This is a genomic window from Bradyrhizobium sp. B097, assembly GCF_038957035.1.
GTDB lineage: Bacteria > Pseudomonadota > Alphaproteobacteria > Rhizobiales > Xanthobacteraceae > Bradyrhizobium.
Map to the genome: position 1 here is coordinate 2921871 of NZ_CP152412.1, position 57671 is coordinate 2979541.

At 63.9% G+C, this 57671-nt stretch carries 50 protein-coding genes (1 of these 50 only partly in view); 37 read left to right on the top strand and 13 right to left on the bottom strand.

Annotation, left to right across the window (positions count from 1 at the left end):
• Positions 1 to 175: 175 nt before the first annotated feature.
• The 5 genes from AAFG07_RS13545 to AAFG07_RS13565 all read left to right on the top strand — a co-directional run bounded on the left by AAFG07_RS13545 (position 176) and on the right by AAFG07_RS13565 (position 6921).
• Positions 176 to 1012 (top strand): metal-dependent phosphohydrolase, encoded by an 837-nt coding sequence (locus tag AAFG07_RS13545; RefSeq protein WP_092115836.1) that lies wholly within the window; start codon positions 176 to 178, stop codon positions 1010 to 1012.
• Positions 1013 to 1135: 123 nt separating this feature from the next.
• The gene (locus tag AAFG07_RS13550) at positions 1136 to 1846 is read left to right on the top strand and encodes a hypothetical protein (RefSeq protein WP_342727703.1); all 711 of its coding nucleotides are present in this window, start codon (positions 1136 to 1138) and stop codon (positions 1844 to 1846) included.
• Between the two features lie 40 nt (positions 1847 to 1886).
• Positions 1887 to 2159, top strand: coding sequence for a DUF3551 domain-containing protein (locus tag AAFG07_RS13555; RefSeq protein ID WP_342727704.1), 273 nt, complete (start codon positions 1887 to 1889; stop codon positions 2157 to 2159).
• Positions 2160 to 2262: 103 nt separating this feature from the next.
• Positions 2263 to 2532, top strand: coding sequence for a DUF3551 domain-containing protein (locus tag AAFG07_RS13560; RefSeq protein ID WP_342727705.1), 270 nt, complete (start codon positions 2263 to 2265; stop codon positions 2530 to 2532).
• Between the two features lie 294 nt (positions 2533 to 2826).
• The gene (locus AAFG07_RS13565) at positions 2827 to 6921 is read left to right on the top strand and encodes a C2 family cysteine protease (RefSeq protein WP_342727706.1); all 4095 of its coding nucleotides are present in this window, start codon (positions 2827 to 2829) and stop codon (positions 6919 to 6921) included.
• 33 nt (positions 6922 to 6954) lie between these two features.
• Here the strand turns inward: AAFG07_RS13565 and AAFG07_RS13570 are convergent, their stop codons facing one another.
• Positions 6955 to 7878, bottom strand: a complete 924-nt coding sequence (locus tag AAFG07_RS13570; protein ID WP_342727707.1) for a 2-dehydropantoate 2-reductase — start codon at positions 7876 to 7878, stop codon at positions 6955 to 6957.
• A gap of 184 nt (positions 7879 to 8062) precedes the next feature.
• Between AAFG07_RS13570 and AAFG07_RS13575 the strand changes: the two genes are divergently transcribed.
• Together AAFG07_RS13575 and AAFG07_RS13580 are read left to right on the top strand one after the other, a co-directional pair.
• Positions 8063 to 8878 (top strand): ABC transporter ATP-binding protein, encoded by an 816-nt coding sequence (locus tag AAFG07_RS13575; RefSeq protein ID WP_342729145.1) that lies wholly within the window; start codon positions 8063 to 8065, stop codon positions 8876 to 8878.
• Positions 8878 to 9663 carry an ABC transporter permease gene (locus tag AAFG07_RS13580; protein WP_342727708.1) on the top strand — a complete coding sequence of 262 codons (786 nt, stop codon included), beginning with the start codon at positions 8878 to 8880 and terminating at the stop codon, positions 9661 to 9663. The genes AAFG07_RS13575 and AAFG07_RS13580 overlap by 1 nt, the downstream gene beginning before the upstream one ends.
• A 76-nt stretch (positions 9664 to 9739) precedes the next feature.
• On the opposite strand, the gene AAFG07_RS13585 is transcribed toward AAFG07_RS13580, so the two are convergent.
• The gene (locus AAFG07_RS13585) at positions 9740 to 10018 is read right to left on the bottom strand and encodes a hypothetical protein (RefSeq protein ID WP_342727709.1); all 279 of its coding nucleotides are present in this window, start codon (positions 10016 to 10018) and stop codon (positions 9740 to 9742) included.
• 112 nt (positions 10019 to 10130) lie between these two features.
• Positions 10131 to 10979 (bottom strand): helix-turn-helix transcriptional regulator, encoded by an 849-nt coding sequence (locus tag AAFG07_RS13590; RefSeq protein ID WP_342727710.1) that lies wholly within the window; start codon positions 10977 to 10979, stop codon positions 10131 to 10133.
• A 91-nt stretch (positions 10980 to 11070) separates the two neighbouring features.
• Between AAFG07_RS13590 and AAFG07_RS13595 the strand changes: the two genes are divergently transcribed.
• Complete coding sequence (locus AAFG07_RS13595; protein WP_342727711.1) at positions 11071 to 11961, top strand: SDR family oxidoreductase; 891 nt, start codon at positions 11071 to 11073, stop codon at positions 11959 to 11961.
• Positions 11962 to 11980: 19 nt separating this feature from the next.
• Positions 11981 to 12706 (top strand): SDR family oxidoreductase, encoded by a 726-nt coding sequence (locus AAFG07_RS13600; RefSeq protein WP_342727712.1) that lies wholly within the window; start codon positions 11981 to 11983, stop codon positions 12704 to 12706.
• A gap of 195 nt (positions 12707 to 12901) precedes the next feature.
• Here AAFG07_RS13600 and AAFG07_RS13605 read toward each other — a convergent pair whose 3' ends face one another.
• Complete coding sequence (locus AAFG07_RS13605; RefSeq protein WP_342727713.1) at positions 12902 to 14227, bottom strand: 4Fe-4S binding protein; 1326 nt, start codon at positions 14225 to 14227, stop codon at positions 12902 to 12904.
• A gap of 311 nt (positions 14228 to 14538) precedes the next feature.
• Positions 14539 to 14988 carry a cupin domain-containing protein gene (locus AAFG07_RS13610; RefSeq protein WP_342727715.1) on the bottom strand — a complete coding sequence of 150 codons (450 nt, stop codon included), beginning with the start codon at positions 14986 to 14988 and terminating at the stop codon, positions 14539 to 14541.
• Between the two features lie 167 nt (positions 14989 to 15155).
• Here AAFG07_RS13610 and AAFG07_RS13615 point away from each other — a divergent pair, with 167 nt between their 5' ends.
• Together AAFG07_RS13615 and AAFG07_RS13620 are read left to right on the top strand one after the other, a co-directional pair.
• Positions 15156 to 16181, top strand: coding sequence for an ABC transporter substrate-binding protein (locus AAFG07_RS13615; RefSeq protein WP_342727717.1), 1026 nt, complete (start codon positions 15156 to 15158; stop codon positions 16179 to 16181).
• A gap of 42 nt (positions 16182 to 16223) precedes the next feature.
• Complete coding sequence (locus AAFG07_RS13620; protein ID WP_342729146.1) at positions 16224 to 16925, top strand: NUDIX hydrolase; 702 nt, start codon at positions 16224 to 16226, stop codon at positions 16923 to 16925.
• Between the two features lie 97 nt (positions 16926 to 17022).
• Here AAFG07_RS13620 and AAFG07_RS13625 read toward each other — a convergent pair whose 3' ends face one another.
• Both AAFG07_RS13625 and AAFG07_RS13630 read right to left on the bottom strand, forming a co-directional pair.
• A complete protein-coding gene (locus AAFG07_RS13625; protein WP_342727718.1) occupies positions 17023 to 17589 on the bottom strand; it encodes a RidA family protein in 567 nt (188 codons plus the stop codon).
• 328 nt (positions 17590 to 17917) lie between these two features.
• Positions 17918 to 18469, bottom strand: coding sequence for a helix-turn-helix domain-containing protein (locus tag AAFG07_RS13630; RefSeq protein ID WP_342727719.1), 552 nt, complete (start codon positions 18467 to 18469; stop codon positions 17918 to 17920).
• 72 nt (positions 18470 to 18541) lie between these two features.
• Here AAFG07_RS13630 and AAFG07_RS13635 point away from each other — a divergent pair, with 72 nt between their 5' ends.
• The 6 genes from AAFG07_RS13635 to AAFG07_RS13660 all read left to right on the top strand — a co-directional run bounded on the left by AAFG07_RS13635 (position 18542) and on the right by AAFG07_RS13660 (position 26491).
• On the top strand, positions 18542 to 18778 hold the full coding sequence (locus tag AAFG07_RS13635; protein WP_342727720.1) for a DUF2798 domain-containing protein: 237 nt from the start codon (positions 18542 to 18544) through the stop codon (positions 18776 to 18778).
• A 139-nt stretch (positions 18779 to 18917) separates the two neighbouring features.
• Positions 18918 to 19799, top strand: coding sequence for an SDR family NAD(P)-dependent oxidoreductase (locus AAFG07_RS13640; protein ID WP_342727721.1), 882 nt, complete (start codon positions 18918 to 18920; stop codon positions 19797 to 19799).
• A gap of 209 nt (positions 19800 to 20008) precedes the next feature.
• Positions 20009 to 20461, top strand: coding sequence for a hypothetical protein (locus AAFG07_RS13645; RefSeq protein ID WP_342727722.1), 453 nt, complete (start codon positions 20009 to 20011; stop codon positions 20459 to 20461).
• A gap of 256 nt (positions 20462 to 20717) precedes the next feature.
• Positions 20718 to 21890 carry an efflux RND transporter periplasmic adaptor subunit gene (locus AAFG07_RS13650; protein WP_342727723.1) on the top strand — a complete coding sequence of 391 codons (1173 nt, stop codon included), beginning with the start codon at positions 20718 to 20720 and terminating at the stop codon, positions 21888 to 21890.
• 11 nt (positions 21891 to 21901) lie between these two features.
• Complete coding sequence (locus AAFG07_RS13655) at positions 21902 to 25012, top strand: multidrug efflux RND transporter permease subunit (RefSeq protein WP_342727724.1); 3111 nt, start codon at positions 21902 to 21904, stop codon at positions 25010 to 25012.
• A 168-nt stretch (positions 25013 to 25180) separates the two neighbouring features.
• The gene (locus tag AAFG07_RS13660) at positions 25181 to 26491 is read left to right on the top strand and encodes an ABC transporter substrate-binding protein (protein WP_342727725.1); all 1311 of its coding nucleotides are present in this window, start codon (positions 25181 to 25183) and stop codon (positions 26489 to 26491) included.
• A 73-nt stretch (positions 26492 to 26564) separates the two neighbouring features.
• On the opposite strand, the gene AAFG07_RS13665 is transcribed toward AAFG07_RS13660, so the two are convergent.
• On the bottom strand, positions 26565 to 27647 hold the full coding sequence (locus tag AAFG07_RS13665; RefSeq protein ID WP_342724545.1) for an ISAs1 family transposase: 1083 nt from the start codon (positions 27645 to 27647) through the stop codon (positions 26565 to 26567).
• A gap of 274 nt (positions 27648 to 27921) precedes the next feature.
• On the opposite strand from AAFG07_RS13665, the gene AAFG07_RS13670 reads away from it, so the two are divergent.
• The 5 genes from AAFG07_RS13670 (at position 27922) to AAFG07_RS13690 (ending at position 32374) form a co-directional block, all read left to right on the top strand.
• Positions 27922 to 28695, top strand: coding sequence for an ABC transporter ATP-binding protein (locus tag AAFG07_RS13670; protein ID WP_173637918.1), 774 nt, complete (start codon positions 27922 to 27924; stop codon positions 28693 to 28695).
• Between the two features lie 5 nt (positions 28696 to 28700).
• Positions 28701 to 29405 carry an ABC transporter ATP-binding protein gene (locus tag AAFG07_RS13675; protein ID WP_342729148.1) on the top strand — a complete coding sequence of 235 codons (705 nt, stop codon included), beginning with the start codon at positions 28701 to 28703 and terminating at the stop codon, positions 29403 to 29405.
• Positions 29406 to 29575: 170 nt separating this feature from the next.
• A complete protein-coding gene (locus AAFG07_RS13680; RefSeq protein WP_342727726.1) occupies positions 29576 to 30457 on the top strand; it encodes a branched-chain amino acid ABC transporter permease in 882 nt (293 codons plus the stop codon).
• A complete protein-coding gene (locus tag AAFG07_RS13685; RefSeq protein WP_342727727.1) occupies positions 30454 to 31464 on the top strand; it encodes a branched-chain amino acid ABC transporter permease in 1011 nt (336 codons plus the stop codon). The genes AAFG07_RS13680 and AAFG07_RS13685 overlap by 4 nt, the downstream gene beginning before the upstream one ends.
• Positions 31430 to 32374, top strand: coding sequence for a polyphosphate kinase 2 family protein (locus AAFG07_RS13690; RefSeq protein ID WP_342727728.1), 945 nt, complete (start codon positions 31430 to 31432; stop codon positions 32372 to 32374). Before AAFG07_RS13685 ends, AAFG07_RS13690 begins: the two co-directional genes overlap by 35 nt.
• Positions 32375 to 32644: 270 nt before the next feature.
• On the opposite strand, the gene AAFG07_RS13695 is transcribed toward AAFG07_RS13690, so the two are convergent.
• Both AAFG07_RS13695 and AAFG07_RS13700 read right to left on the bottom strand, forming a co-directional pair.
• The gene (locus AAFG07_RS13695) at positions 32645 to 34864 is read right to left on the bottom strand and encodes a hypothetical protein (protein ID WP_342727729.1); all 2220 of its coding nucleotides are present in this window, start codon (positions 34862 to 34864) and stop codon (positions 32645 to 32647) included.
• 478 nt (positions 34865 to 35342) lie between these two features.
• The gene (locus AAFG07_RS13700) at positions 35343 to 35768 is read right to left on the bottom strand and encodes a nuclear transport factor 2 family protein (protein WP_342727730.1); all 426 of its coding nucleotides are present in this window, start codon (positions 35766 to 35768) and stop codon (positions 35343 to 35345) included.
• Positions 35769 to 35894: 126 nt separating this feature from the next.
• On the opposite strand from AAFG07_RS13700, the gene AAFG07_RS13705 reads away from it, so the two are divergent.
• From AAFG07_RS13705 to AAFG07_RS13720, 4 genes are all read left to right on the top strand, one after another.
• Positions 35895 to 36464 carry an Ada metal-binding domain-containing protein gene (locus AAFG07_RS13705; RefSeq protein ID WP_212310436.1) on the top strand — a complete coding sequence of 190 codons (570 nt, stop codon included), beginning with the start codon at positions 35895 to 35897 and terminating at the stop codon, positions 36462 to 36464.
• 633 nt (positions 36465 to 37097) lie between these two features.
• A complete protein-coding gene (locus AAFG07_RS13710; protein ID WP_342727731.1) occupies positions 37098 to 38660 on the top strand; it encodes a 2-isopropylmalate synthase in 1563 nt (520 codons plus the stop codon).
• Positions 38661 to 39015: 355 nt separating this feature from the next.
• Positions 39016 to 39213 carry a hypothetical protein gene (locus tag AAFG07_RS13715; protein WP_342727732.1) on the top strand — a complete coding sequence of 66 codons (198 nt, stop codon included), beginning with the start codon at positions 39016 to 39018 and terminating at the stop codon, positions 39211 to 39213.
• Positions 39214 to 39403: 190 nt separating this feature from the next.
• Positions 39404 to 40393 (top strand): LysR substrate-binding domain-containing protein, encoded by a 990-nt coding sequence (locus AAFG07_RS13720; RefSeq protein WP_342727733.1) that lies wholly within the window; start codon positions 39404 to 39406, stop codon positions 40391 to 40393.
• Between the two features lie 52 nt (positions 40394 to 40445).
• Here the strand turns inward: AAFG07_RS13720 and mobA are convergent, their stop codons facing one another.
• Together mobA and AAFG07_RS13730 are read right to left on the bottom strand one after the other, a co-directional pair.
• Positions 40446 to 41078, bottom strand: coding sequence for a molybdenum cofactor guanylyltransferase MobA (gene mobA / locus AAFG07_RS13725; protein WP_342727734.1), 633 nt, complete (start codon positions 41076 to 41078; stop codon positions 40446 to 40448).
• A complete protein-coding gene (locus AAFG07_RS13730) occupies positions 41071 to 41955 on the bottom strand; it encodes a formate dehydrogenase accessory sulfurtransferase FdhD (protein ID WP_342727735.1) in 885 nt (294 codons plus the stop codon). Before AAFG07_RS13730 ends, mobA begins: the two co-directional genes overlap by 8 nt.
• Before the next feature lie 195 nt (positions 41956 to 42150).
• On the opposite strand from AAFG07_RS13730, the gene glp reads away from it, so the two are divergent.
• The 5 genes from glp to AAFG07_RS13755 all read left to right on the top strand — a co-directional run bounded on the left by glp (position 42151) and on the right by AAFG07_RS13755 (position 49765).
• Positions 42151 to 43404: a gephyrin-like molybdotransferase Glp gene (gene glp / locus AAFG07_RS13735; protein WP_342727736.1), complete on the top strand. Its 1254-nt coding sequence runs from the start codon at positions 42151 to 42153 to the stop codon at positions 43402 to 43404.
• A 208-nt stretch (positions 43405 to 43612) separates the two neighbouring features.
• A complete protein-coding gene (locus AAFG07_RS13740) occupies positions 43613 to 45325 on the top strand; it encodes an NAD(P)H-dependent oxidoreductase subunit E (RefSeq protein ID WP_342727737.1) in 1713 nt (570 codons plus the stop codon).
• A gap of 36 nt (positions 45326 to 45361) precedes the next feature.
• Positions 45362 to 48148: a formate dehydrogenase subunit alpha gene (gene fdhF / locus AAFG07_RS13745; protein WP_342727738.1), complete on the top strand. Its 2787-nt coding sequence runs from the start codon at positions 45362 to 45364 to the stop codon at positions 48146 to 48148.
• Between the two features lie 56 nt (positions 48149 to 48204).
• Entirely contained in the window at positions 48205 to 48999 is a 795-nt protein-coding gene (locus AAFG07_RS13750; RefSeq protein WP_342727739.1) for a dienelactone hydrolase family protein, read from the top strand.
• 109 nt (positions 49000 to 49108) lie between these two features.
• A complete protein-coding gene (locus tag AAFG07_RS13755; RefSeq protein WP_342727740.1) occupies positions 49109 to 49765 on the top strand; it encodes a substrate-binding domain-containing protein in 657 nt (218 codons plus the stop codon).
• Positions 49766 to 49805: 40 nt separating this feature from the next.
• On the opposite strand, the gene AAFG07_RS13760 is transcribed toward AAFG07_RS13755, so the two are convergent.
• Complete coding sequence (locus AAFG07_RS13760) at positions 49806 to 50342, bottom strand: hypothetical protein (RefSeq protein WP_342727741.1); 537 nt, start codon at positions 50340 to 50342, stop codon at positions 49806 to 49808.
• An 89-nt stretch (positions 50343 to 50431) separates the two neighbouring features.
• Here AAFG07_RS13760 and AAFG07_RS13765 point away from each other — a divergent pair, with 89 nt between their 5' ends.
• The 6 genes from AAFG07_RS13765 to AAFG07_RS13790 all read left to right on the top strand — a co-directional run.
• On the top strand, positions 50432 to 51019 hold the full coding sequence (locus AAFG07_RS13765) for an exopolysaccharide biosynthesis protein (protein ID WP_342727742.1): 588 nt from the start codon (positions 50432 to 50434) through the stop codon (positions 51017 to 51019).
• 115 nt (positions 51020 to 51134) lie between these two features.
• Positions 51135 to 52346 (top strand): ABC transporter substrate-binding protein, encoded by a 1212-nt coding sequence (locus tag AAFG07_RS13770; protein ID WP_342727743.1) that lies wholly within the window; start codon positions 51135 to 51137, stop codon positions 52344 to 52346.
• A gap of 1056 nt (positions 52347 to 53402) precedes the next feature.
• On the top strand, positions 53403 to 53525 hold the full coding sequence (locus AAFG07_RS13775) for a hypothetical protein (protein ID WP_342727744.1): 123 nt from the start codon (positions 53403 to 53405) through the stop codon (positions 53523 to 53525).
• A gap of 1057 nt (positions 53526 to 54582) precedes the next feature.
• Positions 54583 to 55587, top strand: a complete 1005-nt coding sequence (locus AAFG07_RS13780) for a TRAP transporter substrate-binding protein (protein ID WP_342727745.1) — start codon at positions 54583 to 54585, stop codon at positions 55585 to 55587.
• Positions 55588 to 55926: 339 nt separating this feature from the next.
• Positions 55927 to 56499, top strand: a complete 573-nt coding sequence (locus AAFG07_RS13785) for a TRAP transporter small permease (protein ID WP_342727746.1) — start codon at positions 55927 to 55929, stop codon at positions 56497 to 56499.
• On the top strand, positions 56499 to 57671 hold the 5' portion of the coding sequence (locus AAFG07_RS13790; protein WP_342727747.1) for a TRAP transporter large permease subunit. Its footprint extends 111 nt past the window's final position; 1173 of the gene's 1284 nt are visible here — the first part of the coding sequence; its start codon is at positions 56499 to 56501; the stop codon falls past the right edge of the window. Before AAFG07_RS13785 ends, AAFG07_RS13790 begins: the two co-directional genes overlap by 1 nt.

The following is a 57671-nucleotide window of genomic DNA, read 5'->3' on the forward strand; positions in this document are numbered from 1 at the left end:
ATGCCATTATCAGCGGCTTTGGTGTCACAGCCGGCAAGACCGGGAAAGTACGGCGGAACGAATCACGCGCTCGCCGGCGCGTAGCCGCACGCCCGCAGATGCGCTATAGTTGCTCCCCAACTACGACGTAAGATCGGGGCGAGCGAGGAACGTTGCGCGGTCGGGGGCTGCATCGATGATGACGTTACCTGAGTTGGCGGCAGGTGCTTTGGAGAAGTTTCTCGCCACATGGGTCAGCCGCACCTTTGGGGCTTCGCAGGCGCGATTTGGCGAACTGCTGCCCGCCGCCGCGCGCATCGCGCTGGAATGCATCGGCAACAGCGATGCGCTCTACCACAATGTCGAGCACACCATGCTGGTCACGCTGGCCGGACATGACATCATCCGCGGTCGCGCGCTGCACACCCATGTCACCGCGGAGGATTACACCCACACGATGATCGCCTGCCTGACGCACGACATCGGCTATGTGCGCGGCCTGCTGAAGGGCGACGGACCGGATGGTTATGTCATCGATGCCTCCGGCAAGAAGGTCGTGCTGCCGCGCGGTTCGTCGGATGCAGGCCTGATGCCGTATCACGTCGACCGCTCGAAGCTCTATGTGCTCGACAGGCTCGAGGCCGTCCTTCCGCTTGATCGCGAGCGCGTCGCGCGCAACATCGAGGGCACGCGGTTTCCGGCACCCGAAGGCCAGCAATATGACGACGAGGCGGCGATCGTCCGGGCCGCCGATTTCATCGGACAGCTCGGCGATCCCAACTACATCAGGAAAGCCAACGCGCTGTATCACGAGTTCGAGGAAGTCGGCATCAACCGCCAGCTCGGCTATGAATCGCCGGCCGATATCGTCGACCGCTATCCGCAATTCTACTGGAATATGGTGGCGCCGCACATTCAAGGCGCCATCAACTGCCTGAACATGACGGCAAGTGGCCGTCAGTGGATCGCGAACCTCTACAGCAACGTCTTCCGCGCCGAGCGCGAGGTCACCCTGTCCGGCCCGCAAATCTGACGCACGGCACCAGCGGCGCGGCCTTCAGCACGGCTCGCTTGCATTCCCCGGTCGTTTGCGGGACGTCCACATTTCGGCCTGCTTCATCGTTGCACAGTCCGTGGAAATCGGCGACCTTGCGCCATGGACCTCTCCATCGACCGTGTTCTCGATCGTTTCAGCATGATCTCCCGTTTCGCTCAGTTGATTGCGATTGCTATCGTGTGCTGGCCCGCGCTCGCCGTTGCCGCCGGGCCGGTCTACGACGTCGACCTGTATGCGTTGATGTCCGGCACCTGCCGCAATGTCAGCGTCGCCGGCCGCAGCTATACCTGCAAGGCGGTGGCCTACTTCCACACCCTGCGCGGCCGTTCCGAGTTCACCGTGGTGCTCGACGATCCCGCCGACAAGAGCCACATCGTCTCGTTCTCCGGCGAGAGCACCGAGCGCACCCAGGACAATCTGTTCGAGCTCGCGGTCGACCGCATGTTGCTGAAGTCGAGCGATCGTCCGCGTGTCGATGGTCTGCCGGTGCCGCTGGTCGAGATGTCGACGGGCTCCTGCCGCCAGGTCGGAAGCTTCATCACGCGGCAGGTGTCGACCATCACCTGCGCCGCCACCGACCAGAACGGCAAGCGGTACGAGCTGAGCTTCGAGTCGGATGGCTCGCCGATGACCTTGCGCCGGCTGCGGCAATCGACGCTGCCGTCGGAACGGCAACGGGCGCGTCAGATCGCACAGCTCGAATGCCGCCTCAAGGCGCGGGCCGCGCAGGTTCTGCCGCGGGACACCACGGCCTTCATGATCCGTTGTCTCGGTGAGGACGACGGTAAGTCGGCCGGCGAGCAGCGATAGCCGCGCGCCCGGCGTTGCGGAGCAGCTTGAGGAGAATTCGATGCGCTTGAAATTCACCATCATTGCCGCCATCGGCGTCGGCATCGCCGGGCCCGCCGCCGCGCAAATGTACGATCCGAATTATCCGGTCTGCATGGAAGTCTATGGCGGCAGGCTGACGCCCGAGTACATCGATTGCAGCTTCACGTCGCTTCCGCAATGCCAGGCAACGGCCTCGGGACGATCGGCGACATGCTCGGTCAATCCCTTCTATAAAGGTCCCAAGAAGCCGACCAGCGAGCGGGGTCAACGACAGCGTCAGCCTGTCAACTAGCGCGTCTTCGAGCCGCGATGGCCTGCATGGCCGTCGCGTCGCTGGGACAGTTTAATAACTCCGGCAGTTGTGGGGAAACCTTCGCAACGACAAGGAGACACCGATGCGCCTGAAACTGTTCGCGATCGCCGCAGCTGCGGTCGCCCTGGCCGGACCTGCCGCCGGGCAGGCCTACGATCCGAATTATCCGGTTTGCATGCACGTCTTTCAGGGCAAGTACGGCGGAAGCTACATCGATTGCAGCTTCACCTCGATCCCGCAGTGCCAGGCGTCGGCATCGGGCCGGGGTGCGATGTGCTCGGAGAATCCCTTCTTTGCGCCGCCGCCACCTCCGAAGCGCCGGGCGCACCGCGGACGGCATCGTGCCCACTGATGTGGGAACGCCAGGCAGCTCGACCGCCTGGCGTGGCGGGTCGGGGGAGCCGACCCTGCCGCTATCTCCGATGGTAGGCGCCGTATCAGGCAGACATTAACGAATCTTCACGATAATGCGGGTTCCCTGACGGCAGCGGTCGGCGAGATCGACACGCGTCCCGAATTCGTTCACAACTATGGCGATAGTTACGCATTCTATTGCTGGATTCGTCGCGACGGGACGCGCGCAACCTCGCCAGGGCAGGCCTGGCCGACAGCAATCGTATCGCGTCAAGACTTGCGAAGGAATTCCATGACGGCAAGCTGGGTCAATTCCCTGGTCGACAGTGGCATCAAGTCCGACATGCTCAACTTTGCTGCGGACGGCGTCTTCACCGACGCTGAAGCCATCCAGTTGCTGGCGGATGTCGCCAATCGCGGGAGTGTCACCGCGAATGAGCTGAACTCGCTGCAGCTGATCGCGGCAAATCTGAACAGCGGCCTCTCCACATCGGACTATGTCTCCCATCTTGTCGTCCAGCTCGTTGATGGGAATCCGGCCAACGCCACCTGGACAGGGGGCGGCACTGCTCACGTCACGCTCGGCAATCTGCAGGTCGGCGCGACGTCGACGCAGATGTCTGAACTGATCGGAAAGTGGTTCCAGGGGACCGATCTTCCGGATCCGACTTTGCCGCCCGATGCAGGCGGGAGCGGCTGGACATTGCAGGGCTACAGCGCGGTTGTCGGGCCGTTGTATTCTTCGGCGGGCGCGGCCACCGTCAACGACATCTGTCAGGGAGCAGACGGCGATTGCGAGTTGATGTCGGGATTGATCGACGTCGTCGTCTTTCATCCCCAGGTCATGAGTTCCATGATCGTGGACAATGGAAACGGCACCTATGGCGTGCGTTTCTATGTCAATGGTCAGGAGACATGGGAAACCGTCAATGACGAGTTTCCGGTCGTCAGTGGCACCGAACTTGACTATGGCCACAACTACAATGAACAGCCCACAGCAATGTGGGTTGCCCTGGTGGAAAAGGCCTACGCGCAGCTCAGCTCGACGGGTCAGATCGGGCACCCGGCCGTCAACAGCTACGACAATATCTCCGCTGATCCCCCGACGAATGTCTTCGAGAACCTGACCGACGCGACGAGCGTCAATTATTACCTGAGCAGCGCGTCCAATTGGTACAGCAACAAGTCCGTCTATATCGCAGCACTCTCCAGTCACGACGACGTCATCCTCGAGATTCCTTCAACGTCTCCGTACACGTATGACAGTGCCGGGAACATCCAGCTGGTCCCGGATCACGCGTTCGGGGTCGTCGGCTATGACAGCGCGACGGGCAATTTCATCGTTCGTAATCCATGGGGAAACAGCTATCCCGGCCAGAACTGGGATGTGCAATTTGAGGTTTCGCTGACACAGATCGCCAGTGAGGGCGGTGACTTCGTCATCGACAATTCCGGCGCCGTCGACGTCGCGCCCACGGTGGTCGCGTCGAACATCACCGGCCGCGTGCAAACCTCAATTGCAGCGTCGTCCATGTTCTATACGACGGGCGGTACTCTGCCCATCATCGAATATGCGCTTTGGGACTCCACCGGTAACGGCCACTTCACCGTGGGCGGGGTGGCGCAGGCGAACGGGGTCGAGATCGACGTCGCTGCCTCACAGTGGTCCAGCATTGCCTATCAGTTCGGTCCCGCGAGCGACCAGTTGTGGGTGGAGGCGTTCAACGGCGTATTCTGGAGCGCCTGGACCGAATTTACGGCAACCCCGGAAGGGCCCGTGGTGACGGCCGCAAACGTGACGGCAACGCACGGCCAGAGCTTTGCCGTGTCGTCGCTGTTCACCTATTATGACCCGTTCGGCCTCGCAGCCACCGAATACGATGTCTGGGACAGCGGCACCGGTGGCGGCCACTTCGTTCTGAACGGGGTGGCGCTTGCCGCCAATCAGGGCAACTACATCACGGCCGCGCAGCTGTCGTCATTGACCTATCAATCCGGCTCCGGCGCGGACACGCTCTGGATCCGGGCCAACGACAGCACGGTGTGGGGCCAATGGTCGGCTGCTTTCACCGTCACCGCGCCGGTCGACAGCGGTCCCGTCGAGGCGGTGTCGAACATTGTCGCGGCGCATGGCCAGAGTTATGCGGCCTCGTCCTTGTTCACCTACAGCGATCCGTTCAATAGTCCGGCAACGCTATATGACGTCTGGGACAAGGGAACAGGCGGCGGCCACTTCGTTCTCAACGGGGTGGCGCTTGCCGCCAACCAGGACAACTACATCACGCCCGCCCAGCTGGCCTCGTTGAGCTATCAATCGGGTTCCGGCATCGACACGCTCTGGATCCGCGCCAATGACGGCACGGTGTGGGGAGCGTGGTCGAGCCCCTTCACCGTCAATGCGCCAGTTGACAGCGGGCCCGTTGAGACGGTGTCGAACATTGTCGCGGCTCATGGCCAGAGCTATGCGGCCTCGTCCTTGTTCACCTACAGCGATCCGTTCAACAGTCCTGCAACGCAATATGACGTCTGGGATACCGGTACCGTCGGCGGGAGCTTCGTTCTGAACGGCGTGGCGCTGCCCGCCAATCAGGATAATTACATCACGGCCGCCCAGCTGGCGTCGCTGACCTATCAATCCGGCTCCGGCATCGACACGCTCTGGATACGCGCCAATGACGGCACGGTGTGGGGAGCGTGGTCTAACGCCTTCACGGTCAATGCTCCGGTCGACAGTGGGCCCGTTGAGGCGGTGTCGAACATCGTCGCGACCCACGGCCAGAGCTATGCGGCTTCGTCGCTGTTCACCTACAGCGATCCGTTCAACAGCGCTGCGACCCAATATGACGTCTGGGACACGGGCACAGGCGGCGGACACTTCGTTCTGAATGGGTCGGCGCTGTCGGCCAATCAGGGCAACTACGTCACGGCCGCGCAGCTGTCGTCATTGACCTATCAATCCGGCTCGGGGACCGACACGCTCTGGATCCGCGCCAATGACGGCACGGTGTGGGGAGCGTGGTCCAACGCCTTCACCGTCAATGCTCCGGTCGACAGCGGGCCCGTTGAGACGGTGTCGAACATCGTTGCGCCGCACGGTCAGAGCTATGCGGCCTCGTCGCTGTTCACCTACAGCGATCCATTCAACAGCGCTGCGACCCAATATGATGTCTGGGACACGGGCACGGGCGGCGGACACTTCCTTCTGAACGGGTCGGCGTTGTCGGCCAATCAGCACAATTACATCACGGCCGCGCAGCTGTCGTCATTGACCTATCAATCCGGCTCGGGGGCCGACACGCTCTGGATCCGCGCCAATGACGGCACGGTGTGGGGGGCGTGGTCGAGCGCCTTCACCGTCAATGCTCCGGTTGACAGCGGGCCCGTTGAAGCGGTGTCGAGCATCGTTGCGGCTCACGGTCAGAGCTATGCAGCCTCGTCGCTGTTCACCTACAGCGATCCTTTCAACAGCGCTGCGACCCAATATGACGTCTGGGACACGGGCACAGGTGGCGGGCACTTTGCTTTGAGCGGGGTGGCGCTTGCGCCCAACCAGGACAATTACGTCACGGCAGCCCAGCTGGCGTCGCTGAGCTATCAATCCGGCTCGGGCGCGGACACGCTGTGGGTCCGCGCGAACGACGGCACCGTCTGGGGATCATGGTCAAGTGCTTTCACCGTGACTGCGCCGGTGGACACGGGTCCAGTGGTGACCCCGACCAATTCGAGCACGCTGTCCGTTCAAGGCCAGACGTTCTCGGTGTCCTCGCTCTTCACCTATTCGGATCCGTTCGGCAGTTCCGCGACATCATATGATGTCTGGAATAGTGGAGGCGGCAACGGCTACTTCACGCTGAACGGTGTTGCGCTCGGAGCAAATCAGGGCAATGTCGTCGCGGCCTCGCAGCTCTCCCAGCTCGCGTATCACGTGGGATCGGACACGGACACGCTGTGGATCAAGGCCAATGACGGGACCGTCTGGGGCGCCTGGTCCAGCGCCTTCACGATCAGCGATCCCTCGATCATTCCAGCCGGACAGACCCTCGAGCTTGCGTCGGCGAGCGCGGCGCAAATCTCCTTTGCATCAAGCTCCGGGACATTGAAGCTCGACGACCCGACAGGCTTCTCCGGCACCGTCGCCGGCATGACCGGAGCCGACGCGATCGATTTCGCCAATATCAGTTTTGCGGCTGGGCAAACCGTGGGCTTTGCCGGCAACACCGCGGGCGGATCGCTCTCCGTCTCGGACGGCGTCCACGCCGCCAGCATCGCCTTGCTCGGAAACTACATGGCATCCACCTTCGTCGCCGCCAGCGATGGACATGGCGGCACGAGCATCACGGTGCATCCTGATCAGGTCGCCACGCTTGCCCCGCCACAACATGCCTGAGCGGCGCCGCTGCCCCAGCGCGCGGCCGCCTGCCTACGACGGCGCACCCATCGCATAGGGCTTCAGCACGGCATAGAGGAAGGCGTGCGTCGGGGTCGGCACGCCGAGCTTGCGCCCGAGTTCGACCACCTTGCCGCTCAGCCAGGGCAGTTCGAGCCGGTTGCCGCGCTCGAGATCGAGCGCCATCGACGCCTTCATCGCCGGCGGCGCGTGGCCGATGAAGTCGAGCACTTTCGCAAGCGGGTCCGGCGGGAGCTTGATGCCGCTGGCGTGGGCGATAGCGATGATCTCCTCGCAGGCCGACACGAAGAACGGGCGCAGGTCGGGATCGTCGCGCAGCCTGCCGATCGGCTGGCGCGTGACCGCGGTCATGCCGGCATTGGTGGCGAGGCCAACGAACTTCATCCACAGCTCGGTGTTGATCTGCTCGCTCAGCGTGGCATCGAACCCGGCCTTCAGGCAGAGCGCGAGCAGCGCCTTGCCGCGCGGCGTGATGCGGCCGTCGAGCTCGCCGAAGATCATCCGCATGAAGGTGCCGACCTGGTTGATCACGCCGGGCTTGATGATCGAGGCAGAGATCTGCGCCACGCCGCCCATTACGGCGTTGCGGCCCAGGATCGGGATCAGCCGGTCGGGGGCGTCGATGCCGTTCTGCAGCGGAATCACGGCGGTATCGGGACCGACCATCGGCTTGATGTGCTCGCCGGCGCTCTCGACGTCCCACAGCTTGACGCAGAACAGCACGATATCGACCGGGCCGACGCTTGCGGGGTCGTCGGTCGCCTGGGTCGGGACCAGGTGGGTTTCGCCGCGGCCGCCCTGAACTTTCAAACCTTCGCTGCGCATGGCGGCGAGGTGCGCGCCGCGCGCGATAAAGGTGACGTCGGCGCCGGCATGCGCCAGCGCCGCACCAAAGCCGCCGCCGACGCCTCCGGCGCCCACCACTGCGATCCGCATGATTGTCTCCTTGTCCACCGCGTTGGCCGCAGCCTCGACGATGTCGGCGCGATGCGCAACCCGGCCGGCCTGAAAACTGCGTGACCGCAGTCCCCCGGCACGCGGCCTGCGTCTTCTTCCTGCGTTGACTTGCCCGAGCGAACCGCTAAGCCATTTGCCTGATGTTCGGGAGGAATGCGTGGCGATGACGGAGCCGACGGCGGTCGCGCTTGACGGTGCGACGGTGGCGTTTCGGTTGGCGGATGGACGCGTCTATACCGCGGTCGAGCAAGCCAATCTTTCGGTTGATCATGGCGAGTTCGTCGCCATTGTCGGTCCGACCGGATGCGGAAAATCCACGCTGCTCAACGTCACCGCGGGGCTGTTGAAACCGGCCGCCGGGACGGCGCGGATTTTCGACAAGCCGCTCAGTGGCCTCAACCGCGACGCCGGCTATCTGTTTCAGGCCGACGCGCTGTTCCCGTGGAAGACCGCGATCGACAATGTCGCGATCGGGCTCGAGATCCGGGGTACGCCGCGCACGGATGCGCTTGCGCGCGCGCAGCAATGGCTGACCTCGGTCGGGCTCGGCGCCTTCGCCGGCCGCTATCCACACATGCTGTCGGGCGGCCAACGCAAGCGCGTCGCGCTGGCGCAAGTCCTGATCCGCGATCCGAAGATACTGCTGATGGACGAGCCGTTCGGCCCGCTCGACGCCCAGACCCGGCAGATCATGGGCAATCTGCTGCTGGAATTGTGGACTGCCGACCGCAAGGCGGTGCTGTTCGTCACCCACGATCTCGAGGAGGCGATCGCGCTTGCCGACCGCGTCGTGATCATGTCGGCCGGGCCCAGCGCGCGCATCATCGGCGACTGGCGCATCACGCTGCCGCGGCCGCGCGATATCGCTGAAATCCGGATGGAGAAGGATTTCCATGCCCTGCACCGCGAGATCTGGGGCGTGCTGAAAGACGAGGTGATGAAGGGCTATGTCCAGTCGACGCAGGCGGGAGCCGCCTGATGTCACGCTTGACGTTGCTTTCGCTGCAGGTTCTGGTCGCCGTCGTTACACTGGCCTTGTGGCAGTTCTTTTCCACCGTGCCGGTTTTCGGCAAGGTGCTGCTGCCGCCGTTCTTCTTCTCCAATCCGGTCGACGTCTTCAGCCAGATTGTAAAATGGTTCTCGACCGGGGTGATCTGGAAGCATCTTGCGATCACCCTGTGGGAATCGATCCTCGCCTTCGTGATCGGCTCGGGCGGCGGCATCCTGGTCGGCTTCTGGTTCGCGCGACAGCCGCGTGTCGCCGCGGTGTTCGATCCTTATGTGAAGATGGTCAACGCGCTGCCGCGCGTGGTGCTGGCGCCGATCTTCACGCTGTGGTTCGGGCTCGGCGTCTGGTCCAAGGTCGCGCTCGGCGTGACCCTGGTGTTCTTCATCGTATTCTTCAACGTCTACCAGGGTGTCAAGGAAGTGCCCACCACGGTGCTCGACAACGGCCGCATGCTCGGCATGAACGAGCGGCAGCTGATGCGCCACGTCTACTGGCCCTCGGCGCTGTCGTGGATGTTCTCCTCGCTGCACACCTCGGTCGGCTTTGCGGTGGTCGGCGCCGTGGTCGGCGAATATCTCGGCTCAGCGGCCGGCCTCGGCTATCTGATCCAGCAGGCCGAGGGTGTGTTCGACGTCGCCGGCGTGTTCGCCGGCATGTTCGTGCTGTCGGCCTTCGTCATCCTGATCGACATGGCGGTGACTGTCGTGGAGAAGCGGCTGCTGGTTTGGCGGCCGACAGCCGTGACGCGGGATTAACACACAAGCTTGGCACGTCAGGAACGAAAGCGGCCGCGAACGAAGGCGGCCTCTACGCATTCCGGGTGCGAAACTGTCAGCTCTTGTATCCCTGGCTGGTGCAAAACCACGAGATGCCATTGGTATCGAAGCCAAGCTTCAGGAAGGATTCCCTGCATTCGTTGAAGCTGTGGAAACGTTTGACGCGCTCTGGCCAGCAAACCACCGGCGTAGGATTGGGCCAGGTACCGGAGATTGAGCAGCCCGGTCCCGAGGCCGCTTGCTTGGCGAGTTTGGGTTTGTTCTCAGCATTTGCGGGGGGGGCAATCGACAGGATCGCGACAGCTAGGCCCGCGAGGAGTAACGAGGCTTTCATGGCTATCCTCTCCCAAATCCCACCGTTGGCTCGGTGGTAGGGCGACTATACCTGGGGTCGTGTCAGAGAAGCGATGCAATTTGCGTTTCGTTTTGTGAGAAGCGCGCGACGATCACGCGCGTTCGTGTGCCGGCGCTGCCCCCATCAGCCCGCGGATCTTCTCCGCCACCTCCGGGTCAACAGGATTGTAGACGATCATGCTGAGGTCGGACCGGCCGTCGACCGCGAATGCTGAGTATTCGAACTTGACCGGGCCGAGGATCGGATGGCGGAGCTGCTTGACGCCCTCGCCATGGGTTCGCACGTCGTTGTCGCGCCAGAGCGCCGCGAATTCCGGGCTGAGCCGGCAGAGCTCATCGACAAAAGGTTGGACCTCGGCGGCCGCACCGGCGCGCATCGCGTCCACCCTGAAGGCGCCGACGACGAAGCGCGCCACGCTGGCCCAGTCGTGTTGCGCGGCGCGGACGCGCCGATCGAGGAACATGAAGCGCAGGATGTTGCGCTCGCTCGGCGGCAACGATTTATAGTCTGTCAGCATCACGGTGGCCGCCCGGTTCCAGGCGACGACATCCCATATCGCGGTCCTGATGATGGCGGGGCGCGGCTCCAACGCGTCGAGCACGCGCTGCAGCCGCGGCGAGACGCCCTCACTCTTCTGATAGCGCACGTCGGGCGTACGGCCGAGGCCGAGCAGGAACAGATGCTCGCGCTCGACATCGGTCAGCATCAGCGCACGCGCGATGCGGTCGAGCACATCGGCCGACGGCGCGCCGCCGCGGCCCTGTTCGAGCCAGGTGTACCAGGTCGCCGAGATGTTGGCGCGCTGCGCCACTTCCTCGCGGCGCAGGCCCGGCGTGCGCCGCCGCTCCGGCGGAAAGCCGAACGTTGCAGGATCGAGCTTGCTGCGTCGGTCCTTTAGATAGGCGCCGAGCAGGTTCTCTTGCGCGAGCGGTTCGCTCATCCTGTTAGCCATTATACCATGATAAGGTCACTACTTTACCACGATAGCGCAACGACCCAGATTTGTCGCCAGCAAAACCTGGAGATTGCTGATGCGCGTGTTTGTCACTGGAGCCACCGGTTGGGTCGGCTCGGCCGTCACGAATGATCTGATTGCCGCCGGCCATCAGGTGCTCGGCATGACCCGTTCCGACAAGGGCGCGGAAGCGCTCGCCGCCGCCGGCGCCGAGGTTCACTACGGAACGCTCGAAGATATCGACAGCCTGAAGAGCGGCGCCGCACAAGCGGATGCGGTGATCCATTGCGCCTTCAACCATGACTTTTCGAAGTTCGCCCAGAACTGCGCGGATGACCGGCGCGCGATCGAGACGCTCGGTGCCGTACTCGAAGGCTCGAAACGTCCGCTGATCACGACATCGGGCGTCGCACGGGTGGCGCAGGGCCGCGTTGCAACCGAAGACGATCCGCCGATTCCGGTCTCCGAGGCCTATCCGCGTGCGTCCGAGGCAACGACGATGGCCGTGGCATCGCGCGGCGTACCCGCGGCCGTCGTGCGGCTGCCGCCCTCGGTGCATGGTCACGGCGACCACGGCTTCGTGCCGCGCCTCGTCGCCTTTGCGCGCGAGAAGGGCGTCTCCGCCTATATCGGCGAGGGACAGAACCGCTGGCCCGGCGTGCATCGGCTGGATGCGGCGCGCGTCTACCGGCTCGCGCTCGAGCGCGGCGTCGAAGGCGGTCCGTTCCATGCCGTAGCGGACGAAGGCGTGCCGTTCAAGGCGATCGCCGAAGTCATCGCCCGCCGGCTCAACGTTCCGCTGGTGTCGAAGTCTTCAGAGGAGGCGGCCGAGCATTTCGGCATGTTCGGCAGGTTCGTCGCCTTCGATGTGCCGACCTCGAGTGCGCGGACGCGCGCGCGGCTCGACTGGCAGCCGCAGCAGCCCGGGCTGATCGCCGACATCGATCACCCCGCTTATTTCGCGTAGCTGCGGCGGAGTACGGACCATGACAGACGCCAAGATGTCGCTCGCCGGCAAGCGCGTGATCGCGATCGGAGGATCGTCGGGGATCGGCTTCGCGGTTGCTGCGCTGGCGCAGGAGCAGGGCGCGGAGGTGGTGATTGCTTCCAGCAAGCCGGCCAATGTCGATGCGGCGGTCGCGCGGCTGCCGGGATCTTCGGGCAACACCGTCGATCTGTGCGACGAAGCCGGCGTGTCGCGCTTCTTCGAACAGGTCGGCGCCTTCGATCACCTCGCGATCACGGCGGGCGATCAGGGCCTCCCGGCGTTCGGTGCCACGCGGGATCTCGATCTCGTCGCCGCGCGCGAGGCTCTGACCCTTCGCTTCTGGGGCTCGCTCGCGGCGGTCAAGCACGCCAGCCGCGTGATCGCAGCGAACGGATCGATCACGCTGACCGGCGGCCTGCTGGCACACCGCCCGCAAAAGGGGATGCCGTTTGTTACCGCGGCCGCGGGTGCCATGGAGAGCCTGGCCCGCGGCCTTGCCGTCGATCTTGCGCCGGTCCGCGTCAATGCCGTCTGTCCGGGGCTCATTCTCACCGAGCGCGTCAAGCAGATGCCGGAGGAGAGGGTGCGCGGCTACGTGGCAGGCTTGCCGTTACCGCGCGCCGCATCGCCGAGCGAGGCGGCCGCGGCTTATGTCTATCTGATGCTGAACAGCTATGTGACCGGGCAGATTCTTGCGGTGGATGGCGGTGGATTGTTGGTGTGACCTACGACGCCGTCATTGCGAGGAGCGAAGCGACGAAGCAATCCATCCATCCGCGGACACGAGCAGATGGATTGCTTCGCTTCGCTCGCAATGACGTGGAGAGGTAGGGCGGGTTAGCGAAGCGTAACCCACCGATGTTGCGGCGAAGAGGTCATGGCGGGTTACGCCTTCGGCTAACCCACCCTACGCGGCCACTTACAGCGGGAAGCACCGCATGTAGGCCGCGAACAGCTTCTCATCGCTGTAGCTCACCAGCTCTGAGGCAGTCGCGTCGGCCAGGTCGAGGTCGCGGTTCTGGATGCGCAGCCATGCCTGGGTATCGGCGGTGATGTTCAGCGCCGCGTCTCCGACATGACGCCCCGGCACCACCTGCAGATCCTTGCCCTTGATCACGACTGTCATGTCCAGCGCGCTTGACCCGGTGAAGCGCAGATGCGTCACGAAATCCAGACCACGCGCCCGGCCGCGTTGAAATCCGAGCGAGAGCGAGAAGATGTAGGCCTGGATGCTGCCGGCATGGCGGCCGGACGTGACATGCTGGACCTTCTTGTGCGGAAAGCGCCGCGTCACCGTGTCCTCGGCGTCGGTATCCGGGATCACGTAGACGAACTCGTCCTTGTCGATCAGCGGCTGCACCACCTCAGTGAAATGCGCGTCGCGATCATGCAGGAAGGGGCCGATCACGTCTTCGCCGGCCGGACAGGCCGAGATGCAATAGGCTGCCTTGTACCCCGGCTTGAACGACAGCGATTGCCAGATGTTCAACGTCTCGGTGCGGGGGACGCGGGCGCGATAATCCTTGGCGTCCTTGGAATCCGCGACCTTCTCCACCCATTGCGTGAAGTTGCCGAGAAAGTCGTGATAATTGTGGGTGTGGCAGGACAGGAAATCGAAGCCGCCGTCCGGCTTGATGGCGCCGACCGGGCAGGCGGCGACGCACAGCTTGCACTCCAGGCAGGGATTGTAGTCGATCGGCTGGTCATAGGCGTCCACCTCGGATCCGAGCAGGACGGTGCCGAGCAGGACGAAGCTGCCGAATTTCGGGTGGATGATGCTGCGATGGATTCCCATCCGCCCGAGGCCTGCTTCCACCGCGATCGGCTTGTGCTGGACCATCATGATCCGGGGCAGGTCCATCTCCATCGGGAAGGCCGCGACGGAATTGCAGGCCGGGATGCCGTGCTCGTCGAGCGCGCGAACGATGGCGCGCGCGGTTTCGTTGACGTGATCGTAGGTGCCGTGGAATTCCTCGTTGGCGACCGAGCGTGAAGGCGAGCGCACCGGCTCGCGGTTCATGTGGCACACGATCGCAAGCAGGGAGCGCGTCCGCCCATAGACCTTGCGGATGAAGTCGCGTTGCGGCGCGATGGCGGCCCGGTCGAACTCGATGATGCCGACGTCATCGGCTCCGCACTCGCGCGCGATCCGCTTGAGCAGTTCCGAAGAGACCGGGACGTCGTGAACGTGCTGGCTGCTGCGCGCGCGCACCGCCCTGACCGTGGGGTGATCGTCCAGGCTCATGGTCCCGCTCTCTATAAATGACGATCATCATACTATGGAGCGAGCGGAGGTGAGGCAAGCGAATAATCCGTTGATCGTGGTGTCATGGAACCGTCAGTTGCTCGCCTGACAGCTATGGGCCCTTGCAAGCACCGTCATCCCCGCGCAAAGGCTTCGCCTTTGTCGCTGGAGGTGCGAGCGGAGCGAGCCTCGAAGGATGGACGGCCACAGTCGGGCCGTCGACCCTTCGAGACGGCCGCTTCGCGGCCTCCTCAGGGTGACGGTGCTTGCACGGTCGGACGCGCCTCGCGATGACGGCTGACGGACCATCGTCAATCCAGCAGCTTGGTATCATCCGGCGCCTGCGGCGGCGTCTTGATCGCGATCGACTTGATTGCGCGGCCGTTCGGCTTGGTGCCGCCATGCGGCGTGCCCTTCGGGATCACGATCAAATCGCCCGGCTTGACCGTCACTTCCTTGTCGCCGAGCCAGACCGTGCCGGTGCCCTCGAGCACGAATTGCATCTCGTTGGTGTTGGGGTGCATGTGCTTCGGCACGTTACCGTCCTGGATCGAGACGGTGGCGCCGTCGGCGGAGACGAACGTCTTGGAGCGGAAGCCGACCTTGTTGGCGTCGCCGAGCTTGTCGCCCTCCATCTCGCCGGTGTGGATGACCTGCGCGGTGATGCTCTCGGCCGCGAGCGCCGGCCGCAGCAGATGGGTGACGCCACAGCCGGCGGCGAAGGCAGTGGCGATCGACAGCGCGGTTGCAATACGATTCATGAAGACCTCCCTTGGTGTTTCCCTTGAAATATTCTTGGTGCTTGTTCGGCGTTTTCCTGTATCCGCGATGCTATGCCGTGGCCGCAGGCTTGACCAGTAACCGGAAAGTCGCCTTCTCAAGGCAGGCTTGCTCCTCTATCTTGCCGGCCAGTCGAACGGAGGACGTCATGAACAAACTGCTGGGCAAGCTTGCCGGAACGCTGCTGGCGCTGACCCTGTCCACGGGCCTTGCCGCGGCGCAAAGCAAGATCACCATCGCGGTCGGGGGCGGCGCCTGCCTGTGCTATCTGCCCACCGTGCTGGCCAAGCAGCTTGGCGAATATGACAAGGCCGGGCTCGCGGTCGAGCTGGTCGACCTCAAGGGCGGCTCGGATGCGCTGAAGGCCGTGCTCGGCGGCAGCGCCGACGTCGTCTCCGGCTATTTCGACCATTGCGTCAACCTCGCGGCCAAGAAGCAGGAGCTGCAGGCTTTCGTGGTCTATGACCGCTATCCCGGCCTCGTGCTGGTGGTGTCGCCCAAGCACACCGGCGAGATCAATTCGATCAAGGATCTCGCCGGCAAGAAGGTCGGCGTCAGCGCGCCGGGCTCCTCGACCGACTTCTTCCTGAAATACATGCTGAAGAAGAACGGCCTCGATCCCCAAGGCACCGCCGTGATCGGCGTCGGCCTCGGCGCCACCGCGGTGGCCGCGATGGAGCAGGGCCAGATCGATGCCGCCGTGATGCTCGATCCCGCCGTCACCGTTCTGCAGAGCAGCCATTCCGATCTCAAGATCCTGAGTGACACCCGCACCCAGCACGACACGCTGGCGGTGTTCGGCGGCGAATATCCCGGTGGCGCGCTCTATTCGACCGCGGCCTGGGTCAACGGCCACGAGAAGGAGGTGCAGGCGCTGACCAATGCGATCATGGCGACGCTGGCCTGGATCCATTCGCACACCGCCGAAGACATCATGGCCAAGATGCCGGACGAGATCGTTGGAAAGGACAGGGCGCAGTATCTCGCGGCGCTGAAGAACACGATCCCGATGTATTCGGAGACCGGCAAGATGGATCCCAAGGGCGCGGAAGCGGTGCTCGCGGTGTTCAGCGAGGGCTCGCCGGAGGTCGCAAAGGCCGGCATCGACGTCACCAAGACCTACACCAACAAGTTCGTCGATCAGGTCAAGAAGACGACCGGAAGCGCGAAGTAGTTTGCGCGGAGATCATGCCGAAATGAGTTTGCGGTGAGTGACATGCAGTCTCCGCTGGTTTGTCGCGTCACCACGCTCGACCTCGCACTGCAGCAGCGTCCGTGGCCGTTCGCGGACGAACGGCGCGGCGAGATCGACGCGCACTTCGCCGAGCAGCAGCGGCTCAACCCGAACCTGTGGAACGGCCGCGTCCTGCTCGGGCGCGATCCGGTGTTTGCCGGCGAGCGGCTCAGCGCGAGTTATTTCGAGACCGATTTCGCAAGCTTCCTCGCCTGGCGCGACTGGGGCTTTCCCGACAAGGAGATCTTCAACGGCTTCGGCATGGGCGCGCTGCTCTCGAGCGACGGCGCCTTCGTGTGTGGCGTGATGGGCGAGCGGACCGCGAATGCCGGCCGCATTTATTTTCCCTCCGGTACGCCCGATCTCGACGACATCAGCGGCGAGACGGTCGATATCGCCGGCAGCGTGATGCGCGAACTCGAGGAGGAGACCGGGCTTACCGCAGCAGATTGCCGCGCGGATGCCGATTGGCACTGCATCTACACCGGCGTTGCGCTCGCAATGATGCAGATCCTGCGCGTCGACATGCCCGCTGACGCGCTGCGTGCGCGCATCGAATCCAATCTCGCGCGTCAGAAAAACCCCGAACTCGCCGGCATCCATCTGGTGCGCAGCCGTGCCGATCTCAACTCCGCGATGCCGCGCTTCGTCACCGCGTTCATCGAAACGCAGCTGCCGGCGTAGGGCGTGTAGTCTTGGAAGTCAGCTTCTGAGGGTGAAGTGGTTGTTGCCTGGATCGGTCGTCATCGACGGCTTGTGACCCGAGACAACAGTTGGCCGATCATTCGGCCACTTCAACGATCATTTCGACCTCCACTGCGTTGTTGAATGGAAGGCCCGCCATTCCAACGGCAGATCGCGCGTGTTTGCCGGCCGCCTCGCCGAAGATCTCCACCATCAAATCGGAGAATCCATTTACGACTTTCGGCTGATCACCAAAGCCTTCGGCCGAATTGACCATCCCGAAGACCTTGACCACGCGCTTGACGCGATCGAGGCTCCCAAGTGCGACGCGCACCTTCGCCAACATGATCAGGCCGACCTGACGGGCCGTGTCATAACCTTCCTGCACGGTGAGGTCCTTCCCCACCTTGCCCTTGTACTTCCAGTCGGCAGCCGGAGTGTTTCCTGCGAGGAAGAGCAGATTGCCGACCCGGACCGCATCGACGTAGTTGGCGACCGGTGTCGGAACGGGCGGCAGCGTAATATTCAACTCCTTCAGCCTGGCCTCGGCAGAAGGTGAATTCTGCGCCACCGCAGCCGACGAAGCGGCAAGCCACGCTCCCAATCCAAGCACGCACGCACCGAACCATGCGATGAGTCTCGTTCTGCAAAGCAGATGAGTCATGTGCCGCCTCCAATGACAATTACTTCGCGGGCCTCAGGATAAGTCAGAAATAGCGAAGGTTCCTTCCGTAGTTCTCCGGTCTGAAAGGTCGTCGGCAGCGCTTCGCCGAAACTTTGCGCAGGCCTGCGCCGTGGCGACGCAGCCATCGCGTTTGACATCATCGGCCGCTGCCCCTGTGATAGAACGGCACGAAAGCAAAAATGCAGTGCACAATCTCCGGGGAGGGATTCATGCCGGTCAGGAGGGCCGTCCGCCTGCTCGAGCAGAAGAAGGTCGACATGGTGATGGGTTTCTTCAATCGCCTCGGCGGGTTCTAAATCGCAATCTGCTATTTCCCCTGCCGGGCGCTTTCGAGCAGGGTCATGCAGGCGTCGAGACAGGCTGCTGCAATCGTCCGGCCGAGGGGACCCGGCTTCTTGTTCAGCAGCCGATGCATCACCACGCCGTGCAGCATCATCATGATCGGATAGGCAATGTGCGCGGCCCTGCTTTCATCGACACCGGCGCGCACGATATGGGTGGTGTATCGTTCGATCTCGCCGGCCTGCGCACCCGTGGTGACGCGTTCCATCCAGCCGCGCCCGTAGAGCAATTCATAGTCGCGGGGGTGGGTGCTGCCGAACTCGAGATGCCGTACGCAGGTGTCCTGAAAGTCGCGGGATTTCGCGAGGTAGGCCGAGAAGCGCTGAAACGCGAGCGCGCGTAACGCCGTCAGCAACGCCTCCCGGTCGGCGTAGTAGCTATAGACCGTTGGCGTCGTGGTGCCTGCTTCCGCGGCGACGCCGCGGATCGTCACGGCCTCCTCGCCGCCCGACTGCCACAGCGTGTCGGCGGCCTTCAAGATCCTGTGAGGCAGCTCCGGATCGGCAGTTCTCGGCATTGGCCCTCTTGCTTTTACATTGTATAAGTTATACGTCGTCTAAATAATAACCCCGTCCCCAGGAGCAAGCAAATGGCCCTTTCCCCGAAACTGATTGGACCCTCGATCTCCTTGATCACCGGCCTGATCACGTCGACCAGCATGTCGTTCGTCGGTCTCGCCATGAACTATGGGTTCCAGCCTGATTTCGCCCTGCGCTGGCTGAAGGCCGCGGCAACGAGCTACGTTGTGATCGTTCCGATGTTGATCATCGTCATCCCGCGGATCCAGCGCTTCGTCATGCGGCAGGCCGGATTGCCGCCGCGCTGAGGTCGGGTCGCAGCACAATGCGCACCGTCTCTGGGTTCAAGCCCCCGGGCATCACAGATATCAAGCCAGTTCGTCCTTTGAACGCAACCCAAGGGTCAGCAACATGACGACGAAACACCAGCACGACAAGCCGATTCTCGTGACCGGAGCAGCCGGCGCTGTGGGCGGCATCGGCCGCAGCCTCACCGAATTCCTGCTCAAGAATGGCCACAAGGTGCGCGCCTTGGTTCGGCGGGAGGATGCGCGCGCCGAAGCCTTGCGGCGGCTCGGCGCAGAGGTCGTCAAGGGCGACCTGACGGACCTCGCCTCGATGCACCGCGCCATCGAAGGTTGCCGGCGTATCTATTTCGGTATGTCTGTCTCGGCGGCTTACCTGGAAGCCACGATCAACACTGCCGCGGTGGCGCGACACCACGGCGTTGAGGCTTTCGTGAACATGTCGCAGATGACGGTCTCGCAGATGAGCATCAACGAGACCACCGACAGCCCGCAGCACAGGCTGCACTGGCTGGCGGAGCAGGCTCTGGCCTGGTCGGGACTGCCGGTCGTCACGGTGCGGCCGACAGTGTTCCTTGAGGGCTTCTTTCTGATGCTCGCCGCCGCCGGCGTGCGGGCCTCCGACGAGTTGGCGCTTCCGATGGGCGATGGCAAGACCTCGCCGATCTCGGCGGTCGATGTGGCGCGCGCGGTCGCGGCGATCCTCGACGATCCCGCACCCCATATCGGACGAATCTACGATCTGACGGGGCCGGAATCCGCCGATCTGAACCACTATGCGCGTGCTTTCTCCGAGGCGCTCGGCAGGCCCATCCGATATCGCGACGTCCCGCTCGCGGCGTGGAGCGAAGGCCTTCGGCGGGCGGGGTTTCCCGAGCACGTCGTCAGCCATCTCTCGGCCATGACCGAGTTGAACCGGCAGGGGCGTTACGACCGCATGACGGACACCATATACAAGCTCACGGGCAAAGCACCGGTGAACACGCGCGATTTCGTGAAGCTCCATGCCGCCGAATTCAAATAGTATAGAGCGGCGCTTTGATGAGGTGCTCGGCACCGACCGAAGCGGAATCCGACCGTTGCGGCGCCAGGATGGCGCGCTTTGGATCGAGGCCGTGCAATGGCTCGGCCGACCGAAACTCCGGCGCAACTATCTGCCCGCGGTCACGCTCTGTCGCCGGTCTGGCGCAAAGCGTATCGGGGCAATCCGACACAGGCAGTCCAATGAGACCGATGAGGGAAGGGCAGGCGCTTCTGGCACGCTTCGTTCTGCTGCTCTTGTTGAGCGGCTGTGGCGAAGCGGACCAAATTGCTGAGCAGGAGTGTCGTTCTTCGAATGCCCGCAGTTCGGTACTCAAGACATTTTCGGACGATCAAAATAACAAGCTGGTGACTTTTACTCTCAAATACTCGAGTTCGCTTGAAGCAATGATGAATGCTGCGAAATCGGAAACTGAAAAATCGGCGATCTTGGACGGTGCAAAGAAAAGCGCTGCCTACAGCCTGGATGGCACGATACTCGTGAAGTCAAGGGACAAGGCAACGCGAGAAGTCACGTGCATTGCGATACTGTCCGTTAGCGTCCTGGATACGAGCGCGGAAAAGGAAATAGAATTTCGAGTGAAGCAAACGAGCGACGGAACGCCGCTCGTTTCAGTCAGTCCTTTCCTTTTTTCGGTAGATTAGTCCTGAAACCCCGAGCGGCCATGCTCGGCATTCGGTCTGATGCACAGCGTAGTCGTGCTCCGCCTTCTCGCCGTCCGACTGCCTCCGGGCGTCGGCGGCCTTCAAGATCCTGTGAGCCAAGCTCCCGATCGGCGTTCTGCCGCATCAGTCCTTGCTTTTACGCCGTATAAGTTATACGTCGTATAAATAATGGCTCCGTTCCGAGGGACGCGCCGGCGGAAGGACAAGTCAGCCCCTTCCATGACAGGACAACACGATGAACGCTCCTAAACTATGGATTGCGGGCCTGTCTGCAGCCGTGCTCGCGGTATCAGGCACTTATCTGTGGCGCGAAGGCATTCCGTCCAGCGTCATGAAACCGGCCGCGAAGTCCGCACCTGCGCGGCCGGTGCCTGTGACGGCCGGTGTGGTGAGGGATCAGGACTTCGCGATTTCGCGCGTAGGGCTCGGCACGGTCCAGGCCTACAACACCGTGACCGTGAAAGCGCGCGTCGATGGCGAGGTGCAAAAGATCGCCTTTCGCGAAGGCCAGGATGTACAGGTCGGCGACCTGATAGCGCAGATCGATCCGCGGCCCTATCAGGCGCAACTGCATCAGGCCGAGGCCGACAAGGCGCGCGACGAAGCGCTGCTCGCCAATGCCAGGCTGGACCTGGAGCGCTACAGCAAGCTCGTTGTCAAGGAGTTCGCCACCCGCCAGAGCGTCGATACCCAGGAAGCGCTGGTCGCGCAATATCAGGCTGCGATCGCGCATGATCAGGCGGTGATCGACAATGCGCGCGTGCAGCTGGGGTATACGACGATCGTCTCGCCACTCGCCGGCCGCACCGGCATCCGCCTGATCGATCAGGGCAACATTGTTCATGCCTCCGATCCGGGCGGACTTGTCGTCATCACGCAAGTGGCGCCGATCGGCGTGATCTTCACCTTGCCGCAGAAATATCTCCCGGAGATCGTCGATGCGATGCGGGGCGGGACGCTCGTCGTATCGGCGTACGATCAGGACGACCGCATCAAGCTTGCCGAAGGCCGTCTCGAACTGATCGACAACCAGATCGATCAAGGCACCGGCTCGATCCGGCTCAAAGCGATCTTTCAAAATCTCGACGGGCGGCTCTGGCCCGGCCAATTCGTCAGCGCCCGTCTGCTGCTCGGCGTCCGCCGCGGACCGGTCGTGCCGGAATCCGCGCTGCAATCGGGACCTAACGGCAGCTACGCGTTCGTCGTCCGGCAGGATTCCACGGTCGAACCCCATCTCGTGCGGATCGCCGCCAGCAGCAACGGCGAGGCGCTGATCGAGAGCGGTCTCGCTGCCCATGAAACCATCGTCGTCGACGGCCATTACAAGCTGCGGCCCGGCGCCCGGGTCGTGACCGCGCCCGGTCCCGCGCGGGAGCACGCCGCGTCCACGGCCCAGGGCCGAGAATAAGGCGACACGTGATGAATATTTCCGAGCCCTTTATCCGACGTCCGATCGCAACTGCGCTGGCGATGTCGGGTCTCGCCATGGTCGGCCTCGTCGCCTATCTGCTGTTGCCGGTCGCGCCGCTGCCGCAGGTCGACTTTCCCACCATTCAGGTGACGGCCCAGTTGCCGGGCACGAGCCCGGAGACGATGGCCTCTTCGGTGGCAAGCCCGCTGGAGCGGCAGCTGGCGCAGATGTCGGGCGTAGCCCAGCTCACCTCCGTGAGCGGCATTGGAATATCGGTGATCTCGATCCAGTTCGACCTTGCCCGCAATATCGACGCTGCCGGACAGGATGTGCAGGCCGCGATCAACGCCGCCGGTGGGCAATTGCCGAAGAATTTGCCGTCACCGCCGACCTATCGGAAGACCAATCCGTCGGACCCGCCGGTGATGGTGCTGGCGATGACCTCGGACACCCTGCCGATGACGACGGTCAGCGATCTTGCCGACAACATCTTCGCGCAGCAACTCTCCCAGGTCGACGGGGTCGGTGCCGTGCTGATCGCCGGCGCACAAAAGCCCGCTGTGCGCGTTGAAGCCAATCCGCTCGAACTCGCGGGCCGCGGCCTGAGCCTTGAGGATCTGCGGTCGGCCATCGCGACCGCCACGCTCAACGCCCCCAAGGGCACGCTGAACGGCCAGCACCAGGGCTTCACGCTTGAGAACAACGATCAATTGTTCAATGCTGCGGGCTATCGGCCGGTCATCGTCGCCTGGCGCAACGGCTCGCCGGTCCGGCTCGGCGACGTCAGCACCGTGGTGGACGGCGCCGAAAACATTCGCGGGTCCGGCACCTTCAACGGACAACCGTCGGCCCTCCTCATCATTCAGCGGCAACCCGGCGCCAACGTCATCGACACCGTCGAGCACATCAAGGCGGCGTTGCCGCGGCTGAAGGCCTCGATCCCGTCGGCCGTCGATGTCCATGTCGTGACCGACCGCACCCAGACCATCCGCGCCTCGGTCGAGGAGGTTCAGTTCACGCTGATGCTCACCATCGCGCTGGTGGTGATGGTGATCTTTCTGTTCCTGCGCAACGCCTGGGCCACCGTGATCCCCGGCATCACCGTTCCGTTGTCGCTGGTCGGCACATTCGCGGTGATGTATGTCCTCGGCTACAGCCTCGACAACCTCTCACTGATGGCATTGACGATCGCGACAGGATTCGTCGTCGACGACGCCATCGTGATGGTCGAGAATGTGGCGCGCTACCTGGAGCAGGGCCACTCGCCGCTTGCGGCTGCACTGAAGGGGTCGCGCGAAATCGGCTTCACCATCATCTCGATGAGCCTGTCGCTGATCGCGGCGTTCATTCCGGTATTGCTGATGGGCGGCATCATCGGGCGGCTGTTCCGCGAATTTGCCGTCACGGTGAGCGTGGCGATCCTGGTGTCGGCCGTCATCTCACTGACGCTGACGCCGATGATGTGCGCGCAATTGTTGCAGGAGGAAAAGAGCAAGCGGCACGGCCGGCTCTATGCTTTGAGCGAGAGGTTCTTCGATGGCATGCTCGCGGCTTACGAATCCGGCCTGCGCTGGGTGCTGCGTCACCGGCGGCTCACGCTGACTGCGACCATCGCGACCATCATCCTGACCGGCTATCTCTATGTCCTGATTCCGAAGGGCTTCTTTCCGCAGCAGGACACCGGATTCATCGTCGCCGTATCGGAATCCTCGCAGGACGTTTCCTATCCAGCCATGCTGGAGCGGCAATCGCAGCTGGAGCGCATTCTGTTGGCTGATCCCGGCATCGACGGCGTGATGTCGGCGGTCGGCGTCGGCAGCGTCAACCAGACCATGAATAACGGCCGCATGTTCGTCAATCTCAAGCCCCGCGACCAGCGCGATGCCAATGCGAGCCAGATCATCGACCGGCTGCGGCCGAAACTTGCCGCCGTGCAGGGAATTGCGCTGTTCATGCAGGCGTCGCAGGACATCAATGTCGGCGGACGCGCGAGCCGCACGCAGTATCAACTCACGCTCCAGGACAGCGATCTCGACGAGCTCGATCACTGGGCGCCGCTCCTGCTTCGCACCTTGCAGGGAATTCCGTTGCTGCGCGACGTCGCGACCGACCAGCAGATCGCCGGTCCGACCCTGCGGCTCGAGATCAATCGAGATACGGCATCGCGGCTCGGCGTTGCCACCCAGGCGATCGACGATACGCTCTACGATGCATTCGGACAGCGCAAGGTCGCGCAATTCTTCACCCAGCAAAACAGCTATTGGGTGATCCTGGAGGTCGATCCACAGTTCCAGCTCGATCCTGGCGCGCTCGATTTGATCTACGTGCCATCCAGCAGCGGGCGGCAGGTGCCGCTGAGCGCGCTGGTCGAACAAAAGCGCACCGTACGGTCGCTATCGGTCAGCCATCAGGGCCAGTTCCCGGCGATCACGCTGTCGTTCAATCTGGCTGCAGGTGCAGCGCTCGGACAGGCCGTCGAGGCGATCGAGAAGGCAAAGCGTGACCTCAACGTCCCGGCCACCCTGATCACCACGTTCCAGGGCAATGCCCAGGCCTTTCAGGACTCGCTCAAGACCCAGCCTCTCCTGATCCTCGCGGCGCTGATCGCGGTCTATATCATCCTCGGTGCGCTCTATGAGAGCCTGATCCATCCGATCACGATCCTTTCGACGATCCCCTCAGCTGGCGTCGGTGCGCTTCTCATCCTGATGGCGTTCAACCTCGAGCTCAGCGTCATCGCGCTGATCGGCATCATCCTGTTGATCGGGATCGTCAAGAAGAACGCGATCATGATGATCGATTTTGCAATCCATGCCGAGCTGACCGAGGCGATGGACCCGGAGGAGGCGATCTTCCAGGCGGCGCTGAAACGCTTCCGCCCGATCATGATGACGACGTTCGCGGCGCTGCTCGGCGCCCTGCCGCTTGCGCTCGGGCATGGGACCGGCGCGGAGATCCGCCAGCCGCTCGGATACGCGATCGTCGGCGGCCTGCTGGTGTCGCAATTCCTGACGCTCTACACGACGCCGGTGGTCTACCTCGCGCTGCACCGCTTCAGCCGCAGCCGAGCCCGTAAGATCGTCCCCCGCCCGGTCGAACCGGCGATCGCGGCGGAATGAAATGGTTGGCTATCGACCCGCCCGTGCGTCCGCGACCATTTGCTGAAGCTTTGATCAGGCCTGCGCCGTGCGGACGCAGCCATCGCGCTTGACATCATCGGCCGCTCCCCTTGTGATAGGGCGGCACGAAAACAAAAAATGCAGTGCACAATCTCTGGGGAGGGATTCATGCCAGTCAGGAGGGCTGCCCGCTGGCTCGCGGGTCTGTCTGTCGCGATTGCGGTGCTCGGTGTGGCTTGTACCGCGCAGGCGCAAGATAAGAAGATCAAGATCGGCGTGATCTTCGATTTGACCGGACCGCTGGCCGGTGGCGGCTCCGAGCTGCAATATACCGGCGTCAAGATCATGCTCGACCATTACGCCAAGACCGGCGTCGAAGGGTACAAGGTCGAGGCCGTCTATGCCGACGCGCAGAGCAAGCCCGACATCGCCATCAACGAGGCCGTCCGCCTGCTCGAGCAGGAGAAGGTCGACATGGTGATGGGCTTCTTCTCCTCGGCGCAATGCGTGCCGGTGGCGGCCCGGGTCGACCAGATGAAGAAGTTCATGTGGATCACGACCTGCATCTCCTCGGGCGTATTCGACGGCAAGAACTACAAATACGTATTCCGCCCGCAAGCCGCCGGCAACCAGTACGGCATGATGACGACCGACTTCATCGCGCAATACTCGATGTCCAAGCTCGGCAAGGAGCCGAAAGACCTCCGCGTGGCCATCATCCATGAGGACGGCGCCTATGGTGTCGACGTCGCCAAGGGCAACGAAGCCGGTGCAAAGAAGGCCGGCTTCAACATCGTGCTCAAGGAGGGCTATTCGGCGACCGCGCCCGATCTGTCGGCGCTGGTGACCAAACTGAAGCGCGCCAAGCCCGATGTGATCTTCCACACCGGCTACAATCCGGACATTACGCTGTTGTTTCGCCAGGCGCGCGAGCAGGGGCTGAAGTTCGGCGCCATCGTCGGCCACGGCGCCGGCTATGGCGTCTATGAGAAGCTGAAGGAAGGCCTCGGCGCCGACGCCAACTATCTCTTCAACACCGACCCGATCTCGATCTGGCTCGCCAACCAGAACGGCATGGATGCCAAGCTGCCGCCGGTCATCAAGATGGTCGGTGAGGAGTTTGATCGGCTGAAGCCGGGCGTGCCGATCCGCTCCGCCCATGTCGGCATCGGCGCAGCCAACGCCTACGTGTTCCTCGACGACGTGCTGCCGCGCGCGATCAAGAAGTATGGCGGCATCGATCCGGATGCGCTGCGCAAGGCCGCGCTGGACACCGATATTCCCGAGGGCGGCACCATGCTCGGTTACGGCGTGAAGTTCTACGGCGAGGGCGAGCAGTACGCCGGGCAGAACGCGCGCTCGTTCCCGGTGGTGCTGCAATATATCGACGACAAATCCTATGTGGTGTGGCCGAAGAGCCAGATGCAGCGCGAGACCGTGCTGCCGCTGCCGGCCGGCACCACCTACAGCTACAAATAGCTCGCACAAGATGACATTAGATCGAATAGCTGCCGCGAAAAAACTGCGCTCCCTCTCCCGCTTGCGGGTAGGGCTATCGCATATGGCCAAGTACGGAGAGAAAGAATTCGTTGTTCCATCTGGCCTGGAGCATTTTGTGACTGATGCGAGACGGACCTGGGGTTGCCTGCAGGGCATTGATGGCCAGCTTGCGCATGACCGCGAGATTTTCCGCGGCATGACCCTTGCGGCTGCGGCAGGCATCCTCATCGAACAGAACGTCGAGAACCCAGTGCAGATTGTTCTCGATCCCCCAGTGGGCGCGCACGACGTCGAGCAATTTCTTGGCCGACAGCAGGCGCGAGGCCAAGAAATATCGGGCCGTGTGCTTAGCGGCCTTGCCGGCGCTGGCGCGCCAACTGTCGATCCGGCCGACGGCGGCGATAGCAGGGAAGTCGTATTGTTTTGCCAGGTTCGGCGCTGGCGCGACGGTGGCCTGCCGGCGCTCAATGCGGCCGTGAGCGGATGTCGGTCGCTGGCTCGCCCGCATCGGCTTTTGAACGGTGTCGAGCAGTGTCTTGACGGCTTTGAACAGCCGACCGCGATTGCTCTTGATGGCCAACACGTAGTGACCCTTCCGGTCACGGATGCGTTGTGCCGTGTCGGGTCGGCAATGCAAGGCGTCTGCGGTGACAAGAGCACCGTCCAGATCGAGAAGGGCAAGGACTTCGAGAACGCCGGCAACCTCGTTGCGGTTGGGAGCCTTCCGCTGAGCCAACGCCATGCGCGTGCCTGCGGCCCAGACGTTGACCATATGCAACGGCGTGGCCTGCCGTCCACGCGCGTAGGCCCCGCGCAGAGCCTTGCCGTCGATGCTGACTACTCCCTTGATGCCGAAGCCCTTGCTGAACTTGCGCAAAACCGCTTCCAGCCCCTTCGGGTCCAGCACCCGGAAGACGTTGCTGAAGGTGTCGTGGCTGGGGATACCGCATCTGAGTTCCAGGAATTGCCGCAGCAACTCCTCTCGGCCTTTGCCGAAGAACTCGAACTCGGTGCAGGTCTTGGCGCCAGCCAGCGTCGCCGCCAAGGCGATGACGAGAATCTCAACCAGATCGTGTCGGGTGTTGCTGGCGCGCGGGTCTTTGAGCGGACGAAACAGGCGCTTGAGCTTGCGCATTCCGGTCTCCCTCGGGAATCGAGAGACACCCAAAGAATCCAGTTCCAACCGCTTGGCAACACCACTCCACAGCCATATGCGATTCCCCTACGCTTGCGGGGGAGGGCTGGGGTGGGGGCTCTCTCCGCGAGTCTCATTGTGGAGAGAGCCCCCACCCGGACCGCATCTTCGATGCGTTCCGACCTCCCCCGCAAGCGGGAGAGGTGCAGCGAGTCCGCGGCCAAGCTGTCTCCACCTGACTTCTTCCTGCTCTAGCGCTCGCGAAAGGGACGCCGTGCTCGCCGTCGAAGGCCTGGTCAAGCGGTTTGGCGGCTTTTGCGCCGTCAACAACGTGTCGTTCCGCGTCGAGCAGGGCGAGATTCTCGGCCTGATCGGCCCGAACGGCTCGGGCAAGAGCACGATCTTCAACATGCTGTCGGGCACGCTGCCGCCGACCGAGGGCTCGATCCTGTTCGACGGCCGCGAGATCGCAGGCCTCGCCCCGCACCGGATCATCGTCGGCGGCATCGGCCGCACCTTCCAGATCCCGCGGCCGTTCCATCGGCTGAGCATTTTCGAGAATGTCGTGCTCGCCGGCTTCTATGGCCAGGGCCGCCACAGCCGCAGCAAGGCCGAGGAGGCGGCCGAGCGCGCGCTGGCGATGGTCGGCCTGCCGACCGATCGCCACAGCAGCGTCGAAGGCTTGGGCGCCGCCGGGTTGAAGAAGCTCGAACTCGCCAAGGCGCTCGCCACCGGCCCGAAACTCTTGCTCGCCGATGAAAGCCTCGGCGGTCTCGACGAGACCGAGATGGACCAGGCCGCCGACATGCTGCGCCGGATCCGCGACGAGCTCGGCATCACCATCATCTGGGTCGAGCACATCATGGGTGTCTTGATGCGGGTGGTCGACCGGGTGATGGTGCTCGATCACGGCGAGAAGATCGCCGAAGGCTTGCCGGCCGATGTCGCCGGCGATGCCAGGGTGATCGAAGTCTATCTCGGCACCGATGCGGATGCGAGCCTGGCTGCCGCCGTCGCCGAGCAGGCGCGCCGCCGGATCGGGGCGTGACCGGCATGCTGGAGCTCCGATCGATCGACGCGGGCTATGGCAGCTTCCAGGCGCTGTTCGACGTCAGCCTCGACGTCAAGGCGGGCGAGGCGGTCGGCGTGATCGGTCCGAACGGCGCCGGCAAGACCACCTTGATGCGCGTGATCTCGGGCCTGATCCGCCCGAGTAACGGCAAGATATCGATGGAGGGGGCCGACGTCGTCAAGACGCCGGCGCATCGCATCGTCAGCCTCGGGATTGCGCATGTGCCGGAGAACCGCCGGCTGTTTCCGCGGCTCACCGTGGCAGACAATCTGAAGATGGGCGCCTACATGCCCGGCGCGCGCGCACACTACGCCGAGCGGCTCGATTTCGTGTTCGAGCTGTTCCCGCGCATGAAGGAGCGTCGCCACCAGATGGCCGGCACCATGTCGGGTGGCGAGCAGCAGATGTGCGCGATCGGCCGGGCGCTGATGTCGAACCCGAAACTGCTGCTGCTCGATGAGCCCTCGGCCGGGCTCGCGCCGGTCGTGGTGCAGCAGGTGTTCGAGCTCGTCAAGCGCATCCGCGCCAGTGGGCTGACGGTGCTGATCGTCGAGCAGAACGTGCAGCAGGTGCTGCGCGTGGTCGACCGCGCGTATCTCCTGGAAGCCGGCAGCATCCGTGCCGCCGGCACGGCGGCGGAACTCGCGGCGAGCGACACCATCAAGCAGGCGTATCTCGGGGTGTAGGGGATGATTGGATCAACTCGGATGGTACTCTCCCTCTCCCGCTTGCGGGGGAGGGCTGGGGTGGGGGTCTCTCCGCGAATCGCATTGTGGAAAGAGCCCCCACCCGGATCGCATCTGAAGATGCGATCCGACCTCCCCCGCAAGCGGGAGAGGTAAGAAAGGCAGCGGCCATGCAATCCTTCCTCGACATCTTCGACATCTACCTGCTGGAGGCCGTCATCAACGGCATCCTGCTCGGCGGCGTGCTGGCGCTCCTGGCGCTCGGGCTCAACCTGATCTTCGGCGTCATCGACGTCACCTGGATCTGCTACGCCGAGCTCGTGATGATCGGCATGTACGGCATGTACTACCTCGTGCAGGTGTTCCATTTGCCATACTGGGCCGCCGCGCCGCTCGTCATCCTGCTGGTGGCGCTGCTAGGCGCCGCGCTGCATTTCCTGGTCATCGCGCCGCTCTTGACCGCGCCGCCGATCAACCAGCTGCTCGCCACCGGCGGCGTGCTGTTCATCCTGCAGAGCTTTGCCACCGTCGCCTTCGGCATCGACTTCCGCAATCTCGGCATCCGCCTGCCGGTGCTGGCGCTCGGCGAGATGAATTTCAGCTACGCACGACTATTGTCGTTCGGCGCGGCGCTGGTCGGCATGATCGGGGTCTATCTGTTCCTGACCCGCACCTTCACCGGCACCGCGATCCGCGCCATCGCGCAGGACCGCCAGATCATGCCGCTGATGGGCGTCGATCCCAAGCGGATCTATCTCGTCACCTCGGCGATCGGCGGCGGGCTCGCCGGGCTCGCCGCGTGCCTTCTGGTGCTGCAATATGACGTGCATCCGTTCGTCGGGCTGTCGTTCGGGCCGATCACCTTCCTGATCTGCGTGCTCGGGGGGCTCGGCAATTTCATCGGCGGCTTCATCGCGGCCTTCGTGTTCGCCGAGATCATCTCGCTCGGCGGCCTGTTTTCCGATCTCGAATGGGGCTACGTGCTGGCGTTCGCCTTCTTCATCGTCATGATGTTCATCCGGCCCGCGGGCCTCTTGGCGAGGCGCTCGTGAACAGGCAGGCCGCCGGCTGGATCATCGCGCTGCTCGCGCTCGTCGCGCTGCCCTTCGTGCACCGCGACCCCTATCATTTGCACGTGCTGGTGCTGATCCTGATCTGGTCGTTCGCCTATACGTCGTGGTCGATCATGGGCCGCTTCGGCCTGGTCTCGCTCGGCCATGGCGGCTTCATGGGCATCGGCGCCTATGTCACCGCGCTGCTGTGGAATCACCTCGGCGTCTCGCCCTGGATTGGCATTCCCCTCAGCATGGCGACCGCGGGTGTGCTCGCGCTCGTCGTCGCCTATCCCTGCTTCCGCTTCCGCATCACCGGCCACTATTTCGTGCTGGTGACTCTGGCGCTGTCGGGCATCGTGCTCCAGGTCATCACCGCGACCCGCGACTATACCGGCGGCTCGCTGGGCTACACGCCGCAGCGCGCGCCGAGCGGCAAGGGGCTGTTGGCGCTGCAATTCGACGACAAGATCACCTGGTATCTGATCGCGCTCGCAGTCTGGGTCGCAGGCCTCGTGATCTGGCGCGCGATCGACCGCAGCATGATCCGCCACGCCATGGAGGCGATCTCGGAAGATGAGGACGCGGCGGCCGCGGCCGGCGTCAATGTCACCGCCGAGAAGCTCAAGATCACCCTGATTAGCGCGCTGATGACCGCGCTCGCCGGTGCGCTCTACTGCCAGTACCAGATGTTCATCTCGCCGGACACGGTGAGCGGCATCGCGGTCTCGCTGCAAATGGTGTTCGCGGCGATCGTCGGCGGCGTCTATGTGGCGCTGGGACCGACGGTTGGGGCCGTCATCACCATCGTGCTGGCGGAGGTGCTGCGCATTTCGTTCGGCACCAAGGCGGTCGGCTGGGACAATCTGGTCTATGGCGTGCTGCTGGTGCTTTTCATCATCTTCCTGCCCAAAGGCATTCTTGGTAGCGTGATCGACCGGATCAAATCGCCACGCAAGCCGTCGAGAGGCCATGAGCAGCAAACCGTCCCCATCGCTCGCCGATGAACTGAAGCCCTTCGTCGCGCCGTTCCGTTTCGACGGGTCGGGCGAATTTCACCTCAAATCGTATCCGACCGCCGAGAAGGGCGGCATCGACAAGGACGCCGGCGGCAAGATCATCGAGACCAACCGCAAGCGGCTCAACGATTTCCAGGAGAAGCTCTACGCCCAGGACCGCTGGTCGCTGCTGCTGATCTTCCAGGGCATGGATGCCGCCGGCAAGGACAGTGCGATCAAGAGCGTGTTCGAGGGCGTCAACCCGCAGGGCTGCGAGGTCTCCTCGTTCAAGCAGCCCTCGACCAAGGAGCTCGACCACGATTTCATGTGGCGCGCCATGATCGCGCTGCCGGAGCGCGGCCACATCGGCATCTTCAACCGCTCCTATTACGAGGAATGCCTGGTGGTGCGGGTACATCCAGAGGTGCTCGGCAAGCAGAAGCTCCCGAAGAAGCTGGTGACCAAGGATATCTGGCGCGAACGCTTCGAGGACATCTCCGCGATCGAGCGCTATCTGTCCCGCAACGGCACCATGATCCTGAAATTCTTCCTGCATGTCTCCAAGGAGGAGCAGCGCCGGCGTTTCCTCGACCGGCTCGAGGAGCCGGCCAAGAACTGGAAGTTCTCGATGGCCGACGTCACCGAGCGCGCGCTGTGGGCCAAGTACCAGGCCGCCTACCAGGACATGATCCACCACACCGCGACCGGGGAGGCACCCTGGCACATCGTGCCCGCCGACCACAAATGGTTCGCCCGCGTCGTGATCGGCTCGACCATCGTCAATGCGCTCGACAGGCTCGAGCTGAAATTCCCCGAGGTCGACAAGGCCGAGTTGAGCGAATTCAAGCGCGTCCGCGCGGCGCTGGAAGCGGAAGCCAAGGGCGGCGCAGCCGAGAAGAAGGCGCCCGCCAAGAAGTAGCGTGCGCCGTCTGTCGTTCGCGTCGTCATCAAGTGAGGTGAGCACGCCGGTCAGGCTCCCTCCCCCCTTGCGGGGGAGGGCGGGGAGAGGGGTGGCCCCCGGGCGAGATGATCGACGTGAGCACCTTCGGAATCTCGAGCGTCGTCGACAGACAAACCGAGAGCACGCCGTGCGGCACCCCTCTCCCTAACCCTCCCCCGCAAGGGGGGAGGGAACCCTACTTCCGGTGCGTCCCTTACTCCCGCGCGGCATCAAGTGCACCAGCCGCCGCTATCCCTTCCGCGAGGGCATCCAGGCGGACAGCAGATAGAAGCCGATCGCGACGATCAGGAGATAGCGGAAGCCGAGCAGGGTCGAGCACGACTCGGCGAGGCCGCCGATCACGGATCCCGCGATGTTGGAGCCGAACGCCTGATCGGGATTGGCTTCGTCGCGGAACGAGCGGGCGAAGATCACGCCGGCGAAGAACATCGGGCCGAGCGCCAGCGCGCACGGGATCACGTAGCGCCAGACGATGCCGCCGCTGAGGAACGTGTCGAGCGGCACCAGCACCGAGACCGCCAGCAGCGCCAGCAGCCCGGCATAGTGCCGCGCCAGCCGGGTCGACGGCACCTTGATCACGTACAAATTGGCGGCGAGGATCAACAATAACGCGGTGAAGAACACCGCCGAGTTGACCAGCCAGGTGCTGCCGAACAGCAGCGCCATCTGCACCACCGCCTTGGTCTCGAGCAGCATGAACGCTGCGCCGAGGAAGAACATCCGGTTGTTGGGCCGCCAGGCGCCCTTCGGCTTGAACAGATAGACGAGGCCAAGCCCGAGCACGCCGAGCAGGATCATCGAGCGAACGGTCAGATCGGGGATCAGCCGGCCGCTGACATAGAGGAACGGCCAGTCGTCGCTGGTCGATTGCTTGGCGCCATCATTGTCGACCACCAGTTTCGCCGGCGCCAGCGGCACCCAGTCGCCGTGCTGGGCGGCAGCCTTGCCCTGTCCCTTGTCCTGTCCCTTTTCTTGCGGCTTGTCGAAGCCGTTGACCGCCAGGTTTTCCGGCGGAATGCTGTTCAGCCAGAACTGGCCGCGGTCGCGGAATGCGGTCGAGATGCGCGGATTGCAGCCCGCGATGATGGTGGTGAAGCCGACCGCTTCGGACGAGGTCAGCGTTTCCTTGTAGGGCAGCGGCAGGACCAGCGGATCGCAGCCGAACACCTGCTTGGCCATCTCGGCCACGCGTTGCACGATCCAGCCCTGGCGATAGTAGTTGTACATCACGAAGACGCCGTCCTGCTTCAGCACGCGGCGGACGTCCTGGAACGCCTGTTCGGTGAACAGATAGCTTTCGAGGCGGATGTTGGCGTAGCCGCTGTGCAGGATCAGCGAGTCGACGAGCGCATACACGACCAGATCGTATTTGCGTTCGGTGGTGCGCAGGAAATGCCGGCCGTCGTCGAGATGCGGCACCACCCTCGGGTCCTGATAGGGCTTGTCGGGATGGTTGTGGATGCCGATGTTCTGGATCACGGGATCGATCTCGACTGCATCGATGCGCTCGACGCCGAAGCGCAACGCGTGCGCCAGGTCGTTGCCGGAGCCGGCGCCGATGATCATGACGTTCTTGAACGGCGCGCCGCCGCTGTGCTTCTGCAGCAGGTGGATCAGTGAATAGGACGAGCCGCGTTCGCTGAACGGCATCATCTCCTGATGGCCGATGCTGTTGACGGTGATCACGCCGTTCGATTTGTTGAGGTCGACGGCGTAGTAGGGCGACCAGCGGATGTCGTGGCTGTCGGAACGATCGGTGTAGTAGGCGGTAAATCCCACCACGATGATGATCGTCGCAAGGCGCAGGATCGACAGCGCCTTGTCCTGGTAGAGCAGGTAGACGATGCCGGCGCAGCTGATTCCGAACCAGACCACCGGCGGTGCCTGCGCGAACGACAGCAGCGAGAACCCGACGATCCCCGCGAGGCTGCCGCCGATATTCAGCGAATAGCCGGCGACGCGGTTGGGGTAGGCGTCGAAGGCGCGGCCGAGCGTCTGGCCGAGGCCGACGAACATCAGCGCGATCAGCACGAAGAACAGCCCGGCGATCGCCTCGATCGGCACGACGAACTTGGCGAGATCCGGGTTGCGATACTCGGTGCCGAAAAACACCTCCTGGGGCGAGGCCTGATGGCCGACGTCGACCGCGAACTGGCCCCAGTTGGAATACAGCACCATGATCGTGGCCACTGCAGCGAAGGTCACGAGGGCGAGCCCCGGAAACAGCGCAAGCCAGTTGGTGGTCCGCCGCGCGGCAAGGCAGCCGCAGGACATGCCGAGGAAGGCCGCGAGCAGCACGATATTGGTGAAGAATTGCAGGAACACGACCTTGGCCGAGAACCAGCGGATGCAGGCCAGTTCGAGAAACAGGATCAGGAATCCGACCAGGAAGAGATTGAAGCCGGCTTGGCGCTGATTGGGCCCATCGGCCAGGTTCGTCGTGGGCATGATCCTGATATCTCCTTAACCAACCAAAGGACGCGCCCTAACACCCGGTCGCCGCCGGCACACTAGATGCAACCAGTTGAGCAAAGATTGATTTGCCCGGCCGCGTACGTGCCGCGGTTGACGCCGCTGCCACGCACGGAGTCATGGTGTAGGAAAGGTTTCGCTGCGGGGGAGTCACGCCCGCCTTTGTCCCGGCGTCGATTGTCGATGTGAGGACCGACAGGGTCACGTGAGGCGAGCACTCTCTTCGGCTCCCTCCCCCCTTGCGGGGGAGGGTGGGGAGAGGGCTAAGCCCCAGGCGAGATGATCGTGGGAGTGTCGCCTTCGCAATCTCGATCGTGCGTTGTTGTAGAAGCGTACATCGAGAGAGGGCGCCATGCGGCCACCCCTCTCCCTAACCCTCCCCCGCAAGCGGGAGGGAACCCTTCGCCTGTGCGTCCCTCACAAGAGCGCCAGAGTGTCGGCGCAGGTGCACCAATCACGCCGCAGCCTCTCCGAACACCATCTGCCAGCCCTTGCGCGTATCCATGTATTCCCGAACCTGCTTGATGCGGCCTGCCTCGACCACGAACACGAAGCAGTAGTCATTGTCATAGCGCCGGCCGTCCGGCAGCGTCGCGCGCATGCGCTCCTCGACGATCACGCTGTCGCCGTCGGCATGAACGGCGCGGAACGCGATGTCGATCTCGGTGAACAGGCGATGCATCTCGGTTGCGATGAAGCGGGCGATCGCATCCGCGCCGATCATGTGATCGGTGTGATCGAGCGCGACCGCGGTGGCGTTGCGGGCCGGCGCGATCCATTCGGCATCCGGTGCGAACAATGCGGCGATCAGGTTGGCGTCGCGGGTCCTGAACGTCTGCCAGGCGTTGAGGACGATTTGCTTGTTGGTTGGGCTCGTCATTGCGATGTCTCCAGGGGGTGACCGATCGGCTCGATCTAGGGCAGCGCGGCGAGGCACGCTGGCCGAAATCGGACCTCATCATCGCCGGCCACTTTCCCCGATCGTGCGATGCGCTAGTGTGCGGCCATGCTCAGCTTCGAGGTCTGCAACGCTGCGCGGCTGCGGCGCGACGCGCGCTATGACGGCCGCTTCTTCACCGCGGTGAAGACGACCCGGATCTATTGCCGCCCGGTCTGTCCGGTGAAGCACCCGCTGCCGCGCAACGTCACCTACTACCCGACAGCTGCCGCGGCCGAGGCGGCGGGCTATCGGCCGTGCCTGCGCTGCCGTCCCGAAACCGCGCCGTTCTGTCCGGCCTGGAACGGCACGCGCTCCACAGTTGCGCGCGCGCTGAAGCTGATCGACGGCGGCGCGCTGGAGCGCGGCTCGGTTGCTGCCCTGGCCGACCGGCTCGGCATCACCTCGCGCCATCTCGGGCGGCTGTTCGAGCGCCATGTCGGCGCCAGCCCGCAGCAGGTCGCGACCACCCGCCGCGTGCAGCGCGCCAAGCGGCTGATCGACACCACCGATGACGCGATGACCGAGATCGCCTTCCGCGCCGGCTTCGGCAGCGTCCGCCGTTTCAACGCCGCCTTCGCCGGTCTCTATGGCCGCTCGCCGTCGAGCCTGCGCGCGTCTTCGCGCGGGCGGAGGTGAGGTGGCAGGTGTGAGGTGAGCACATCGGTTTGGCTCCCTCCCCCCTTGCGGGGGAGGGTTGGGGAGAGGGGTAGGCCCCGGGCGCGATCGTTGGTGGGAGCGCTGCTTTCGCAATCTCGACCGCGCATCGTCGAAAGCCAAATCGAAGGAGCGCGTCGGCACCCCCCTCCCTAACCCTCCCCCGCAAGGGGGGAGGGAACCCTTCCACCAGTGCACCCCTTACCGTGGCGGCTGTCCCATATGCTCACCGTTGATAGGTCAACCCCGTTGACCATCTTTACCCATTGCGGCGGCTTGCCATAATCGTCTAGAACGACGACGCATAGCGCGTCCCGGCAACCAATCGTCAAGGGTTTTGACCGAGGATTTCGGCGCTCAACAGGGTCTGGCAATGCTGATTCGCGGCCAAATCGATGGGATTTCGGGGGAGGTGGCCCAGGCTACCGCCACGATCCCGGCCGCGGCGCCCACCCTGCTTATTGGCGGCCTTCTTCTTACCTGCCCCTGAGGGCCGGCTGGGCGTTTGCGCCTGGGCACTCAGGGGTTTGTACGAGATCACCGGACCCTGATAATCGCCCAGTAATTGCTCAAGGAGCAACATGACGGGCGCAGAAGCTTAAAGGAATTTCTCACATGGCCACCGTGAACAAGTCCGAGAAGGACCGCGTCATCATTTTCGACACCACCCTGCGCGACGGCGAGCAGTGCCCCGGCGCCACCATGACCTTCGAGGAGAAGCTCGAGGTCGCCGAGCTGCTGGACGATATGGGCGTCGACGTCATCGAGGCCGGCTTCCCCATCACCTCGGAAGGCGACTTCCAGGCAGTCAGCGAGATCGCCCGCCGCTCCAAGAACGCGGTCATCGCGGGGCTGTCCCGCGCCCATCCGGCCGACATCGACCGCTGCGCCGAAGCCGTCAAGTTCGCCCGCCGCGGCCGCGTCCACACCGTGATCGCGACCTCGCCGCTGCACATGCGGGTGAAGTTGAACAAGACGCCTGAGGAGGTGCTGGAGACCTCGGTCGCAATGGTCGCCCGCGCCCGCAACCAGATCGACGACGTCGAATGGTCGGCCGAGGACGGCACCCGCAGCGAGATGGACTATCTGTGCCGGATCGTCGAAGCGGTGATCAAGGCCGGCGCCACCACGGTGAACATCCCCGACACCGTCGGCTACACCGTGCCGGAGGAATACACCCACTTCATGCGGACGCTGATCGAGCGGGTGCCGAACTCCGACAAGGCGATCTTCTCGGTGCACTGCCACAACGATCTCGGCATGGCGGTCGCGAACTCGCTGGCCGGCATCGTCGGCGGCGCGCGTCAGGTCGAGTGCACCGTCAACGGCATCGGCGAGCGCGCCGGCAATGCCGCGCTGGAAGAGATCGTGATGGCGATCAATGTGCGGAACGACAAGTTTCCGTACTGGAACAAGATCGACACCACCCAGCTGACCCGCGCCTCGAAGGTCGTGTCGGCCGCCACCTCGTTCCCGGTGCAGTATAACAAGGCGATCGTCGGCCGTAACGCGTTCGCCCATGAGAGCGGCATCCATCAGGACGGCGTGCTGAAGGACGCCTCGACCTACGAGATCATGCGGCCCGAGATGGTCGGCCTGAAGCAGTCCTCGCTGGTGCTCGGCAAGCATTCCGGCCGCCACGCCTTCATCCACAAGCTGGAGGAGATGGGCTACAAGCTCGGCGCCAACCAGCTGGAGGACGCCTTTACGCGGATGAAGGCGTTGGCCGACCGCAAGAAGGACATCTACGACGAGGACATCGAGGCGCTGGTCGACCAGGAGATGGCGGCCGCGCACGACCGCATCAAGCTGGCCTCGCTGACCGTGATCGCCGGCACCCATGGTCCGCAGCGCGCGACCATGAAGCTCGACGTCGACGGCCAGATCAAGATCGAGGAAGCCGAGGGCAACGGTCCGGTCGATGCCGTCTTCAACTGCATCAAGCGTCTGGTGCCGCACGAGGCCAAGCTGGAGCTGTATCAGGTCCACGCCGTGACCGAAGGCACCGACGCACAGGCCGAAGTCTCGGTGCGTCTCGCCCATGAAGGCCGTTCGATGACCGCGCGCGCCGCCGATCCGGACACGCTGGTCGCGTCCGCCAAGGCCTATCTCGGCGCGCTGAACAAGATCGTGATGAAGCGCCAGCGCGACGTCCCGGCGACCAAGGTCGCGGGCTGACCGTTCGCTCGATCAAAGCATTCGGAAACGCGGCGCCTCGGCGCCGCGTTTTTGTTTGGGTGCGCAGATCTAAATCCGTCATCCTGAGGTGCGAGCGAAGCGAGCCTCGAAGGATGAATCGGCCCCACCGTTGCAACGCGGGGCGGTCGCCTCGCGGAAAAAGCCGGGCCATCGCCCTTCGAGGCTCGCTACGCGAGCACCTCCAGCGACAAAGGCAAAGCCTTTGCGCGGGGGTGACGGTGAGAGATTGCGTGCAGCGGGTTAGGCGCAGCCGTAATCCGCCGCTCCTTGCGCGGAACCGAGATGGCGGGTTACGCTTCGCTAACCTGCGCTACCCTTTCCGCTGGAGTGCATCGTGAACGTTCCCGCGATCAGCTTTGTCGACAAAGAATTAGGAGATGAGGGGCTGGTGCTCGTCCGCGTGACCGGAGCCGCAGTCGGACTGGCCGTCTCGCTGCGAAAGAATGGAGATATCGAGGTCGTATTCGGAGCAGAGGAGTTGGATCGCATCATCGGCGCGTTGGAAGCGGCGCGTTTGGCGCTTCGTGCTTGAAAAGAAGCTCCGTCGCTGAGCGACGGCGGGGGCGCCGACGCCTCGCTCTTCAATCGGCTTGGGATGGAATTCGTAGTTCTGCTTCATTTTTGGAGTAATTTCCCAACAATCCGCTTTATCCCGCATTGCTTTGGAATCTTCCGCGCCACCTCCAGCGCTACCCTGCGGTCTTTCCGCGGGGACATCGCTCATGCCGCTTGCCTCCATCGACGTCGACATCCCGCGCGCCGCCACGCCGGCGGAGACCGCGCTCACCCGCCGGGTCGATCTCACCACGCTTCGCCTGTTCGTCGCCGTCTGCGACGAGCAGAACCTCACCCGCGCCGCGCAGCGCGAGGGGATCGCGGCTTCCGCAGTGTCGAAGCGGATGAATGATTTCGAGCTGGCGTTCGGCGTCACGCTGTTCAAGCGGCTCGCCAAGGGCATGGCGCTGACGCCGGCCGGCGAGGCGCTGCTGCATCACGCCCGGGTCACGCTGCTCAATGTCGAGAAGATCGCGGTCGAGCTGTCGGAATATTCGCAAGGCGTGCGCGGCCATGTCCGCATGCTCGCCAACCTCTCGGCGATCGTGCAGTATCTGCCCGAGGACCTCTCCGCCTTCTTCGCGGCGCACGAGCTGCTCCGCGTCGATCTGCAGGAGCGGCCGAGCGGGCAGGTGGTGCGCGGCATCGAGGAGGGCGCGGCCGAGCTCGGCATCTGCTCGGCCGAGGCCGACAGCCGCGCGCTCGAAACCTTTCATTACCGCTACGACAATCTGGTTGTCGTGATGCGGCCGGACCATCCGCTGGCCGGCCGCGGGAAACTGCTGTTCACCGAGACGCTCGATTTCGACCACATCGGCCTGCACACCGCGAGCTCGATCTATCTGCGCTCGCAATATGCGGCGACGCAAGCCGGCAAGACGATGCGGCTGCGCATCAACGTGCCCGGCTTCGATGCAGTCTGCCGCATGGTGCAGGCCAATATGGGCCTCGGCCTGATTCCCGATCGCGCCTTCGCGGTGGTCGGCGCCGGCATGGGTCTTCGTGCCATCCCCCTGCGGGACGATTGGGGGCGGCGCGAGCTGAAGATCGTGGTCCGCGATGCCGCGCACCTGTCCGCAACCGGCCGCCTGATGCTGGACTATCTGCGCGCCGTGGAAACGGATCGGAGAGGGCGGGCCGGCGGACAGCTCGGCTAGCTGCGTGCGTGCTCGCAGCCGGGGATGTCCGTTCCGGACGCAAGCGAGCGTCTTAGCCGCCGTCGAGTGCGGCGAGGCGATCGGCTTCCATGATGTCTTCAACGGTGTTGGCGTTGAAGAACGGATCCAGCGGCTCGCTCGGCCATTCGACCGTCGCCAGCGGATAGCGCGCGGTCCAGCGATCGATCTTGCGCACGTCCTCAACGACCAGCGCATGGCGCAATTCGTTCCGCAGACGCACGCTCCAGAGACCGATGACCGGATGCGTCTGGCCGCCGGATGAGGCGACCGCGAGTTCGGCATTCCGCGCGCTGCGTGCTTGCTCGAGGCGCGCGACAAGATCGCGCGGGAGAAACGGACAGTCGCCCGCCGCGCTCAGCACCCATTTCGCATCCGGCCGGTTGGCGGCGGTCCAGTCGAGCGCGGCCAGGATGCCGGCGAGGGGGCCGGGATAATCGGCGACATCGTCGGCGACGACCGGAAGGCCGAAGGCGGCGAAGCGCGTGGGGTCGCCGTTAGCGTTGATGATCAGCCCGCTGCATTGCGGAGCGAGACGGTCGATCACCCGCTGCAGAATGGTCCGGCCGGCGATCTTGCGCATCGGCTTGTCGCCGCCGCCCATCCGCCGCGCGAGGCCGCCGGCAAGCAGCACGCCCGGGATGCCAGTGCCCGGGATATCAGTCATTGTCGGCCTCGCCTTTGCGCTTGTGCCGCATCGATTCCTCTTCGACGTAATCAAGGTTCTGGTCGTAGACGATCCGCTCCTGGCCCGACAGCGCGATAAAGCGCTTGCCGCGCGCGCGCCCGACCAGCGTCAGCCCGACCTGCCGCGCCAGATCGACGCCCCAGGCGGTGAATCCGGAGCGGGAGACCAGGATCGGGATGCCCATCCGCACCGTCTTGATCACCATCTCGGAGGTGAGCCGCCCAGTGGTGTAGAGGATCTTGTCGGTCGGATCGACATTGTGGCGATAGATCCAGCCCGCGATCTTGTCGACGGCGTTGTGCCGGCCGACATCCTCGGTGTAGCAGACCGGCGTGCTCTCCTTGCACAGCACGCAGCCGTGGATGGCGCCCGCTTCCAGATAGAGTGACGGCATCGTGTTGATGGTGTGCGTCATCCGGTAGAGCCACGAGGTCCGCAGCTCGGCCTTCGGCAGCGCGACCTTCTCGACGGCTTCGAGCAGGTCGCCGAACGCCGTGCCCTGGGCGCAGCCCGAGGTCTGCGTGCGCTTCTTCAGCTTCGCCTCGAAATTGGTGTGGTGCTCGGTGCGGACCACCACCACCTGGAGATCGTCGTCATATTCGACCTCGGTGACGACGTCGTCGTATTTCAGCATGTTCTGATTCAGGAGGTAGCCGAGCGCGAGGTATTCTGGATAGTCGTTGATCGTCATCATCGTGACGATCTCCTGCGCGTTGAGATACAGCGTCAGCGGTCGCTCGACCGGTACCCTGATCTCGGTCGGCGCGCCGGTCTGATCGATGCCGATGACGCGCTCGGTCAGTCGCGGATCGTCCGGGTCTGGAACAATAACGGGCGCGGTGGTCTTCTTGGTCACAGGTCGGCGTCCCAATGGGTTCACATGGCAGCGAAGCAGGGGATATAAGCACGATCGGAGACGGACTGGCCACTCTCCGCCGCCTCGCCGGAACTGCCAATGATTCGTCACGGATGGTCCGGCTTTGAGGATAACGCCGCGGTTCGCGATGTGGGTCGAACAAATCTTGTCGATGGCCGAGGACTGAGGGACATCATGGCGCAGCTTTCCGACGACTGCTTCGCTTTCGGCGGACCGATGATGTCGGTCGACGAGGCCGTCGCGATCATCGCCTCGCGCGTCAAGCCGGTCGGCGAGACGGAAGCTGTTGCCTTGGTCGACGCCGACGGGCGCATCCTTAGCCACGACGTGGCAGCGCCGCTGCCGCTGCCGCCTTTCATGAATTCCGCCGTCGACGGCTACGCGGTGTCAGGCGCAGACCTGCCGGCGAGCGGCGAGCGCGCGTTTGCCGTCGCGGGGCGTGTGCAGGCGGGAGCGCCGGCCGAGCCCGCGCGGCCCGGCCAGGCGGTGCGGATCTTCACCGGTGCGCCGATGCCCGACGGCACCGACACCGTGTTCATGCAGGAAGACGTGCGGATCGACGATGCGGGCAACGTGATCCTGCCGTCGGGCCTGAAGGTCGGCGCCAACGTGCGTCCTGCTGGCGAGGACATTCCGCGCGGCCATGTCGCACTGGCGGCGGGTCGGCGGCTGCGCCCGCAGGACATCGCGGTCGCCGCGGCCTTCGGGCTCACCACGCTCGACGTGGTGCGACGCCTGCGCGTCGGGGTGTTCTCGACCGGCGACGAGCTGGCCGTGCCGGGGAGCCCGCGCGCCGAAGCGCAGCTGTTCGATTCCAACCGCTTCATGCTGATCGCGATGTTGCGGCGGCTCGGTTGCGAGGTCGGCGATCTCGGCATCCTGCGCGACGAACGGGCCGAACTTGCTGCCGCGCTCAAGCAGGCCGCACGACGCTACGACCTGATCCTGACCACCGGCGGCGTCTCGACCGGCGAAGAGGACCACGTCAAGGCCGGCATCGAACAGGCCGGTTCGCTGGTGCTGTGGCGGATGGCGATCAAGCCGGGCCGCCCGGTGGCGATGGGAATCATCGACGGCACGCCGCTGATCGGCCTGCCCGGCAATCCGGTGGCGAGCTTCGTCACCTTCGTTCACGTGGTGCGGCCGACCGTGCTGGCGCTGTCGGGAGCGGTGCCGTCCGGCTTGCTGCCGATGCCGGTTCGGGCCGCCTTCAGCTACAAGAAGAAGAGCGGGCGCCGCGAATATGTCCGCGCCTCGCTGCGCCGGGCGACGGACGGCGCGCTGGAGGCGATCAAGTTTCCGCGCGAAGGGGCCGGCCTGTTGTCGTCGCTGATCGAGACGGATGGGCTGATCGAGCTCAGCGAAGCCGTCGTGCGGGTCGAGCCGGGCGATGCGGTCGGCTTTCTCGGCTACGCCGACCTGCTCTGAGGCCGCGGACGCGGTCGAGATCGCGCGAGCCGGATGCTCGCGCGATTGGGAATTCAGATCGACCGATAGGCAAACATTAACAACGGCCTGCGCGGCAACCCGACGCTGCTAGAGGCGTTCTAAATGTGCTTGCCTGTGGCATGCCAGAGAATAGAGTTGGGTCGAACCGGCGCAACTTGCGCAAAGCCGGGTTCCAAGGCGAGGTTTCATGAGTGGAGACGACGTTCACAAGGTCCGCGCGTTCGAGCATCCTGGAGCAGGCAGGAAGCGCGCGAAAGCCACGCCCAAAGGACGCCAGGTCGACCCTGCGGCCGCTCATGAGATCGAGGCGCTGCTCGCGGATCGGCCGAGGCGTCGCGACCTGCTGATCGAATACCTGCATCTGATCCAGGACAAGTATCACCAGATCTCGGCGCAGCATCTTGCGGCGCTCGCCGACGAGATGAAGCTGTCATTCGCCGAAGTGTTCGAGACCGCGACCTTTTATGCGCATTTCGACATCGTGAAGGAAGGCGAGCCTGACATCGCGCCGCTCACCGTGCGTGTCTGCGATTCGCTGACCTGCGCGATGCTCGGCGGCGAGAAGCTTTTGAAGGACCTCCAGAATCGCGCCGGCCCCGGCATCCGCGTGGTGCGGGCGCCGTGCGTCGGCCGATGCGACACCGCACCCACCGCCGAGGTCGGCCACAACTTCGTCGATCATGCGACCGTCAGCAACGTGCTCGCTGCGACGAAGAGCGGCGACACCCATGTGCATCTACCCGCCTACATCGACTACGACGCCTATGTCGCCGACGGCGGATACAAGCTGCTGGCGCGGCTGCGCTCGGGCGAGTTGCCGCGGGAAGACCTTTTGAAGGCACTCGACGATGCGTCGCTGCGCGGTCTCGGCGGTGCCGGTTTCCCGACCGGCCGCAAATGGCGCGCCGTGCTCGGCGAGCCCGGTCCGCGGCTGATGGCGGTGAACGGCGACGAAGGCGAGCCCGGCACGTTCAAGGACCGATACTATCTCGAGACCGATCCGCATCGTTTCCTCGAGGGCATGCTGATCGGGGCCCACGTGGTCGAGGCGCCCGAAGTCTACATCTACATCCGCGACGAGTACCCGGCCTGCCGCGAGATCCTTGCGCGCGAGATCGCAAAGCTTCCGCCTGGTGGACCTGTGCTGCATCTGCGGCGTGGCGCCGGCGCCTATATCTGCGGCGAGGAATCCTCGCTGCTGGAATCGATCGAGGGCAAGCGCGGCCTGCCGCGGCACAAGCCGCCATATCCGTTCCAGGTCGGGCTGTTCGGCCTGCCGACGCTGATCAACAACATCGAGACGCTGTGGTGGGTGCGCGACATCGTCGAGAAGGGCGCCGAGTGGTGGAAGAGCCACGGCCGCAACGAGCGCCACGGCCTGCGCAGCTTCTCGGTGTCGGGACGTGTCAAGGATCCCGGCGTCAAGCTCGCGCCGGCCGGCATCACCCTGCGCCAGCTGATCGACGAGTTCTGCGGCGGCATGGCCGACGGCCATACTTTGCAGGCCTATCTGCCGGGCGGCGCGTCCGGCGGCATCCTGCCGGCCTCGATGGACGACATCCCGCTCGATTTCGGCACGCTGGAGAAATACGGCTGCTTCATCGGCTCCGCCGCGGTCATCGTGCTCTCGCAGGCCGATGACGTCAGGGAGGCCGCGCTGAACCTGATGAAGTTCTTCGAGGATGAGAGCTGCGGGCAATGCACGCCTTGCCGCGCAGGAACCGAGAAGGCGGCGCTCTTGATGCAGCAACCGGTCTGGAACAAGGAGCTGCTCGACCAATTGAGCCAGGCGATGCGCGATGCGTCGATCTGCGGGCTCGGTCAGGCGGCCTCCAATCCGCTGACCTCGGTGATCAAATATTTTCCGGACGGGTTTCGTCCGCAGCAAGCCGCCGAATAGGCGGACCACGCAGGCGAACTTCGACGAGGATCTTGAATGAGCAACAGTCAGAACTCCGGCCAGACGATCCAGTTCGAGCTCGACGGCCACCAGGTCGAAGCGCGGACCGGCGAGACGATCTGGCAGGTCGCCAAGCGCCGGGGCACCGAGATCCCGCATCTGTGCTATTCGCCGGAGCCGGATTACAGGCCGGACGGCAATTGCCGCGCCTGCATGGTCGAGATCGAAGGCGAGCGCGTGCTGGCGGCGTCCTGCAAGCGGACGCCATCGGTCGGCATGAAGGTGAAGTCGGCCAGCCAGCGCGCGGTCGCGGCGCAGAAGATGGTGATGGAGCTGCTCGTCGCCGACCAGCCGGCGCGCGAGACCTCGCACGATCCGGACTCGAAATTCTGGCACTGGGCCGAGAAGACCGGCGTCACCGAGAGCCGCTTCCCCGCCACCGAACGCTGGCATGCCGACACCAGCCATCCGGCGATGCGCGTCAATCTCGACGCCTGCATCCAGTGTGGCCTGTGCGTGCGGGCGTGCCGCGAGGTCCAGGTCAACGATGTGATCGGCATGGCTTATCGTAGTCACGGCTCGAAAATCGTGTTCGACTTCGACGATCCGATGGGCGAATCGACCTGCGTCGCCTGCGGCGAATGCGTCCAGGCGTGTCCGACCGGCGCGCTGATGCCGGCTGTCATGCTCGACGACAAGCAGACCCGCGTCGTCTATCCCGACCGCAAGGTGGACTCGCTGTGCCCGTATTGCGGCGTCGGCTGCCAGGTCACCTACGAGGTCAAGGACGAGAAGGTGATCTACGCGGAAGGCCGTGATGGTCCCGCCAATCACAACCGGCTCTGCGTCAAGGGCCGCTTCGGCTTCGACTACATCCACCATCCGAACCGGCTGACCAAGCCGCTGGTGCGGCTGCCGGGCGTGAAGAAGGATGCCAACGACCAGGTCGATCCGGCCAATCCCTACACCCATTTCCGCGAGGCCTCCTGGGAAGAGGCGCTCGATCTGGCCGCGGCGGGCCTGACGAAAATCCGCGACGAGAAGGGCGCCAAGGCGCTCGCCGGGTTCGGCTCGGCCAAGGGCTCGAACGAGGAAGCCTATCTGTTCCAGAAGCTGGTCCGCACCGGCTTCGGCTCCAACAATGTCGATCACTGCACGCGGCTGTGTCACGCCTCGTCGGTGGCGGCCTTGTTCGAGGGGCTGAGCTCCGGCGCGGTGTCGGCGCCGTTCTCGGCCGCCGCCGACGCCGAGGTGATCTGGGTGATCGGCGCCAATCCGACCGTGAACCATCCGGTTGCCGCGACCTTCATCAAGAACGCCGCCAAGCGCGGCGCCAAGCTGTACGTGATGGATCCGCGGCGGCAGGCGCTGTCGCGCCACGCCACGCAGCATCTCGCCTTCAAGCCGGGCAGCGACGTCGCGATGCTGAACGCGATGATCCACACCATCATCACCGAAGGCCTGACCGACGAGCAGTACATCGCCGGCTACACCGAGGGCTACGAAGACCTCAAGGCCAAGATCGTCGACTTCACGCCCGAGAAGATGTCGCCGATCTGCGGCATCCCGGCCGAGACGCTGCGCGAGGTGGCGCGTGACTACGCCCGCGCCAAGTCGTCGATCATCTTCTGGGGCATGGGCATCAGCCAGCATGTCCACGGCACTGACAATGCGCGCTGCCTGATTGCGCTCGCACTGATCACCGGCCAGGTCGGCCGCCCCGGCACCGGACTGCATCCGCTGCGCGGCCAGAACAATGTGCAGGGCGCTTCCGACGCCGGCCTGATCCCGATGTTCCTGCCGGACTATCAGCCGGTCGGCCGCGACGACATGCGCGGCGCCTTCGAAAAGCTGTGGGGGCAGCAGCTCGATCCGGTGCGCGGGCTGACCGTCGTCGAGATCATGAACGCGATCCACGCCGGCGAAATCCACGGCATGTATGTCGAGGGCGAAAATCCGGCGATGTCCGATCCGGATTTGCAGCACGCGCGCCAGGCGCTGGCGAAGCTCGATCATCTCGTGGTGCAGGATTTGTTCGTCACCGAGACCGCGTTCCACGCCGACGTCATCCTGCCGGCCTCGGCGTTTGCCGAAAAGTCCGGCTCCTTCACCAACACCGATCGCCGCGTGCAACTGGCGCGCGAGGTGATCAAGCCGCCGGGCGACGCAAGGCAGGATCTCTGGATCATCCAGGAGATCGCCAAGCGGATGGGACTGCAGTGGAATTATGCCGGGCCGGGTGAGGTCTTCACCGAGATGGCGGAGCTGATGCCGTCGCTCAAGAACATCACCTGGGAGCGGCTGGTTCGCGAGGGCGCGGTGACCTATCCGGTCGACGATCCCGACAAGCCGGGTAATGAGATCATCTTCACGACCGGTTTTCCCACCGAGAGCGGCCGCGGCAAGATCGTGCCGGCCAAGGTGATCCCGCCGGACGAATTGCCCGACGACGAGTACCCGATGGTGCTGTCGACCGGCCGCGTGCTCGAGCATTGGCACACCGGCTCGATGACGCGTCGCGCGCAGGTGCTGGACCAGATCGAGCCCGAAGCGGTCGCGTTCATGACGCCGAAGGACATGCGCAAGAAGGGGCTCGCACCCGGCGACTTCATCCGCCTCGAGACGCGCCGCGGCGCGGTCGAGGTCAAGGTGCGCGCCGACCGCGACGTGCCGGAGAACATGGTCTTCATGCCGTTCTGCTACGCGGAAGCGGCGGCGAATTTGCTGACCAACCCGGCGCTCGATCCGTTCGGCAAGATTCCGGAGTTCAAGTTCTGCGCGGTCCGCGCCGAGAAGATCGATATCCGGACGGCGGCGGAATAGCCGTCCGGGCCAAAACAAAACGCAACGCGGCGACGCGAACCCGCAGGGAGATCAGCATGCGAACGATCATCGTCGGAGCACTTTGCGCCATCGCAATGGTCGCGAGCGCACACGCCGCGGTCAAGGAAGAGCTGGTCACCTACTCGGACGGCGAGACCACGATGAAGGGCTTCGTGGTCTATGACGACGCGAGCCAGGCCAAGCGGCCCGGCATCGTCATGGTGCACGAATGGTGGGGCATCACCCCGCATATCCACAACGAGGCGCGGAAGTTCGCGGAGCAGGGGTACGTGGCCTTCATTGCGGACATGTACGGCGACGCCAAGACCGCCGACAACCCGAAGGACGCCGGCGCGCTCGCGGGGTCGGTGATGAAGGATGCGAAGGTGATGGAGCAGCGCTTCAACGCCGCGCGCGAGCAGCTCGCCAAGCAGGCCTCGGTCAATCCGCAGCGGATCGGCGCCGTCGGCTACTGCTTCGGCGGCGCGGTGGTGCTGAACATGGCGCGCACCGGCGCCGATCTCGCCGCCGTTGCCGGCTTTCACGCTACGCTCGGTCTCAATACTCCCGCACCGGCGCCAGGCACCGTCAAGGCGAAAATCCTGATTCTGAACGGCGCCGACGACCCGTTCGTGAAACGCGAGCAGTACGATGCGCTGAAGAAGGATTTCGACGCAGCGAAGGCCGATTACCGGATCATCGAATATCCGGGCGCCGTGCACGCGTTCACGAACCCCGAAGCCACCGAGCTCGGCAAGAAGTTCAACCTGCCGCTCAGATACGACGCCAAGGCCGATCAGGAATCGAAGGCCGCGGCAGCCAAGCTGTTTGCTGCGAACCTTCAGAAATGAGCCAACGGGCCGCCGACATGGTGCCGCAGCCTTGACGCCGGCAATCGCAGATCCCCCGGAAACGATCAGGGTCATCATTTCCGGCGGCTTCGCGGCGGTCTATCGGGAAGTGCTGCCCGAATTCGAGCGCAGCACCGGCATCAAGGTGGAAACCGGATCCGGCGCGTCGGAGGGCACCGGTCCGAAAACGATCAGGCACCAGCTTGCGCACGGCATCAAGGCGGATGTGGTGATCCTTTCGCGCGAGGGACTTCGCGGGCTGAACGAAGACGGGCGGATCCGTGCGGGATCCGACACCGGCCTCGCGACGGCTCCCTTGGCGGCCGCGGTTCGCTCAGGCTCTGCGAAGCCGGACATCGGCAACGCTGCCGCGCTCAGGACAACCTTGATCGATGCGGGCCAGGTGGTGGCGCCAAGCAGCACGAGCGGACAATTCGTCCGCGACAAGGTCTTCCCCAGGCTGAACCTGCCGGACACGGTGCAGCTCACCCTCGAGGCGCGCGGAATCGAGGCGGCCGAAGCGCTGCGCGCGGGCAAGGCGAATGTCTCGATCGGACCGACCAGCGAGCTGGTTCAGGAGACCGGCATCGAGGTCGTCGGTCTGCTGCCTGCGGATCTGCAGCTTGTGCAGACCTTCACCGCCGCTGTCGTCAGCGACTCAAAGTCGCCTGACGCAGCCAGGCGTCTGATCGATTTTCTTTCCTCGGATACCGCTATCTTGCGCGCGGCAATCAAGCGGGCCGGCATGGAGCGGCCCGGCGGATAGGCTGCCGTCGCCGACTGTTGCGCTGATCTCGCGGCGCAGCTCAGCGATCGCTGGCGCCGGGTGCCACGTTGAGCGGTGCGCCACCGGTCGAAATCGGACCTGCCGGTTTTGGCGCCCGAGCCGGCGGCGGCTTTCGGGGCTTCGGGGCAGCCTGCGCGACCGGCGCGCGCGGCTGGTCGGCCGCTGCGGTGGCCGGCAATGGCACGGGGGCTGGAGCCGGGCGCTGTAGCGCGTCGACCTTCGACGTCAGGCTCGCCAATTGGTCGACGACGGCCTTCAGCTGCTCCTGCTGGTCCGCGACCGACTTGCCGAGTGCGCCGATGTCATCCTCGAGCTTCTGCTGGGTCGCGAGCAGATCCGGCAACGTCTCCTTGTCGCCTGCGGCCACCCTGTCGCTGGCCGCAGCGTTGCCCAGGGACGGGACCAGCGGCGCGATCTGCGGCCAGGCGTAGACACCCCCGGCGCCCGCACAGGCGAGGACGACGATCAGCAGGAACCACGGCCAGCGGCGCCGCGCGGCGGGAATCGGGCTTGACGGCGCATGGTGCTGCCATGCCTGGTCGGAATCGTTGGTCACCCATGCTTCCTAGTCTGCTTCGGCAGCTGTTGCAATCGATGCCGAGTCTGACCACTTTGGCAGCTATGTCCCCTTCGTCCGGAGCCCCATTGGCGCCCACGCACACGTCCCAACTTCTTGAGGAACTCGTCGCTCAAGCACCGGACGGCCCCGTCGATCTCGAATGGCTCCTCAGCAACCTGGACAAGCGGTCGTTCGGCCTGCTCCTGCTGCTGCTGGGGCTGCTGGTCATCATCCCCGGCGTGGCGACGGTTGCGACGCTGGCGCTGCTGTTTCCGGCGGTCGAGATGATGCGTGGCCGCAGCGCGCCGTCGTTTCCGCGCTTCCTGTCGAAGCGACAGTTCGATTTCAAGCGCTTCAAGCGGTTCACCGTCCTCGTGCGTCCAATGTTGCAGGCGATCGAGCGCATCAGCCGGCCGCGCTGGGACGCGCGCCGCGACGTGATCGACCGCCTCGTCGGATTGGTGGTGTTTCTCCTCGCCTTCTCGGCAGGCTGGCCGCTGCCTCTGGTCAACGTCATTCCGGGAATGGTGGTCGTCCTGATCGCGGTCGCCTACCTGCAGGAGGACGGCCTGCTGTTGACGATCGCGATGGCGGCGGCGCTGATCTGCCTGCTCGGGCTCGGATGGACGCTCTGGGCGACGTTCGGAGCCGTGATGAGCTGGATGGGGCTTTGACGTTCGACGGCTAGAGCAGTTCGATGTCCCGACTTCAGGGGTCGACATCTCGCGCGGGCTTGATCATGATCTCGCCCGACGTCGCGGCAAACAGCGACGCGAATGGGGAGAACACATGCGTTGCATCACGCTCGCGGCCATCGCCGCGCTTAGCCTTGTTTCCACTTCGGCGGTTCTCGCTGCCGACAAGAAATACGATCCCGGCGCCAGCGATACCGAAATCAAGATCGGGCAGACCATGCCTTACAGCGGTCCGGCTTCGGCGTATGGCACGCAGGGCAGGGCCGAGGCCGCATACTGGAAGATGATCAACAGCCAGGGCGGAATCAACGGCCGGAAGATCACGCTGCTGAGCATGGACGACGGCTATAGCCCGCCGAAGACGGTGGAGCAGACACGCAAGCTCGTGGAGCAGGATGAGATCCTTGCCAATATCGGCTCACTGGGCACACCGACAAATTCGTCGATCCAAAAATATCTGAACGGCAAGAAGATCCCGCATCTGTTGATCTCCACCGGGGCCTCGAAGTGGAACGATGCGAAGGAATTCCCGTGGACCACGCCGTTCTATCCGCCCTATGCGCAGGAAGCGAAGATCTACGCCAAGTACATCGCCAAGGAGCTGCCCAACGCGAAGATCGGCGTGATCTACCAGAACGACGACTTCGGCAAGGACTATCTGAAGGGCTTCAAGGAGGGGCTGGGTGAGAAGGCCGGTCTCATCGTCAAGGAGCTCAGCTACGAGGTGACCGATCCCACGATCGATTCCCAGATCGTCAATCTGAAAGCCGCGGGCGCCGATGTCCTGATGACGATCACGACGCCGAAGTTCGGCGCGCAGGCGATCCGTAAGGTTACCGATCTCGGCTGGAAGCCGACGCACTTCATCGTATCCGTCGCCAGTTCGATCGGCGGTGTGCTCGAGCCTGCCGGCCTGGAAGCATCCACCGGCCTCATGACGGCGTTGGCGACCAAGGTGGTGGGCGACCCGGCATGGGACACCGACAAGGGCGTGCAGGATTATCTCGCCTTCATGAAGCAGTGGTATCCGGAAGGCAATCCGATCGATGGCAGCAACCAGATCGGTTATCTGTCCGCGCAGTTCACGGCGATCATCCTGAAGAACTGCGGAGACGTGCTGACCCGCGAGAATCTGCTGAAGCAGGCCACCAACCTGAGCAAGGTCTCGCTGCCGCTGTTGCTGCCGGGCATCACGGTATCGGTGTCGCCGACGGACTATTCCACCTTCGACACGTTCAAGCTCGCGAAGTTCGACGGCAAGACATGGAAGTTCTTTGGCGAGAACATCAGCACCGCGTCGCGGTGAGGACAGGCGAGCGGCGGCCATGCCGGCCGGCATCCATGGACGCAGCAAGTTCGCTGCGTCCATGCGAAGCGTTTGCCGATGTCGCCGTGTGGCCCAGGCGGTCAGCGGAACGCCCTAGCTTCTTGTTGACGCGTTTCTTCGCGCGAACCGGTATCCACTTCACTCGAAAACGTTCTAGTGCGGATGTCTGGATCGCTTGAGTTCGGCGACTTGAAACTTCCCGGCGGCGGACAGACTGCTGCAAACCCAGTGGGCCCGATTTCGGTACTCGCCCAGGAACACCTTGGTCTCGAGGCAATCCTCGTAGGATTTGTAGGTGAGGTTGTCTCGGCACGTTGCCGAGAACGGTCCATATGTCTGTCCGCCGCCCGACTCGCTACACCCAACCCAGGGGTCTTTGCCGTGGGGAACGCTCGACTCGCAACCTCCGTTGCAGTTGCTGGCGACCTTCTCCAGACTGGCAATCCTTCCCAACACTGTATCTGGCGCAGGCGACGGCGTTCGCGCGCTTGAGGATGACGTGTGACCGGCCGGCGATGTCCGGCGAGCAGCCACTCTGCTGCTTGCGACCTCCTTCGGCCTGATAGGCCTTGCCGCCGGCTTCGGCGCGTCGACCGTGATGGAGGGAAGCGGGGCGCTGGAGCCTGTTGCGGTCTGCGACGCAGCAGGGCCGCTCAGCAAGACAGTTGACAGGAAAGCTATGGCGGAGGGCGCGACAAACCTTGACGACAATTTCATGACCTTGTCCTCTCGAGGACGGACATGCCGTCCTAATTGCATTGCCACGCCGATTCAACTATCCGAAATTCCAGAACTTGGCCACTGAGGGTCAAGAGAATTTCTGCCGATGACCGCCGTTGACATGGTTGCGAGGGACGACGTGGACCACGCGCCCGAAGCCGTTGCCGTGTCTGTTATTGGTTCAAGTCGGGCATTGCGGCGGCGCTGCTCGCGGTCGCGCTTTGATCCAGCTGAGACATTCCACCTGATCGACATGCGCCGAAGAGGTGATCGAATAGGACGCACTGGGCCGGTGCGCAGATCACGGCGCTCAGCGTGTTCTCGATCGCGGTGATGATGGCGCTGGGACTCATCGGTCTGCAGGAGCGTCCTTTCGCCGGGGATGTCCGGGTCGAGCCGGGACCTCTTGCAGAACTCGCGAGCATCATCACGCAATGAGGACGCGGCGGCTTCTTGTCGCCGATGCAGTGCTCGTGCGCGCCGTATGGCGCTGCGCTCGTTCGGAAGTGTGTTGCCTGTTCGACACGACGGGCAACTCAGCAAAACCTGTCAATATCGTCATAAGAAAATATTCCGCTTGGCGTTTCACCCAACTCAGATGTTCAATACATCCATCTCACCCGATCGAGGGGCGCTTCGCGATCGTCACGAACGTGGGTGGAGATGCGGTGGACGCGGATTGCGCAACTGACGAGTGCGCATGAGGCGGACGGCGAAGTCGTGTGGTCCTGACGCCCTAGCGGCAGGTGTCCTCTCGCAAGATGCGCAAGCGTTTTGCGAAGGCGGTGACAAGCAAGCCCAGTCTCGCCGGGGAGAGCACGAAGTAAGCCGTAGCCCATCGCGCAGGGAAAGCCGGGTTGTTTCCGGTTACACCTGTGGTCCTACCCCCGAGCTTTCTGCCTTATGCTCGGGGCCCATGGGTGCGATCGGCACCCGGCTTTCCCTGCGCCCTCTGATTGAAGAGGGCGGAATGAGATGCAAAACTCCGGACAGATGATGTCGCGAGAATGCGAAGCTGCGCCCCCAATACAATTGTCATCGCCCGGCTCGACCGGGCGATCCAGTACGCCGCGGCCTCTCGGCTCAAGCACCGGCGTCTCTGGAATACTGGATCGCCCGGTCGAGCCGGGCGACGACACCGCACCGTTTGACATCTTGAATTGCGACCCACCCTAACAATTCTCGCTGTGGAGTATGGGTCCCTGCTTTCGCAGGGACGACATCGGATATGGGCACCAGCATTCGCGCCCGGCGAACTCGCCATTGCCAAACCTCGTATTGACCGCGCGGCCGTGGCCGGGCACAGCGTGCGGGCGGTGTCAATGAACGGTCGCAAGAGCCGAAAGGGATACCGCCGCATCGGATTTTGCAGTGCAGCAATGGCGCGATTTAGCCCCTGCTAAAGGGGCAATGGCAATCGTCGTTGCTTGTCTGTAATGGTGCGACCGGATGTCTCGGAGCCGGTATTCGTGCTCTGCAATACGCGGGAGGAAACATGCGTAAGTTCATTTTGGCCGCGGCGTCGATCGCCGCTTTGACCTTTGTCGGGCAGGCCTCGGCGCAGTCGCCGATCGTCATCAAGTTCAGCCACGTGGTGGCCTCGGATACGCCGAAGGGCAAGGCCGCCGACAAGTTCAAGGAACTCGCCGAGAAGTACACCGGCGGCAAGGTGAAGGTCGAGGTCTATCCGAACTCGACGCTCTACAAGGACAAGGAAGAGCTCGAGGCGCTGCAGCTCGGCGCGGTGCAGATGCTGGCGCCGTCGAACTCGAAGTTCGGCCCGATCGGCATCAAGGAATTCGAAGTCTTCGATCTGCCCTACATCCTCCCCGACCTGAAATCGCTGCGCAAGGTGACCGACGGTCCGCTCGGCGCCCAGCTGCTCAAGAAGCTGGATTCCAAGGGCATGACCGGTCTCGCCTATTGGGACAACGGCTTCAAGCAGATGAGCGCGAACAAGAAGCTGGTCGCGCCCGCCGACTACAAGGGACTGAAATTCCGCATCCAGTCGTCGAAGGTGCTGGAGGCCCAGTTCCGCGCGCTTGGTTCGATCCCGCAGGTGATGGCTTTCTCCGACGTCTACCAGGCGCTGCAGACCGGCGTGGTCGACGGCCAGGAGAACACCTGGTCGAACATCTACACCCAGAAAATGCATGAGGTGCAGAAGTACGCGACCGTCACCAATCACGGCTACATCGGCTATGTCGTGGTCGTGAACAAGAAATTCTGGGACGGCCTGCCGGCCGACATCCGCGACCAACTCAACAAGGCGATGAAGGAAGCCACCGAGTTCGGCAACAACCAGTCGGCCAAGGAGAACGAAGACGCACTCGCCGAGATCAAGAAGGCTGGCAAGACCGAGATCATCTCGCTGACGCCGGAGCAGGACGAGGCGATGCGCAAGGCGATGATGCCGGTCTACAAGGACGTCGCCTCGCGCGTCGGCCAGCCGCTGATCGACGAATTCCTGAAGGAAACCGGCCGCAGCCCGATGAACTAAGGCGGATCGCCTAACAGCCGCCGAACAGGCGGTGCGCTCCCTCTCCCGCTTGCGGGGGAGGGTTGGGGTGGGGGCTCTCTCCGCGAGTCACGTTGTGGAGAGAGCCCCCACCCGCATTGCATCTTCGATGCAACGGAGCCGAAGCTTTGCTTCGGTGTTCTTCAGACGGCCGCCGAAGGCGGCCTACGCTCCCCCGCAAGCGGGAGAGGTGCAAGGAGTTCGCGGATGGATTTCTCAACCGAGAGCCATCACGCAAATCTAACGAATGCCGCGGCCGCGTGAGGCCGCGGCCTGGGTGCCGTGGCCGGTTGCCGCATCAGGCCATGACAGGGGAGATCAATGCTGCTGAAAATTCTGGACCGGCTCGAGGAAATCATCATCGCGAGCCTGATGGGCGCTGCGACGCTTCTGACCTTCGTCACGGTCGTGCATCGCTTTCTGGTCGACGTGCCGGTGCTCTATCCGTATCTGTTCGGCATCAATCTCGCCTGGTCGCAGGAACTGTGCATCTACATGTTCATCTGGATGGCGAAGTTCGGCGCGGCCTATGGCGTGCGCACCGGCATCCATGTCGGCGTCGATGTGCTGATCAATCGCCTCAATGACCGCTGGCGCAAGATCGTCATCCTGTTCGGGCTGCTCGGCGGCGCGCTGTTCACCGCCATCGTCGGCACCATGGGCGCCAAGTTCGTCTACGAGCTGATGCACACCGACCAGGTGTCGCCCGACCTCGAAATTCCAAGCTGGATCGTCTACGCCTGCATTCCGCTCGGCTCCTATCTGATGTCCTTTCGCTTCCTGCAGGTGTGCTGGAATTACATCTGGACCAATGAGCTGCCGCACCATGACGCCGCCCATGTCGATGGCGTCGAGACCAGCAAGACCGCGCCGATCGCGCTTGGAGAAGCGTGATGAGCGCCGCACTTATTTTCGGACTGCTGTTTGCCCTGATGCTGACGGGCATGCCGATCTCGATTTCGCTCGGCCTGTCGGTGCTCACCTTCCTGTTCACGATGACGGAAGTGCCGATCGAGAGCGTCGGCCTGAAATTGTTCTCAGGGTTGGACAATTTCGGCATCATGGCGATCCCGTTCTTCATCCTGGCCGGCACCTTCCTGACCCGCGGCGGTGTCGCGCGGCGGATGATCGATTTCACGACCTCGCTGGTCGGCCATCTGCCGGGCGGTCTCGGTCTTGCCGGCGTCGCGGCCTGCGCGATGTTCGCGGCGATCTCGGGCTCGAGCGTCGCCACCGTGGTGGCGATCGGCTCGATCATGATGCCAGCGATGGTCGATCATGGCTATCCGAAGCGGTTCGGCGTCGGCGTGATCTCGACCTCGGGCGCGCTCGGCATTTTGGTGCCGCCCTCGATCATCCTGGTGCTCTACGGCGTCTCCACCAACACCTCGATCGGCGCGCTGTTCATGGCCGGCATCGTGCCGGGCATCCTGCTGGCGTTGATGCTGGCCGCGGTGACCTTCTTCGTCGCCCAGCGCAACGGCTATCCGGAGATGCCGAAGGCGACCATCGGCCAGCAGTTCAAGGCGTTCCGCGAGAGCATCTGGGGCCTGTCGCTGATCGCGATCGTGCTCGGCGGCATCTATGGCGGCATCTTCACGCCGACCGAAGCGGCGGCAGTCGCGGCGACCTACGCCTTCTTCATCACCGTGTTCGTCTACAAGGAGCTGAAGCTCTCCGAGGTGCCGAAGGTGCTGTTGCAGGCGGCGAGCATGAGCTCGATGCTGCTCTACATCATCACCAACGCGGTGCTGTTCTCTTTCCTGATGACGCATGAACAGATCCCGCAGGAGATGGCGGCCTGGATCATCGACAAGAACTTCTCGGTCTGGATGTTCCTGCTCGTGGTCAACGTCATCCTGCTGCTCGCCGGCAACGTGATGGATCCGTCGTCGATCCTCCTGATCATGGCGCCGATCCTGTTTCCGCTGGCGACCAAGCTCGGCGTGCATCCGGTGCATCTCGGCATCCTGATGATCGTCAACACCGAGGTCGGGCTGTGCCATCCGCCGGTCGGGCTCAACCTCTACATCGCGAGCAGCATCGCCAAGATGGGCATCAGCGAG

Coding starts and splice junctions, on each gene's coding strand:
- AAFG07_RS13545 (WP_092115836.1), top strand. CDS start 176: ATGATGACGTTACCTGAGTTGGCGGCAGGTGCTTTGGAGAAGTTTCTC.
- AAFG07_RS13550 (WP_342727703.1), top strand. CDS start 1,136: ATGGACCTCTCCATCGACCGTGTTCTCGATCGTTTCAGCATGATCTCC.
- AAFG07_RS13555 (WP_342727704.1), top strand. CDS start 1,887: ATGCGCTTGAAATTCACCATCATTGCCGCCATCGGCGTCGGCATCGCC.
- AAFG07_RS13560 (WP_342727705.1), top strand. CDS start 2,263: ATGCGCCTGAAACTGTTCGCGATCGCCGCAGCTGCGGTCGCCCTGGCC.
- AAFG07_RS13565 (WP_342727706.1), top strand. CDS start 2,827: ATGACGGCAAGCTGGGTCAATTCCCTGGTCGACAGTGGCATCAAGTCC.
- AAFG07_RS13570 (WP_342727707.1), bottom strand. CDS start 7,878: ATGCGGATCGCAGTGGTGGGCGCCGGAGGCGTCGGCGGCGGCTTTGGT.
- AAFG07_RS13575 (WP_342729145.1), top strand. CDS start 8,063: ATGACGGAGCCGACGGCGGTCGCGCTTGACGGTGCGACGGTGGCGTTT.
- AAFG07_RS13580 (WP_342727708.1), top strand. CDS start 8,878: ATGTCACGCTTGACGTTGCTTTCGCTGCAGGTTCTGGTCGCCGTCGTT.
- AAFG07_RS13585 (WP_342727709.1), bottom strand. CDS start 10,018: ATGAAAGCCTCGTTACTCCTCGCGGGCCTAGCTGTCGCGATCCTGTCG.
- AAFG07_RS13590 (WP_342727710.1), bottom strand. CDS start 10,979: ATGAGCGAACCGCTCGCGCAAGAGAACCTGCTCGGCGCCTATCTAAAG.
- AAFG07_RS13595 (WP_342727711.1), top strand. CDS start 11,071: ATGCGCGTGTTTGTCACTGGAGCCACCGGTTGGGTCGGCTCGGCCGTC.
- AAFG07_RS13600 (WP_342727712.1), top strand. CDS start 11,981: ATGACAGACGCCAAGATGTCGCTCGCCGGCAAGCGCGTGATCGCGATC.
- AAFG07_RS13605 (WP_342727713.1), bottom strand. CDS start 14,227: ATGAGCCTGGACGATCACCCCACGGTCAGGGCGGTGCGCGCGCGCAGC.
- AAFG07_RS13610 (WP_342727715.1), bottom strand. CDS start 14,988: ATGAATCGTATTGCAACCGCGCTGTCGATCGCCACTGCCTTCGCCGCC.
- AAFG07_RS13615 (WP_342727717.1), top strand. CDS start 15,156: ATGAACAAACTGCTGGGCAAGCTTGCCGGAACGCTGCTGGCGCTGACC.
- AAFG07_RS13620 (WP_342729146.1), top strand. CDS start 16,224: ATGCAGTCTCCGCTGGTTTGTCGCGTCACCACGCTCGACCTCGCACTG.
- AAFG07_RS13625 (WP_342727718.1), bottom strand. CDS start 17,589: ATGACTCATCTGCTTTGCAGAACGAGACTCATCGCATGGTTCGGTGCG.
- AAFG07_RS13630 (WP_342727719.1), bottom strand. CDS start 18,469: ATGCCGAGAACTGCCGATCCGGAGCTGCCTCACAGGATCTTGAAGGCC.
- AAFG07_RS13635 (WP_342727720.1), top strand. CDS start 18,542: ATGGCCCTTTCCCCGAAACTGATTGGACCCTCGATCTCCTTGATCACC.
- AAFG07_RS13645 (WP_342727722.1), top strand. CDS start 20,009: ATGAGGGAAGGGCAGGCGCTTCTGGCACGCTTCGTTCTGCTGCTCTTG.
- AAFG07_RS13650 (WP_342727723.1), top strand. CDS start 20,718: ATGAACGCTCCTAAACTATGGATTGCGGGCCTGTCTGCAGCCGTGCTC.
- AAFG07_RS13655 (WP_342727724.1), top strand. CDS start 21,902: ATGAATATTTCCGAGCCCTTTATCCGACGTCCGATCGCAACTGCGCTG.
- AAFG07_RS13660 (WP_342727725.1), top strand. CDS start 25,181: ATGCCAGTCAGGAGGGCTGCCCGCTGGCTCGCGGGTCTGTCTGTCGCG.
- AAFG07_RS13665 (WP_342724545.1), bottom strand. CDS start 27,647: ATGCGCAAGCTCAAGCGCCTGTTTCGTCCGCTCAAAGACCCGCGCGCC.
- AAFG07_RS13675 (WP_342729148.1), top strand. CDS start 28,701: ATGCTGGAGCTCCGATCGATCGACGCGGGCTATGGCAGCTTCCAGGCG.
- AAFG07_RS13680 (WP_342727726.1), top strand. CDS start 29,576: ATGCAATCCTTCCTCGACATCTTCGACATCTACCTGCTGGAGGCCGTC.
- AAFG07_RS13690 (WP_342727728.1), top strand. CDS start 31,430: ATGAGCAGCAAACCGTCCCCATCGCTCGCCGATGAACTGAAGCCCTTC.
- AAFG07_RS13695 (WP_342727729.1), bottom strand. CDS start 34,864: ATGCCCACGACGAACCTGGCCGATGGGCCCAATCAGCGCCAAGCCGGC.
- AAFG07_RS13700 (WP_342727730.1), bottom strand. CDS start 35,768: ATGACGAGCCCAACCAACAAGCAAATCGTCCTCAACGCCTGGCAGACG.
- AAFG07_RS13705 (WP_212310436.1), top strand. CDS start 35,895: ATGCTCAGCTTCGAGGTCTGCAACGCTGCGCGGCTGCGGCGCGACGCG.
- AAFG07_RS13710 (WP_342727731.1), top strand. CDS start 37,098: ATGGCCACCGTGAACAAGTCCGAGAAGGACCGCGTCATCATTTTCGAC.
- AAFG07_RS13720 (WP_342727733.1), top strand. CDS start 39,404: ATGCCGCTTGCCTCCATCGACGTCGACATCCCGCGCGCCGCCACGCCG.
- mobA (WP_342727734.1), bottom strand. CDS start 41,078: ATGACTGATATCCCGGGCACTGGCATCCCGGGCGTGCTGCTTGCCGGC.
- glp (WP_342727736.1), top strand. CDS start 42,151: ATGGCGCAGCTTTCCGACGACTGCTTCGCTTTCGGCGGACCGATGATG.
- AAFG07_RS13740 (WP_342727737.1), top strand. CDS start 43,613: ATGAGTGGAGACGACGTTCACAAGGTCCGCGCGTTCGAGCATCCTGGA.
- fdhF (WP_342727738.1), top strand. CDS start 45,362: ATGAGCAACAGTCAGAACTCCGGCCAGACGATCCAGTTCGAGCTCGAC.
- AAFG07_RS13750 (WP_342727739.1), top strand. CDS start 48,205: ATGCGAACGATCATCGTCGGAGCACTTTGCGCCATCGCAATGGTCGCG.
- AAFG07_RS13770 (WP_342727743.1), top strand. CDS start 51,135: ATGCGTTGCATCACGCTCGCGGCCATCGCCGCGCTTAGCCTTGTTTCC.
- AAFG07_RS13780 (WP_342727745.1), top strand. CDS start 54,583: ATGCGTAAGTTCATTTTGGCCGCGGCGTCGATCGCCGCTTTGACCTTT.
- AAFG07_RS13785 (WP_342727746.1), top strand. CDS start 55,927: ATGCTGCTGAAAATTCTGGACCGGCTCGAGGAAATCATCATCGCGAGC.